At 63.4% G+C, this 55,338-nt stretch carries 55 protein-coding genes and 1 tRNA gene (1 of these 56 running past the window's edge); 24 read left to right on the top strand and 32 right to left on the bottom strand.

Features of this window, described 5'->3' with window-relative positions:
* Window positions 1–184 carry the 3' portion of a DUF1028 domain-containing protein gene (locus tag AC3YOG_RS16295; RefSeq protein ID WP_489935827.1) on the top strand. The gene continues 608 nt to the left of window position 1, outside the view, so 184 of the gene's 792 nt are visible here — the last part of the coding sequence; its start codon lies off the left edge, out of view; it ends in the stop codon at window positions 182–184.
* Between the two features lie 63 nt (window positions 185–247).
* The gene (locus AC3YOG_RS16300) at window positions 248–628 is read left to right on the top strand and encodes a RidA family protein (protein WP_489935828.1); all 381 of its coding nucleotides are present in this window, start codon (window positions 248–250) and stop codon (window positions 626–628) included.
* A 129-nt stretch (window positions 629–757) separates the two neighbouring features.
* Here AC3YOG_RS16300 and AC3YOG_RS16305 read toward each other — a convergent pair whose 3' ends face one another.
* The 8 genes from AC3YOG_RS16305 to AC3YOG_RS16340 form a co-directional block, all read right to left on the bottom strand.
* Window positions 758–895 carry a hypothetical protein gene (locus AC3YOG_RS16305; RefSeq protein ID WP_489935829.1) on the bottom strand — a complete coding sequence of 46 codons (138 nt, stop codon included), beginning with the start codon at window positions 893–895 and terminating at the stop codon, window positions 758–760.
* Window positions 896–1,437: 542 nt separating this feature from the next.
* A complete protein-coding gene (locus tag AC3YOG_RS16310; RefSeq protein WP_489935830.1) occupies window positions 1,438–1,908 on the bottom strand; it encodes a hypothetical protein in 471 nt (156 codons plus the stop codon).
* Window positions 1,909–2,078: 170 nt separating this feature from the next.
* Complete coding sequence (locus AC3YOG_RS16315) at window positions 2,079–2,438, bottom strand: plasmid recombination protein (protein WP_489935831.1); 360 nt, start codon at window positions 2,436–2,438, stop codon at window positions 2,079–2,081.
* 317 nt (window positions 2,439–2,755) lie between these two features.
* The gene (locus AC3YOG_RS16320; RefSeq protein WP_489935832.1) at window positions 2,756–4,729 is read right to left on the bottom strand and encodes an AAA family ATPase; all 1,974 of its coding nucleotides are present in this window, start codon (window positions 4,727–4,729) and stop codon (window positions 2,756–2,758) included.
* Window positions 4,730–4,815: 86 nt separating this feature from the next.
* Window positions 4,816–5,139 carry a DUF4357 domain-containing protein gene (locus tag AC3YOG_RS16325; RefSeq protein ID WP_489935833.1) on the bottom strand — a complete coding sequence of 108 codons (324 nt, stop codon included), beginning with the start codon at window positions 5,137–5,139 and terminating at the stop codon, window positions 4,816–4,818.
* A complete protein-coding gene (locus AC3YOG_RS16330; protein ID WP_489935834.1) occupies window positions 5,139–6,089 on the bottom strand; it encodes a GIY-YIG nuclease family protein in 951 nt (316 codons plus the stop codon). Before AC3YOG_RS16330 ends, AC3YOG_RS16325 begins: the two co-directional genes overlap by 1 nt.
* 31 nt (window positions 6,090–6,120) lie before the next feature.
* On the bottom strand, window positions 6,121–7,224 hold the full coding sequence (locus AC3YOG_RS16335) for a DUF6538 domain-containing protein (protein WP_489935835.1): 1,104 nt from the start codon (window positions 7,222–7,224) through the stop codon (window positions 6,121–6,123).
* A 125-nt stretch (window positions 7,225–7,349) separates the two neighbouring features.
* Window positions 7,350–7,442 (bottom strand) — tRNA-Ser (locus AC3YOG_RS16340).
* Window positions 7,443–7,644: 202 nt separating this feature from the next.
* Between AC3YOG_RS16340 and AC3YOG_RS16345 the strand changes: the two genes are divergently transcribed.
* Window positions 7,645–8,160: a DUF2147 domain-containing protein gene (locus tag AC3YOG_RS16345; RefSeq protein ID WP_489935836.1), complete on the top strand. Its 516-nt coding sequence runs from the start codon at window positions 7,645–7,647 to the stop codon at window positions 8,158–8,160.
* Between the two features lie 6 nt (window positions 8,161–8,166).
* On the opposite strand, the gene AC3YOG_RS16350 is transcribed toward AC3YOG_RS16345, so the two are convergent.
* Together AC3YOG_RS16350 and AC3YOG_RS16355 are read right to left on the bottom strand one after the other, a co-directional pair.
* Window positions 8,167–8,871, bottom strand: coding sequence for a glutathione S-transferase N-terminal domain-containing protein (locus AC3YOG_RS16350; RefSeq protein ID WP_489935837.1), 705 nt, complete (start codon window positions 8,869–8,871; stop codon window positions 8,167–8,169).
* An 88-nt stretch (window positions 8,872–8,959) separates the two neighbouring features.
* A complete protein-coding gene (locus AC3YOG_RS16355) occupies window positions 8,960–9,400 on the bottom strand; it encodes a glyoxalase superfamily protein (protein WP_489890862.1) in 441 nt (146 codons plus the stop codon).
* Window positions 9,401–9,689: 289 nt separating this feature from the next.
* On the opposite strand from AC3YOG_RS16355, the gene AC3YOG_RS16360 reads away from it, so the two are divergent.
* Window positions 9,690–10,454, top strand: a complete 765-nt coding sequence (locus AC3YOG_RS16360; protein ID WP_489935838.1) for a sulfite exporter TauE/SafE family protein — start codon at window positions 9,690–9,692, stop codon at window positions 10,452–10,454.
* Here the strand turns inward: AC3YOG_RS16360 and AC3YOG_RS16365 are convergent.
* The 4 genes from AC3YOG_RS16365 to AC3YOG_RS16380 all read right to left on the bottom strand — a co-directional run bounded on the left by AC3YOG_RS16365 (window position 10,451) and on the right by AC3YOG_RS16380 (window position 15,435).
* Window positions 10,451–12,544, bottom strand: a complete 2,094-nt coding sequence (locus tag AC3YOG_RS16365) for a molybdopterin-containing oxidoreductase family protein (protein WP_489935839.1) — start codon at window positions 12,542–12,544, stop codon at window positions 10,451–10,453. The two genes, AC3YOG_RS16360 and AC3YOG_RS16365, sit on opposite strands and share 4 nt — an antisense overlap.
* Window positions 12,545–12,620: 76 nt before the next feature.
* Window positions 12,621–13,220: a hypothetical protein gene (locus AC3YOG_RS16370; protein WP_489935840.1), complete on the bottom strand. Its 600-nt coding sequence runs from the start codon at window positions 13,218–13,220 to the stop codon at window positions 12,621–12,623.
* A 215-nt stretch (window positions 13,221–13,435) separates the two neighbouring features.
* The gene (gene sugE / locus AC3YOG_RS16375; protein WP_127754313.1) at window positions 13,436–13,750 is read right to left on the bottom strand and encodes a quaternary ammonium compound efflux SMR transporter SugE; all 315 of its coding nucleotides are present in this window, start codon (window positions 13,748–13,750) and stop codon (window positions 13,436–13,438) included.
* A gap of 107 nt (window positions 13,751–13,857) precedes the next feature.
* Complete coding sequence (locus AC3YOG_RS16380; protein WP_489935841.1) at window positions 13,858–15,435, bottom strand: MDR family MFS transporter; 1,578 nt, start codon at window positions 15,433–15,435, stop codon at window positions 13,858–13,860.
* Window positions 15,436–15,568: 133 nt separating this feature from the next.
* On the opposite strand from AC3YOG_RS16380, the gene AC3YOG_RS16385 reads away from it, so the two are divergent.
* Window positions 15,569–16,165 carry a MarR family winged helix-turn-helix transcriptional regulator gene (locus tag AC3YOG_RS16385; protein ID WP_489935842.1) on the top strand — a complete coding sequence of 199 codons (597 nt, stop codon included), beginning with the start codon at window positions 15,569–15,571 and terminating at the stop codon, window positions 16,163–16,165.
* A gap of 35 nt (window positions 16,166–16,200) precedes the next feature.
* On the opposite strand, the gene AC3YOG_RS16390 is transcribed toward AC3YOG_RS16385, so the two are convergent.
* The 3 genes from AC3YOG_RS16390 to AC3YOG_RS16400 all read right to left on the bottom strand — a co-directional run bounded on the left by AC3YOG_RS16390 (window position 16,201) and on the right by AC3YOG_RS16400 (window position 19,326).
* On the bottom strand, window positions 16,201–18,156 hold the full coding sequence (locus tag AC3YOG_RS16390; protein WP_489935843.1) for a DEAD/DEAH box helicase: 1,956 nt from the start codon (window positions 18,154–18,156) through the stop codon (window positions 16,201–16,203).
* A gap of 253 nt (window positions 18,157–18,409) precedes the next feature.
* Entirely contained in the window at window positions 18,410–18,832 is a 423-nt protein-coding gene (gene ndk, locus AC3YOG_RS16395; RefSeq protein ID WP_127754317.1) for a nucleoside-diphosphate kinase, read from the bottom strand.
* Between the two features lie 119 nt (window positions 18,833–18,951).
* Window positions 18,952–19,326 (bottom strand): hypothetical protein, encoded by a 375-nt coding sequence (locus AC3YOG_RS16400; protein WP_127754318.1) that lies wholly within the window; start codon window positions 19,324–19,326, stop codon window positions 18,952–18,954.
* Between the two features lie 221 nt (window positions 19,327–19,547).
* On the opposite strand from AC3YOG_RS16400, the gene AC3YOG_RS16405 reads away from it, so the two are divergent.
* The 3 genes from AC3YOG_RS16405 to AC3YOG_RS16415 all read left to right on the top strand — a co-directional run bounded on the left by AC3YOG_RS16405 (window position 19,548) and on the right by AC3YOG_RS16415 (window position 22,741).
* Complete coding sequence (locus AC3YOG_RS16405) at window positions 19,548–21,410, top strand: ABC-F family ATP-binding cassette domain-containing protein (protein WP_489935844.1); 1,863 nt, start codon at window positions 19,548–19,550, stop codon at window positions 21,408–21,410.
* On the top strand, window positions 21,407–21,838 hold the full coding sequence (locus tag AC3YOG_RS16410) for a cupin domain-containing protein (protein WP_489935845.1): 432 nt from the start codon (window positions 21,407–21,409) through the stop codon (window positions 21,836–21,838). Before AC3YOG_RS16405 ends, AC3YOG_RS16410 begins: the two co-directional genes overlap by 4 nt.
* A gap of 78 nt (window positions 21,839–21,916) precedes the next feature.
* Complete coding sequence (locus AC3YOG_RS16415; RefSeq protein ID WP_489935846.1) at window positions 21,917–22,741, top strand: DUF4344 domain-containing metallopeptidase; 825 nt, start codon at window positions 21,917–21,919, stop codon at window positions 22,739–22,741.
* Here AC3YOG_RS16415 and AC3YOG_RS16420 read toward each other — a convergent pair whose 3' ends face one another.
* Genes AC3YOG_RS16420 through AC3YOG_RS16430 form a run of 3 tightly spaced genes read right to left on the bottom strand, consistent with a single transcriptional unit; the run spans window position 22,742 to window position 25,297 of the window.
* Window positions 22,742–23,302, bottom strand: a complete 561-nt coding sequence (locus tag AC3YOG_RS16420; RefSeq protein ID WP_489935930.1) for a YitT family protein — start codon at window positions 23,300–23,302, stop codon at window positions 22,742–22,744. It abuts the gene before it with no gap.
* 53 nt (window positions 23,303–23,355) lie between these two features.
* Window positions 23,356–23,802 carry a DNA polymerase III subunit chi gene (locus AC3YOG_RS16425; RefSeq protein WP_489935847.1) on the bottom strand — a complete coding sequence of 149 codons (447 nt, stop codon included), beginning with the start codon at window positions 23,800–23,802 and terminating at the stop codon, window positions 23,356–23,358.
* A 19-nt stretch (window positions 23,803–23,821) separates the two neighbouring features.
* On the bottom strand, window positions 23,822–25,297 hold the full coding sequence (locus AC3YOG_RS16430) for a leucyl aminopeptidase (protein ID WP_489935848.1): 1,476 nt from the start codon (window positions 25,295–25,297) through the stop codon (window positions 23,822–23,824).
* A 208-nt stretch (window positions 25,298–25,505) separates the two neighbouring features.
* On the opposite strand from AC3YOG_RS16430, the gene AC3YOG_RS16435 reads away from it, so the two are divergent.
* The 6 genes from AC3YOG_RS16435 (at window position 25,506) to rsmA (ending at window position 32,851) form a co-directional block, all read left to right on the top strand.
* Window positions 25,506–26,567, top strand: a complete 1,062-nt coding sequence (locus AC3YOG_RS16435; RefSeq protein WP_489935849.1) for an LptF/LptG family permease — start codon at window positions 25,506–25,508, stop codon at window positions 26,565–26,567.
* Complete coding sequence (locus tag AC3YOG_RS16440; protein ID WP_489935850.1) at window positions 26,564–27,634, top strand: LptF/LptG family permease; 1,071 nt, start codon at window positions 26,564–26,566, stop codon at window positions 27,632–27,634. Before AC3YOG_RS16435 ends, AC3YOG_RS16440 begins: the two co-directional genes overlap by 4 nt.
* Window positions 27,631–29,934 carry an LPS-assembly protein LptD gene (locus AC3YOG_RS16445; RefSeq protein WP_489935851.1) on the top strand — a complete coding sequence of 768 codons (2,304 nt, stop codon included), beginning with the start codon at window positions 27,631–27,633 and terminating at the stop codon, window positions 29,932–29,934. The genes AC3YOG_RS16440 and AC3YOG_RS16445 overlap by 4 nt, the downstream gene beginning before the upstream one ends.
* Before the next feature lie 93 nt (window positions 29,935–30,027).
* Window positions 30,028–30,936, top strand: a complete 909-nt coding sequence (locus AC3YOG_RS16450) for a SurA N-terminal domain-containing protein (RefSeq protein ID WP_172125349.1) — start codon at window positions 30,028–30,030, stop codon at window positions 30,934–30,936.
* A 38-nt stretch (window positions 30,937–30,974) separates the two neighbouring features.
* Complete coding sequence (gene pdxA, locus AC3YOG_RS16455; RefSeq protein ID WP_489935852.1) at window positions 30,975–31,985, top strand: 4-hydroxythreonine-4-phosphate dehydrogenase PdxA; 1,011 nt, start codon at window positions 30,975–30,977, stop codon at window positions 31,983–31,985.
* On the top strand, window positions 31,982–32,851 hold the full coding sequence (rsmA, locus tag AC3YOG_RS16460) for a 16S rRNA (adenine(1518)-N(6)/adenine(1519)-N(6))-dimethyltransferase RsmA (protein WP_489935853.1): 870 nt from the start codon (window positions 31,982–31,984) through the stop codon (window positions 32,849–32,851). The genes pdxA and rsmA overlap by 4 nt, the downstream gene beginning before the upstream one ends.
* Window positions 32,852–32,856: 5 nt before the next feature.
* On the opposite strand, the gene AC3YOG_RS16465 is transcribed toward rsmA, so the two are convergent.
* The 8 genes from AC3YOG_RS16465 to AC3YOG_RS16500 form a co-directional block, all read right to left on the bottom strand.
* Window positions 32,857–34,092 (bottom strand): MFS transporter, encoded by a 1,236-nt coding sequence (locus AC3YOG_RS16465; protein ID WP_489935854.1) that lies wholly within the window; start codon window positions 34,090–34,092, stop codon window positions 32,857–32,859.
* Between the two features lie 59 nt (window positions 34,093–34,151).
* Window positions 34,152–34,790, bottom strand: coding sequence for a guanylate kinase (gene gmk, locus AC3YOG_RS16470; protein ID WP_248305141.1), 639 nt, complete (start codon window positions 34,788–34,790; stop codon window positions 34,152–34,154).
* Window positions 34,791–34,886: 96 nt separating this feature from the next.
* Window positions 34,887–36,008, bottom strand: a complete 1,122-nt coding sequence (mltG, locus tag AC3YOG_RS16475; protein ID WP_489935855.1) for an endolytic transglycosylase MltG — start codon at window positions 36,006–36,008, stop codon at window positions 34,887–34,889.
* Between the two features lie 137 nt (window positions 36,009–36,145).
* The gene (gene fabF / locus AC3YOG_RS16480; RefSeq protein ID WP_127755321.1) at window positions 36,146–37,408 is read right to left on the bottom strand and encodes a beta-ketoacyl-ACP synthase II; all 1,263 of its coding nucleotides are present in this window, start codon (window positions 37,406–37,408) and stop codon (window positions 36,146–36,148) included.
* 30 nt (window positions 37,409–37,438) lie between these two features.
* Window positions 37,439–37,675: an acyl carrier protein gene (locus tag AC3YOG_RS16485; RefSeq protein ID WP_035100440.1), complete on the bottom strand. Its 237-nt coding sequence runs from the start codon at window positions 37,673–37,675 to the stop codon at window positions 37,439–37,441.
* A gap of 191 nt (window positions 37,676–37,866) precedes the next feature.
* Window positions 37,867–38,604, bottom strand: a complete 738-nt coding sequence (fabG, locus tag AC3YOG_RS16490) for a 3-oxoacyl-[acyl-carrier-protein] reductase (RefSeq protein WP_489935856.1) — start codon at window positions 38,602–38,604, stop codon at window positions 37,867–37,869.
* A gap of 43 nt (window positions 38,605–38,647) precedes the next feature.
* Window positions 38,648–39,598 (bottom strand): ACP S-malonyltransferase, encoded by a 951-nt coding sequence (fabD, locus tag AC3YOG_RS16495; RefSeq protein WP_489935857.1) that lies wholly within the window; start codon window positions 39,596–39,598, stop codon window positions 38,648–38,650.
* 109 nt (window positions 39,599–39,707) lie between these two features.
* Window positions 39,708–40,076: a hypothetical protein gene (locus AC3YOG_RS16500; RefSeq protein WP_127754334.1), complete on the bottom strand. Its 369-nt coding sequence runs from the start codon at window positions 40,074–40,076 to the stop codon at window positions 39,708–39,710.
* Between the two features lie 314 nt (window positions 40,077–40,390).
* Here AC3YOG_RS16500 and rpsF point away from each other — a divergent pair, with 314 nt between their 5' ends.
* From rpsF to AC3YOG_RS16550, 10 genes are all read left to right on the top strand, one after another.
* The gene (gene rpsF / locus AC3YOG_RS16505; RefSeq protein ID WP_127754335.1) at window positions 40,391–40,795 is read left to right on the top strand and encodes a 30S ribosomal protein S6; all 405 of its coding nucleotides are present in this window, start codon (window positions 40,391–40,393) and stop codon (window positions 40,793–40,795) included.
* An 18-nt stretch (window positions 40,796–40,813) separates the two neighbouring features.
* Window positions 40,814–41,068, top strand: a complete 255-nt coding sequence (gene rpsR / locus AC3YOG_RS16510; RefSeq protein ID WP_035100429.1) for a 30S ribosomal protein S18 — start codon at window positions 40,814–40,816, stop codon at window positions 41,066–41,068.
* Window positions 41,069–41,297: 229 nt separating this feature from the next.
* On the top strand, window positions 41,298–41,870 hold the full coding sequence (gene rplI / locus AC3YOG_RS16515; protein WP_127754336.1) for a 50S ribosomal protein L9: 573 nt from the start codon (window positions 41,298–41,300) through the stop codon (window positions 41,868–41,870).
* 242 nt (window positions 41,871–42,112) lie between these two features.
* Window positions 42,113–43,597 (top strand): replicative DNA helicase, encoded by a 1,485-nt coding sequence (locus AC3YOG_RS16520; protein WP_127754337.1) that lies wholly within the window; start codon window positions 42,113–42,115, stop codon window positions 43,595–43,597.
* A 3-nt stretch (window positions 43,598–43,600) separates the two neighbouring features.
* Window positions 43,601–44,731, top strand: a complete 1,131-nt coding sequence (gene alr / locus AC3YOG_RS16525) for an alanine racemase (protein ID WP_489935858.1) — start codon at window positions 43,601–43,603, stop codon at window positions 44,729–44,731.
* 68 nt (window positions 44,732–44,799) lie between these two features.
* Window positions 44,800–45,348: a DUF1697 domain-containing protein gene (locus tag AC3YOG_RS16530; protein WP_489935859.1), complete on the top strand. Its 549-nt coding sequence runs from the start codon at window positions 44,800–44,802 to the stop codon at window positions 45,346–45,348.
* A gap of 1 nt (window position 45,349) precedes the next feature.
* A complete protein-coding gene (gene radA / locus AC3YOG_RS16535) occupies window positions 45,350–46,750 on the top strand; it encodes a DNA repair protein RadA (protein WP_172125368.1) in 1,401 nt (466 codons plus the stop codon).
* Window positions 46,751–46,872: 122 nt separating this feature from the next.
* Window positions 46,873–47,508, top strand: a complete 636-nt coding sequence (locus tag AC3YOG_RS16540; RefSeq protein WP_489935860.1) for a CvpA family protein — start codon at window positions 46,873–46,875, stop codon at window positions 47,506–47,508.
* A gap of 155 nt (window positions 47,509–47,663) precedes the next feature.
* Window positions 47,664–49,154: an amidophosphoribosyltransferase gene (gene purF / locus AC3YOG_RS16545; RefSeq protein WP_489935861.1), complete on the top strand. Its 1,491-nt coding sequence runs from the start codon at window positions 47,664–47,666 to the stop codon at window positions 49,152–49,154.
* Window positions 49,154–49,888 carry an SDR family NAD(P)-dependent oxidoreductase gene (locus tag AC3YOG_RS16550; protein WP_127754343.1) on the top strand — a complete coding sequence of 245 codons (735 nt, stop codon included), beginning with the start codon at window positions 49,154–49,156 and terminating at the stop codon, window positions 49,886–49,888. Before purF ends, AC3YOG_RS16550 begins: the two co-directional genes overlap by 1 nt.
* Here the strand turns inward: AC3YOG_RS16550 and AC3YOG_RS16555 are convergent.
* From AC3YOG_RS16555 to guaA, 4 genes are all read right to left on the bottom strand, one after another.
* Window positions 49,885–51,165: a hemolysin family protein gene (locus AC3YOG_RS16555; protein WP_172125497.1), complete on the bottom strand. Its 1,281-nt coding sequence runs from the start codon at window positions 51,163–51,165 to the stop codon at window positions 49,885–49,887. The genes AC3YOG_RS16550 and AC3YOG_RS16555 overlap by 4 nt on opposite strands.
* A gap of 128 nt (window positions 51,166–51,293) precedes the next feature.
* Window positions 51,294–52,745 (bottom strand): ribosome biogenesis GTPase Der, encoded by a 1,452-nt coding sequence (der, locus tag AC3YOG_RS16560; RefSeq protein ID WP_127754345.1) that lies wholly within the window; start codon window positions 52,743–52,745, stop codon window positions 51,294–51,296.
* Between the two features lie 39 nt (window positions 52,746–52,784).
* Window positions 52,785–53,666 carry a tetratricopeptide repeat protein gene (locus AC3YOG_RS16565; protein ID WP_489935862.1) on the bottom strand — a complete coding sequence of 294 codons (882 nt, stop codon included), beginning with the start codon at window positions 53,664–53,666 and terminating at the stop codon, window positions 52,785–52,787.
* Between the two features lie 96 nt (window positions 53,667–53,762).
* Complete coding sequence (guaA, locus tag AC3YOG_RS16570; RefSeq protein WP_489935931.1) at window positions 53,763–55,334, bottom strand: glutamine-hydrolyzing GMP synthase; 1,572 nt, start codon at window positions 55,332–55,334, stop codon at window positions 53,763–53,765.
* Window positions 55,335–55,338 lie beyond the last annotated feature (4 nt).

Here is a 55,338-nt window from a genome sequence, read left to right on the forward strand (position 1 = left end):
GTTCCTGGTCGAGACTTTGGCTACCCGGGTCAGTGCTCGAGGGACAATGAGCCGACGCGAAGTGGATCAACGAATTGCCGCTTTGGATGCTGAACGCTTTTCTAACGGCCTGAGTTCTTCCTCTCTGTCGGGCTCCTTTTCCCGATACGGCCAGCAAGCGGGCAACTCAAGCCCGCTGCAATAGTCAGATGGGGCAACCGCCTCATGCACATACCCGGTCATTCCTCGTAAACTTACGGACAAAACCATGCAGATAAGTACTCCCAATGCGCCGGCCGCCATCGGACCATACAGCCAGGCTCGCCGCCACGGTGATCTGCTTTTCATCTCTGGTCAGCTACCAATCGATCCCGCCACCGGTGAAATGCCCGCGAACCCTGAGGATCAAATGCGACAGGTGCTCAAGAACATCGAGGCAATCGTCGTTTCTGCCGGAGGCAAGATGGAAAGCATTCTCAAAACCACAGTGCTCGTTACCGACCTTTCAATCTTCAGCCGCCTGAACGAAATTTATGGGAAAGCATTCATGGAGCCATATCCTGCTCGTGCGACTTATCAAGTCGCGGCCCTGCCCATGGGAGCACAAGTAGAAATCGAGGCCGTAGCGGTGCTCGGTCACATTCGATAGGTAACCCGAAGTTTTCAACACCAGGTTTCTGACAGCGCTTCTTCTTGGCTTCAAAGGGCACACATAGCCCAGTGCCGCCGGGGATTGTGGAACGCTAAACCTGATCGGACGCGTCCGCGCAGCGTCCCCCTACAGGTTGATCGTTTTCGCCGGCTGACGCTGGTATTGCCCCATCGTATGTTTGCGGTGGTCGAGGAGCATACTTAAGTTCTGAACGCCATTGAACGGCGCGACGGTGATGCTGCAGCGCAAGCGATGCCGGGTCATCTGGACTCGGTATTGCCGGCTATATGGAGCAAATGCAAAACGCATCAGCACCCGGCAAAGTAACGCCCCTGTAAGCGCAGCGGTTCAACGATAACGGCCATGGTACCCAACGTTTGTCCATCAGGTAGCTACTGACCGCTTCCGTGGCCAATCCGTCGACGGGGTTGCGTCACGGTGCCTTTGGGGTGGAGGCTGTGGGAAAACTCCGCAGAGAAAACGCCCGTTAGAATTCCAGTAGCAATTCGAGATCTTCGGCGGCAATTCAAACTGGTGTTCATGCACACATAGGCATTGAACATCTGCTTCACTTACTTCTCTCCGACCCGAACTGATAGCCTCCGACGCCATTATGACCACATGGCACCGCGTGCGCGGAATGTCCGCTGTCGCAGGCACACCGACGAAAGCTGCTATTCCGCTCCCGGCCCCTTCAAGGGGGCTCACCATGCCATCATCAACTGAAGCGCGAAGCTACCTGGGGGTGGCGATTTGGTGTTGGATCAATCAGCATCCAAACTAGATTAGCGAAGGAGGCGCCGCAGCTATTTCGGACTCGGCCTGTCCGGAGTCTCGATCGCGTCGAGGTCGCGTGTCAGTTGATCGACGCCCTGCTCCCATCGGCTGAAGACCTCGGCTTTTGCGGCCATGACCCGCGTGATCTCCGCATCGGGATCGTACGCAGCCAGAGCTTCGGCCGTCCGCTGGACGAACGCACGCGCCTTCACGGCTTGTAGCAGGATCCTAGTGGCTTGTCGGGCCTTCTCGTTCGCGACAGTCGTATACTGGGCGGCCTGCGCCAGTTCCACCTCCACCTGAGCCAGCCGATCCGCGAGTTCGGCCTCACGCTCCTGCGCCTGGCGCAATGCCAGGGCACGCGCCTCGTCCTCCTGGCGGCGCTTACGAGCATATTGATTGTGACTGAGATGGGTGCGGCCGGTGACGGCTTTTCGAATACCACGCGAGAGGCCCAAGGGTGCCATCTTGTCGGCGTACCAATCCTGCAGCGCGATCATCTTGTTTCGCGCCTCCTGCTTTGTATCGCCACCGAAAACCTTGCGGTAGCTGACCACGGTGGTCTGGGTGTGCCGGGTCGCTTGGTGTAGACAGGCACGACGCAGATGGCCATGTGAGGGCTGCCTTCATCAAGGTCGAGACGTCCGGCAACGACCGCCTCGCCAAAGCGCTAGTAGAACGCCGCCATCGTCGCGTCGGCCCAGGCCATGACACGTTCCATGTCGAAATAAGCATCCTCGTCACCTAAAGGGTCGAAATACACCGGCGAGGCCCCGACAAAAAATTCGGCGGCCAGGGGGGCACCCTTACGGCATTGAGCGCCCAGGCGTCTGATGGCGCAAGCGACACCTTCGGCCCAATCGACGGGCCCAACGACCGGCCCCGCGCCCCAGTGTCGGTTAAAGGGAGTACGGTCGGGGTCGAAATGTTGGCCGCTATCCTGCCGGCGCCCATGCCGGGTCGCCGCATCGAGATCTCCGCGGGTCTTCAGCCTCTGCACGCGTAGGATCGCGAAGGTCTTCCCGGTCATCATTGAACTCCAGTTTCCTGAAGCACTTTGACCGGAACCTAAGCAAGCAACAAATCTGCCGCCGCAAAATCAGAGAACCCACTTCCGGCTTTTTGGAAAACCGGGCAGCAACCTACTTCCGCTCTTCTTCGCGAAAGTTGGCCATTGGATAACTCGTTGCGAGCTCATATCGCGAGCTGCCCTACTGCGCTGCGGCGTCCGGGCACGATCTCAAACGGCTTCTTACCCGGGGCGTGCGAGTACAGATCCGGCGGACAGGCACAGGCTCACAGCATAGTCCCAGGCGTGGGTCGCGATGCGAACTTGGTTGGCCTGCATCAGCGGAGCCTACCTGAATGGGCCGGTGTGTCCGGGCCAAAATCGGCATTCGAGAGCTCCACAGGTTCGAATGGATCGGCCGTTTCGGTCCCGAGAATCTCGGCGAGGCGCTCGCCGGCGACCACGCGTTCGACGAGCAGGGCTTCGATAAGCCTGCCGATATCATCGCGGCGGCGGTCAACGATCTCGGTGGCCCGCGCCAGCAGTCGGTCAGTCTCGGCACCGATGAGGCTCCAGAACGTGCAGCCCTGATAGTGTCGCAGGTCGGTGTTGCTCGCCATGGTCAGCGAACCATAGAGCCCGAACTCGAGCATGGCCGCGCGCAGCAAAGCATTGACGTTCTCCAGGTCATGGGCAGCGCCAGCATGGGCACCATCGCCCAGCAGCATGTCCGCTGCGCGCCCGGCCAGCATCATCGTGCCAGTCCGTTCGACCCCATCCCGGGTCAAAAGCAGATCGTCCGGTCGTGTATTGACCCAACCGCCAACAGCACCAGCGCCAATGATCGAGATCTCCAACACCGACAGGCCAAGCTCGTGAGCGACGATGGCATGTCCAGCCTCATGCAGGGCAATGGCGCGGTCCATGCAAGCGGAACGCTGACCCGGAGGCGCGATCAGGTCGACAAGATCGCGCAATACCAGACCGCGGTTCTGGGCTTTGGCCGTTGCCAAGGCGGCAGCGCACCAGCTTTCGATCTGGGCCGGGGTGGCCCCGGGCGAGAGGCGAGCAAGGGTGCCGATGCCCTTGGCCGCGATGCGGTCCGCAAGGACTTTGCTGAACATGGTGCGCCGCTCGTCCTCATCGGGCAGCAGCACGCTAACGCGGCGCTCGAGGCGCCCAGGGCGAGTGAGCGCGGCATCGACGTGACCGACGTAATTGGTGGCGGCCACAAGCAGCACCGGCTGGCCGGACTTGCGCACGCGGTCGATTTCGGTGAGCACGAAGGTGATGACCGGCGTCCACCACGAGGCATCGCCGCGATCCATGGTCGCCCTGTTGGGCAGGGCATCGAGTTCGTCGATTAGGCCGACCACCGGTCCTTTGGCAAGAGCAAGCTCGTTGAAGAATTTTCTCGCGGCGCGGATGACGTCACCCAAGTGGCCACCGGATTCGGCGAACCAGGTCCCCACCGAGGTGGAAACGAAACTCCAACCGGCCGAATGCGCCACCGACGCGATAACGGTGGTCTTGCCGGTGCCCGGCGGCCCCTCGAGACAAGCATGGCGCAGGGCGGCAGCGTCAAGCTCGTTGTTGGCGACCTTGTCCATCAGATTGAGGGTGTCGTATGCCCAGTCCGCAACGACTCTGGTCAGGGCGAGCTCTTCGAGTGGAACGGCGCTACTGGCGTCCGACGATGCCTGCCGCGCAGCAGCAGCAGCGCGGCGCAGGTTCGCGAGGCATTCCTGCGGCGAGAGGTTCGGACGGATCGCAGTGGTGAAATCGGCAATCCCCAGGCCATCAATATCAGCCTCGGCGAGGCCACGGATCACCTTGCCAGTGACCAGACGCATGGTTTTGCGGATGACGGCCAGGTCAGGCGCGTGAACCTCAATGACCACATCAGCACCGGTCAAAGCTTCCGGGACCAGATATCGCTCTGGATCCTGCGAAATCAGGATTACGGCGCGGCCATACTCGAGGCTGGCCAGTTCGGCGCTGCCACGCGGCTCGAGCTTGCCGCCGCTCTTGTGCAGTTCGGTAAAGGCTTCCACCGTCCGGCCTTGCCGCACTCCGCTCAAATAACGATCGAACAGCTTGGCCGTGGCACTATCCGCAGTCTTGATAAGGATCAGGCGCGACGGCGCGGCCATGAGGCGGCGCTGGCGCGGCGTCAGGGCGGCGTCGAGCATGGTCTGTGCCAGGGCGTCGCTGCTGCGTACGATAGGTCTGGGTTCGGAGGCGCTGTCGGCGGGCGGCGCTTCGTCGTCATCGACATTGGCGGCAAGGTTGGCGAGGTCACGCAGGGACATGAAAATACTCCGGGGCGGCGGTCAAAGGCACGCGCGCCACATGATGAAGGTGGATGAAGGAAGGTGCGATGCGGGACGTGGCGGCGCTAGCGTGTCGGCAGCGTCAGCTCCGCGTCGGCGTCCGCCTCGATTGGCATCCAGGCGGCACGCCCAAAACCCTTAGACCCGGAGACGAAGTGGCTGACTGCGCTGCCCGAGGAGAACACGAGATCGCGTTTCACTACGTAGCAGGAGCCATCGGCAGCGGGCTCCAGCAGCCCGGAATGCAGCCAGGCGGCGCGCTGGAACGAGGCAGTGCAATTGGCCGAGGCGACGGTGTCGCGGCGCACGTCCGAGCCGCGCAGCAGCAACCAGGAACCGTCCTTGCACTCGGCCGCCAGGGCGATGAGACCATGGAAGTTGAGCTCCATCACTCGACCATCGGGCAGGTCATCAATGCGACGAGGGGCGCCGAGCCGGCCCGGCTCGTCCGCGGCCCGGCAATGGTCCCGCGCGCCGAACCCCCAAGGAACATGAGGCCCGCCTGGCGCAGGGCCAGCGCCACCTGACCGGCGAACAGGGACAGCTGGTCGTAGCGCCCCGGTTCGACCAACGCGCCGTCGGGCAGGCTGTTGACGAGCGAAAGATCAGCATCGCCGGTCACGCGGGCCCAGAGGATACGCTCGAGGGCCTTGCCGTCGTCCTCGCTCAGCCGGTTATCGGCATCGGCAATGGCGATAATGCGATCCGGCGTCCCGTCCGGCATCTGCCGTCCGGCGGCAATGCGGGCCCCGACGTTGGAGCCGTAGCCGACATAGACGTCGTGGCCGCGCAGCAGGATGTAGACCCCGGGGCGCTGCAGTTGAGCGGCGCGTCCAAAATCGGCACGGTGGGTGCCGGGGCCAACGAGGACCTGCGCCTGCAACGGACTGGCCGGTACCGTCTTCAGAACATCCGGCAGGGCGCTCGTCATGTTGACCGTGAACGCGCCGGTGCTGATGTCGGGTACGGCATTTGCGGCAAGGGTGTCCGGATGGTCGGTGGCGGCGCAACCATACCCACCTTCGCCATCGCAACGGACAACGATGCTGTTGGCATCGATAGTGCCCGGCGTGATCACCTTGAGAACGTTGCCCGCGATCAGGGCAAAGGCCGCGCCGACCGGGTCCGCATGCCCGGGCAGTTCGGCAATGATGTCGCCGATGCTGGCCGAGCCGGTGGCGTCCACCACCGAGAGGATCTGCACCTGCAGGCTGGGCGTCAGCAGCGGATGCGTGACAAGCCCTGGATGCACTGGGCAGCCGTCCGCCGGCACGTGGCTGTCGATGATGGGGGAATGGGGGTTGCGTGCCGCGCGGCCGCTAGAAGTGGCTTTAGCCATGGTCGTACTGCCTCCAGCAGTATGTCTGTGGTCAGGTGATGGCGGTGATTTCCTCGGACGAGAACGGCACCCGGCTCTTGCCCTTAGAAGCGCGCTTCTTTTCCGGGATGACCAGAGGCGGCGCCTGCCAGGCAAAGAAACGGCGGGTGTTGCCATGGCGGACCAAACGGGTAACCGCACCCAGATAGTTGGAATTGAGCGTCGTAGCCGACAATTTGGGATAGTCCGCGCCCTCCGCCTGCTTCCGGCGAGTAAAAGCGACGAGATTGTCGGGACTGGCCCGACCACGCATATGGGGGATTTCCTGGACGAATTCGTACAGCTGATCCCAAAGCGGCAAGGGTATGTCCATCACCGCCAGGGTCTTTACCTGCGGACACAGGTCCTCGAACAGCTTGACCGCGCGCTCGATGTTGGAGCGGTTGTCCGACCCCGTTTCCTTGCCGGTGCGACCAAAATAGTCATGCATCAGACCGCGCAGGGTGTGAACCGTCGATGCACCACCCGGGCCGGGCTCCATCCGGGCCGGTTGGGCCAACGGCGCAGCAGGGGGCGTCTTGCGCGGCGTATCCCCCGTGGGAGGGGAAAGCTGCGAAGCGAGCGACGGCTGGCTCGCGGGAGCGCCAAGTGCCTCCAGAACCGCGTCAAACCCCGAAAGGTCGAACTGCCGCGGCTTCGGTTTGGGGGCGTCCCTGTCCTCGATTGGCCGGCTCTCGTAGTCGGCCTCGCCTTGCACGGTGGCGTGGTTGAAAAATACCAGCTCTCGGTAGAGCGCATCCAGATGCTCGCCCAGCCCAAGGTTCTTGCGGGCCTCTCGAATGATCTTGGCGCCCACATTTCCAAGCGCACGGCGGCGCGCCAGATCGGCTCCGGTCATGGCCTCGGGCAGCAGCAATTGCTCATCTACCAGCCGCCGCGTCAGATGCTTGAGCGCGTCCTCCGGCGCCATGCGCAACAGCTCTTCGAACACCGCCATGGCCTCCAGACCCCATTTGAGCGCCAGCGCCCGATCCTTGGTTCGTAGCGAAAAGCGCACAACGTCGCCCTCTACGCGCCCTTTCCAGGCACGCGGGATTCGTTTGCGCACATAATAAACCGCCCCGACCTTTTCCACATAGGCGCATTTGGCCGCCATGGTCTTCTCCGTCTCGAGCTACGCGAGACCGGAGACGGCGGAACGACACGTGCATCATGCATGTGTACTAATCCCGAAGATTCTCCGGGAGTCTACGTCATTGAAGACAGTGAATTTCGGAAAACTGGCGGAGAGGAAGGGATTCGAACCCTCGAGACAGTTCATCACCATCTGCGCCCTTAGCAGGGGCGTGCCTTCGACCACTCGGCCACCTCTCCGGCAGGGCTCGTCTAGCTTGAGGGAGCGGTGCTGGCAAGGGGTTTCTGGCGAACTGGCGTGTTCTTCCCACAACATCGGCGCCACCGCGTGCTCCGCCGCTTGAGATCGCCGCTGGTATGACTTGGTGAAGCCGCAAATACGGGTTATTTCTTCGCCCTGCCATACAGCCAATTTGTTGTTGGCGGCAGCAGTGGAGGGGGCATGATGCGCGGCAGCGTCTTACCGAGGTTAGCAACCGTCCTTGTTGGCACGGCCCTTCTTGGGGCGACAGCCAGCGCGGCCCAGGCTCAGGCCATGCTGGAAGGCACCTGGCGCACGGTGCTGGAATCGGAGATCACCATCACCCCATGCCCCGAGGGTTATTGCGGCGTATTGAGCAAGATCGTGGTGCCTGAGGGCAAGCTCAGCGCCGAAGAGACGCGCGCGGCCGCGGCGATTGGGCCGGAGGACTTCGTGGATGCGCGCAACAAGGAGCCAGAACTGCGCAACCGCCCGATGCTGGGGCTGCAGATCCTCACCTTGCGACCCAGCGACAAGCCTGCCGTTTTTGACGGCAGCATCTATAACCCCGAGGACGGCAACACCTATTCGGGCTATGTGCAGGTCACCGGGCCGGACGCGCTGCGCCTCAATGGCTGCGTGCTGTTCAACGTTATCTGCCGCGGCGAGGAGTGGGTCCGCGTTCCCTCCGAGGAGTTGGCCGGGGCGGTGCCGTAAGCGAGCCTAGCGCGCCCGCTGGTTGAACAGCATGGCCTGGGCGGCCTTGTCATTGCTGAGATCGGCACTGGGCAGGTCCTTGCCCACTTCGAGGCCCCGCTTGACCGCGGGCCGGGCATTGCAGCGCTCGATCCAGGCTTTGACATTGGGGAACTCGTTGATGTCCATGCCCTGCCGCTCCCAGAGCTGCGCCCAGCCGATGCAGGCGATATCAGCGATGGAATACTCGCCGGCAATATGGTCCTGACCTTCGAGCTGCTTGTTGAGCACGCCATAAAGGCGGTGCGTCTCATCAACATAGCGCTTGGTGGCATAGGGGATGCGCTCGGGCGCATAAAGGGCGAAGTGGTGGTTCTGCCCCAGCATCGGGCCAAAGCCGCCGACCTGCCAGAACAGCCATTCATCCACCTTGACCTGGGCCCGCATGTCCTGGGGATAGAACTGCCCGAATTTGAGGCCGAGATATTTGAGGATCGCGCCCGATTCAAAGATCGAGATCGGCTCACCCCCGGGCCCCTCAGGATCGATGATGGCCGGGATCTTGTTGTTGGGCGAGATCGACAGGAACTCGGGCTTGAACTGATCGCCCTTGCCGATATCGATGCGATGATAGGTATAGGGGACGCCCAGTTCTTCCAGCATGATGGCGGCCTTCTGGCCGTTGGGGGTCGGCAGCGAATAAAGCTCGATCGGCTTGGTCTGGGTGGTCATGGCGCGTTCCGCTATATTTGGGGTACAGTAGTTTATCGGCATTTGCCGATGAATGGCAAGGCGAGGCAGCTGCGCGAGCCGCCTCCTTTCAGAGTGGCTGGACGCGCAGCTGGGGCTCGCCATTGCCGAGCCGCGCCGGCGACACACCCCGGATATCGATGGTCGCATTGACCCGCTGCCGGAACGCCGAGAACAGTTCGGAGCTCACCACATCCACCGGCTGGTCGAACTTCACCGTGATGTCGTAGTGGCTCATGTCGGCACGGATCCTGACGCCCAGCACCAGCCCGGTGAAGCTTTGCCCCAGATAGGTGCCGCGCACGCGCTGGCCCACCTGAAGAGGGCTGGCAATCCGCTCGGGCAGCATGGCGCAGGCCGTGTTCCAATCGCGAAAGCCATGGGTCCGGGCGACCGCTTCCAGGGCCGCGCCGTGGGTTAAGCTCTCGCCCGCGGCCTGCCGGCTGGTGCGCAACTCTCGTGCTTCGGCCTTGAGCGTCTGGATCGAAGGGGTATCAAGGGAATAAGTCATGGTGCTTCTCACATCCGTGAGGCTTAGTTCCATGGGGCTCGCCTTGCCATGAAGCGCCTCGCTGGGGAGAGACAACATGGGGGATAGCAAAGGCTGTCTTCACCATCGGGCGGACCCGGCGAGCGGCAGGCGACAGCAACCATTGCCTGCATGCGCGCTTCCCTATGGAAAGTCAAGCGGAGCTAGGTTTTCGCGCCTTGGTGGTAACAATAGGTTTGGCCTTCGCGTGCCCAATTGGTTAGCTGAGGCAGTTCCTCTGCTTCACTTTGCGCCCAGAAAGCCCCTCGACATGACTGAAATGCTACTGCTGATCGCCGGTTTGCTCGGCGGTGCAGTGAACTCGCTTGCAGGAGGAGGCTCGTTTATCGTGTTTCCGGCGCTGTTGTTTGCCGGCGTGCCGCCGGTGATCGCCAATGCTTCCAACACCTATGCTGCTCTGCCCGGCTATCTGAGCGGCGCCTTTGGCTATCGCCAAGCCATGGCGCGCTATCGCAACAAGCTGGTGTTTTATACCGTCGTGGCACTGGTGTTCGGCTATGTCGGGGCCGAGCTGCTGCTGGTGGTGTCCGACGAGCAGTTTGCGCTGGTCGTGCCGTGGCTGATGCTGTTTGCGGTGCTGTTGTTTGCCTTTGGCAACCAGCTCAATGCGCTGGTGGCGGCGCGGGGCGGCAGCGGGCGCGGCATGCGGCTGGTCGGTAGCGTGCTGCTGACGGCGTTTCTTGGCGCCGTGTGCGTTTATGGCGGCTTTTTCAATGCCGGCCTCGGCATCCTGCTGCTGGCGTTCCTCGCCGTCGCGGGGCTCGACGACATCCATGCCATGAATGGGCTCAAGCTCTGGATCTCGGCCGTGGTGGCGCTGGTCGCCGTGGTGCGTTTTGCCTTCAACGGCTCAATCGACTGGTATCACGGCTCCATTGCGCTGGTGGGCGTCACCATTGGCGGCTACCTGGCGGCCCGCAATGCCCATCGGGTGCCCCGGGCGGCCTTGCGCCTCGCGATCATCCTTTATGGGGTGGCGATGACCGCCTACTTCTTCTGGGGCGCCTATGCCTAATCGGCGCGACGTACCCAAACGGCGGCATCGTGGAAGGCGGCGCCGCCAAAGGGAGGCGCCGGCCGTGCATCGGTCAGGGTATTGATGCCCCGGCCCTCGCGGTGCGCCTTGTTGGGATGCAGCCCTTCGGCGATCACGACGCCACTGGGCAGGCCCAGGCGCAGGCGGGCGGTCAGATGCACTTCGCCCCGGCGATTGCCGACCAGAACCGCATCACCCTCGCCAATGCCGAGCGGAGCGGCGTCAGCGGGATGGATAAACAGCGACGGCGGGCCTTCACGGCGCTGGCTGCCCGGCGTTTCGTTGAAGGTCGAATTAAGAAAGGTGCGCGCCGGACTGGTGGCCAGCCGGAACGGATGCTCGCTGTCGGTGCGCTCGGTGATGTCCCAATGGTCGGCAAAGCGGGGCATTGCGGCGGGATCGCAGGTCCAGAAATAGCCCTTCTTGTCGGCTACGGCCTGCCAGTCCGGTGCAAAGCGGAAGCGCTTGTCGGGCCAGGCAAAGCCTTGGGCATAGCGCGCTTCGGCATCGGGGCGTTCGCGATCCACAAAGCCGAGGTGCTCGATGGCATCGAGTTCGCCATATCCTGAGCGGCGGAATGTTTCGGCCACGACCTCGCGGTCGGTGCTGGTGAACGAGGGGTCATCGAGCCCGAGGCGCAGCGCAAGGGCATTGATCACCTCGTGATTAGACCGGCATTCGCCGGGCCGCTCGACCAGCGCGGGCCCATAGAGCACGCGGGTATGCCCCCCGCGGGTGTAATAATCGTTGTGCTCGAGAAACATGGTCGCGGGCAGGACGATATCGGCGAGCTCAGCCGTTTCGGTCATGAACTGCTCGTGCACGACGAGGAACAGGTCTTCGCGCGCGAGACCCGCCCGGGCTAGGGTCTGATTGGGCGCGACCGAGGCCGGATTGGTGTTCTGCACGATAATGGCCCTGACCGGCCCGCCGCCCTTGAGCGCGGTTGCGTCACCCGTGAGGATCGGCCCGATCTCGCTCATGTCGAGCCAGCGCGGATCGCCCTTTTGCAAATGGCTGCCGACCAGGCGCGATTTATCAAGCTGCCAAGTGCCCGAATTGGAATGGAACGCCCCACCGCCGCGATGCTGCCAGGCGCCGGTCATGGCCGGGATGCAAAGGGCGGCATGCATGGCGGTGGCACCATTGCGCTGGCGGGTGAAACCATAGCCCAGGCGGAAATAGGACCGCTTGGTCGTCCCCACGAGATGGGCGAAGCGCTCGATCTCGTCGACCGACAGCCCAGTGATCTCGGCGGCCCATTGCGGGGTCTTGGTGGAGAGATGCGCTTCGAATTCGGGACTGAAATCGGTGTATTCAGCCATATAGGTCCGGTCGGCGAGGCCATCGCGGAGCAGCACATGCATGACGCCGAGGGCGAGCGCGCCATCGGTGCCGGGCCGCAGCATCAGACCCAGGTCGGCCTTGTCCATGGTCGCCGTCTGGTAGATGTCGACAACGACAATGGTGGCGCCACGCTCCTTGCGGGCGCGCATGGCGTGGGTCATCACATTGACCTGGGTATGCACCGCATTGGTGCCCCAGATCACGACGCAATCGCTTTCTGCCATCTGTTCGGGATTGACGCCGCCCAGCATGCCAGTGCCGGCGATATAGCCGGGCCAGGCCGTGCCGGTGCAGATCGTGTCGTACTGGCGCGAATAGCCCTTGGCGGCGCGCAGGCGGTCGATGCCATCGCGCTGCACATGGCCCATCGTGCCGGCATAATAGTAGGGCCAGATGCTTTCGGCGCCCCATTCGGCCTCGATGGCGCTGAAGCGGGCGGCAATTTCGTCGAGGGCCTCGTCCCAGCTGATCGGCGCCCATTGGCCCCCGCCCTTGGGCCCGACCCGCCGCAGCGGCTGGGTAAGGCGATCTGGGTGGTGGACCCGCTCGCTATAGCGGCTGACCTTTTCGCAGATGACGCCGGCGGTATAGGGGTCGTCCTGGGCGCCGCGCACGCGACCGATCCGGCCAGGGCCCAGCAATTCCACGTCGAGCGCGCAGGCCGATGGGCAATCATGGGGGCAGACGGTGCGGGCAATGCGCGGCAGAAAGGGCTGGTTCATGGCTGGCTCGGCGTTCACGGCAAACTAGCCGAGCCGATGGGGCCTGACCAGCGCTGACATTGCCCACTTCGCCCGCTTAAAGGGTGGCGAAGGCCTTGGTTGCGGTTTCGCTATTGCGGCGGGCGCGATTGCTGGCATGGCGGGCCAATTGCGCGGCACCCGAATGAAACTGAGAAAAGGTGATGCTCTGCCGATCGGCGGTGGCGATGGTGATGCCGCGCCAATTCGGCTGCACCGAGCGCACATCGGACCAGGCAATGGTGGTTTCCCGGCCGAAAGCCGAGCGATGCTCGAGGCGCGAATTGTTCCAGCGCAGCTTGGTGAAGAGCCCGCCAATGCCGATGCCAAAGGCCCCTGCCCCCAGCAATACCGAGGCCGAAAAGGCTGCGATCATCTGGGTGGGGTTAACGGCCTTGGTGCTGCCGATCACGATCACGGCCGACATCAGAACGACCGAAAGAGCAGCCGCGCCATAGCAGGCGAAATATTCCACCATGGCGGGGCGCAGCTCGGACCAGCCATCGACCTCGAGGGCTTCCTCGTCCTGCAACAGGCGAAGGGCCAGGAACGCAGCATAGCCGAAAGCGACGACGCCGGCGGCGCGGGCCAGCGGCAGGGCGGCGGTAGCGGGAATGTGCTTGAGCACCAGAAGGAAAATAATAACGACAAGTGGCACAGCCACTTCCTGCCAGCGCAAGGGCACAATTGCTCTCCAAAATCTGCGTCGCCAAACAGCGGCGGCGAACGAGTCTGAAACTAGCAAGTCACGCGCGCAAGACCATTAACAAAGTCGCGATTCTAAAAGGTTCCATCGCGACAAAGATATTTTTACCACAATGGAAATAGGCCGTTACGCGCGCCAAGCACGCGAGAACAGCCCAGAATTGCGCGTCACGTCAATAGCTTAAGACCGGCGATGCCCGCGATGATGAGCCCGATGCAGCCCAGCCGCGCGGCAGTGGCGGGGTCACCGAACAGCACCATGCCAAGGATCACCGTGCCAACCGTGCCGATTCCGGTCCAGATAGCATAACCTGTACCCACTGGCAGATCACGCAGCGCGAGGCCCAAGAGCAGAACACTCGCGACCATGGCCGCGACGGTGAGGGTGGTAGGGACAACGCGGGTGAAGCCTTCCGAGTACTTAAGGCCAACGGCCCAGCCGACTTCCAAAAGACCAGCGATAAACAGATAAAACCAGGCCAAGGATTACTCCTGCGCTTGGCGGGTCGTCCCGGCCATAAAACGGGAAAGGCGCGAGGGTCGTCCCTCACGCCGTCTATTTAGTTCACACGCGCGCCGGTGGGAAGCCCCTAGTCGGTCGGTGTAGATGGCGCACCCACCGCTGCACTGCTTGCGTCGCCCTCGGCCTTGAGTTCTGCCTCCCCTTCTCGCCGCAGCGTACTGGCAAGCGGAAGCTCCTCAAGCAGGAAATTGAGCGCAAAAGCGAGCAAGGAAGCACCTGCGGCCGTAAAGAACACCGGATGGAGTGCACTGGCGAATCCCTCAAGCACCTGCTGGCGCACCTCAGGCGGCAGTGCTGCCACAGCTTGGGCATTGAAGGCTGAAGTGCCGCCGCCTTCGGGCAAGGCGTCACCCAACTCACGCGCAAGATTGCTCGCAAAGATGGCCCCGAAGACAGAAACCCCGATGGAGCCCCCGATCTGGCGGAACAGGGTGGCGCCGGCCGTCGCCACGCCCACTAGGTGCTGGGGCGAGGCGTTCTGGATTGCGGTGACGGCAACGCTGTTCACGGGACCGATGCCCACGCCAACGATGAGCATGAAAACGGCGATCTGCCAGTCGGGCGTGTCGAGGCTCATGCCGGCCAGCAGCAGCAGGCCCAAGGTCAGGAGGGCGGTCGAGATCATGGGCAGGATCTTGTAGCGACCGGTTCGGCTCATGAAAAAACCGGCGAGCGTCGAGGCGCTGATCAGGCCAATCATCATCGGTACCAACTGCATGGCGGAGGCAGTGGGGCTGGTGCCGCGGGCCGTCTGGAGGAACAGCGGCAGGAAAGTGATGGAGCCGAACATCGCCATGCCGACAAGGAACGAGACGCTGTTGGAGACGAGAAAGGTGTTGTTGCGGAAGAGGCTAAGCGGCAGCACCGGCTCGGCAGCGCGCTGTTCATTGAAGACGAAAGCGACGAGCAGTACCAGGGCCGCAACGAGGAGGCCCATAATCTGGACGGAGAACCAGGGGAAGGTCGTACCCCCCAGGCTCGTTGCCAGCACAAAGGAGGAGAGACCGGCGCTCAGGAGAATAAAGCCGGCAAAATCAATCTTGTGGGAAACGCGATCGGCGCGGGGTTTCAGGGCCACGGCGATCACGCCAAGGGCGAGGAGGCCCAGCGGCAGGTTGATGAGGAAGATCCAGCGCCAGCTCAGATGCTCGACGATGAAGCCGCCCAGGAGCGGGCCGAGCACGGTGGACACCCCGAAAACCGCGCCAAAAATGCCCTGGATCTTGCCGCGCTGGCGGGGCGGAATGACGTCGGCGACCACCGCCATGGCGACGACCATGAGGCCGCCGCCGCCCAATCCCTGGATGGCGCGGGCGATGATGAGGAAGGTCATGGAGGAGGCCATGGCCGAGAGCGCGGCGCCGCCAAGGAAGATAAGTATCGCTATCTGCAGGACTATTTTACGGCCGAAGAGATCGCCGAGCTTGCCATAGATGGGGGCGACGACGGTGGAGGAGAGGAGATAGGCGATTACCACCCAAGTGAGGTGATCAAGCCCGCCAAGCTCGCCCACAATGGTGGGAAGAGCTGTGGAAACAATGGTTTGGCCCAAAGAAGCCAGCAGGAGCGTAACGGCCACTGCGCCGATAATCACGCGAACCGACTGTGGTTCCGGCTCGCCGGGGGCTGAAGAAGTGGGAAACATGAACGCATCCTGAACGGATTCTGAACGGGCAGAGCACCGCCCTTGCGAGGGGGCGCCGGCCACGTTATATCTGCTTCTAGCATATGCATGTCAACAGCACGCAATTGCGGCACATGCAGTTATGAGGCGTAAGTTGGCCCCCGAGACTCCCAATGATCAGGTCGATCTTTTGTTGCAGAAAGCAGGGCTCTCGCACGAAACTGTCACTGCGGCGCTGAGCATCGATGCGGTGCTGCAGAACTGGCGGCGGCGGGTGGCCAAGCGCGAACTGGGACACCGGGCGCTGGCCGATCTCAAGATCGGGCTCGATCTCGCTCAACTCGATGTGCTGGTCGCCATCGATGCGCCGGTCAGCGAGTTCGGAGCGGTGACGGCGGGCGAAACCATGGTGGCAACCGTGGCCGAACGGCTGGGGATCGACCCCTCACGCGCTAGCAGGATCGTGGGGGACATGGTGGACAAGGGCTATGCGAGGCGGGCGGTAAGCCAAGCCGATGCGCGGCGCTCGATCATCGAGCTGACCGATGCGGGCCGGGCCGTGCTCGACGCCGTGCGCGCCTATAAATTCCTGATCCTCGGGGATTTCCTCAGCGGTTGGTCGAGCGAGGAGCTCGAAACCTTCCTCCCCCTCCTGCAGCGCTTCGGGCGCTGGTCCGAGCACACGGAATCGGGAGCGGAAAAGTTCCGCGGGCAGATCGAAGCGCTGGCGGCAGGATTGCCCCGGACGTAAGCCGCCCGGGCGCAATCAGTTCAGTTGCAAAAGGATCAAACCTGCGGCTTGCGCTTGGGCTTGTGGTCCTTGCTCTTGGGCGCCTTGGACTTGTCGGCCCGGGCTGCGGGGGCATCGCCCTTGGCAGCCCATTTCGGCTTGCCCTTGTCCTTGGCCGGAGGGGCCTTGGGACGCGGGGCGCGGGGCTTGTCGGCCGCAGGAGCAGCCGTAGCACCCGCCGGGTCCCAGGCGCCGGTCGGGGCAGCAGCGAAATCGTCGGGCTGCAACTCGGAGGAGCCATAACGAGCCTGGCGATCAGCGCGGCCGGGGCGTGGCGCATCGGGGTCAAAGCGCTCGATTGGACCGGCGGGACGGCGCTGCGAGGGCGGCGGGCCGGCGCGGCGTTCGCCCGGACCATCGACCGGGGCAATGGTGACGCCGCGTTCGCCCGAGCCATTCTTTTCGATGCTGCGGGCAAAGGCGTCGGCCTTTTGCGCGGCGACCTCGAAGATGGATTCGGTATCAAAGATGCGTATCGAGCCAATGGCGGTCTTGGTGACATTGCCGGCCTTGCACAGCATGGGCAAAAGCCAGCGGGGTTCGGCCTTGTGCTTGCGCCCGACCGTGACCTTGAACCAGGTGCCGCCCTCGAATTTTTCGCGGGTGCGTGGGTCCTTGTCACCGGGCTTATCGAACACGGGGATGTCGCTGACGTCCTCGGGAGCCGGACGTGCGGCAAGCTGCTGGCGCAGATAAGCCGCGGCAATGGCTTCAGGCGCATGACGCTCCAGAAGCTGGGCGACAAAGGCGGTTTCTTCCTCGGCGATGGGCTTGCTCAGCATCTCGTTGGACAAAATGCTTTCGCGGTAGCGCGCCTCGATCTCCTCGGCCGATGGCGGGGCCATCATGGACACATCGAGCTTGGCGGTCTTGAGGATGCGCTGGGCGACATTGCGCCGATGCGTCGGGGAAATGATGACGCAGGTGCCCTTGCGCCCGGCCCGGCCGGTACGGCCCGAACGGTGCAGGAGCGTATCGGGATTGGTGGGCAGATCGGCGTGGATCACGAGATCCAGATTAGGCAGGTCGATGCCGCGGGCCGCAACGTCGGTGGCGACACAGATATGGGCGCGCCCGTCGCGCATGGCCTGGAGCGCATTGGTTCGCTCGGCCTGCGAGAGTTCGCCCGAAAGGGTCACGACATCAAAGCCGCGATTATGCAGCCGCGCCGAGAGATGCTTGACGCCTTCGCGGGTGGAGGCAAAGACGATGGTGTTGACCGCCTCGAAGTAGAGGAGCGTGTTGATGATGGCGTTTTCGCGCTCGGCAGCGGGCACCAGCATCAGCTTGTAGTCGATATCGGCATGCTGCTCGGTGGCCGAGGTGGCCGAAATGCGCAGCGCGTCGCGCTGGAAGGTTTTGGCCAGCTGCGCGATGGGCTTGGGAACGGTCGCCGAGAACAGCAGCGTGCGGCGCTCTTCGGGCGCGGCATCAAGAATGAATTCGAGATCTTCGCGGAAACCCAGATCGAGCATCTCGTCGGCTTCATCGAGCACGACGGCGCGCAGCGCCGACATGTCGAGAGCGCCACGGGTGATGTGGTCGCGCAGACGCCCCGGAGTGCCGACAACGATATGGGCGCCCCGCTCCAGCGCCCGGCGCTCGGTGCGGGCATCCATGCCGCCAACGCAGGACGCGGTCTTGGCGCCGGTTTCGGCATAAAGCCATTCCAGCTCGCGCTGCACCTGCAGGGCCAATTCGCGGGTCGGGGCAATAAGTAGGGCCAGCGGCGCGCCAACGGAGGTAAAATGGTCTTCATCGCCCAGGAGGGTTGGCGCGATGGCCATGCCAAAGGCGACGGTCTTGCCCGAACCGGTCTGGGCGGAAACCAGCAGGTCGCGCCCCGCGGTTTCCTCTTCGACCATCGCCGACTGGACGGGGGTCAGCGTGTCATAGCCCTTGGCCACGAGGGCGCGGGCGAGCGGGGCAAGGATAGTTTCAGGCAAGGACATTTCTGGCTTTCTGGACGCCGCCAATCATTGGCGTCATGGCCCGCGCGGCAGTGAGCCGTTGGTCGCGGATAGGGTAAAGGAGGCTCCTGCATTGGCAGGAACAAACGCCGTGGTGGTTGGAGGCACAGCACACAGCAAAGCAAAAGGCCGCCCCGAGGGCGGCCCGAAGGCTGTCCAAGCGCATTAAGCACAAAACCGGCGCCCTGTCACCCCGGCCAGCAGCCGGGACGACATTGCGCACAAGGCTTTTGGCTTAGCCGACGATCTCGTCTTCGGTGAAGAAGAACTTGATTTCTTCGGCAGCGGTTTCGGGAGCGTCCGAACCGTGCACCGAGTTTTCGCCGATCGAGAGGGCAAATTCCTTGCGGATCGTGCCGGGAGCGGCATTTTCCGGATTGGTCGCGCCCATCACTTCACGGTTCTTGAGGATGGCGCCTTCGCCTTCCAGAACCTGAACCACGACGGGCGACGCGATCATCTGCTCGACCAGTTCGCCAAAGAAGGGGCGTTCCTTGTGCACGGCGTAAAAGCCTTCGGCCTGTTCGCGCGTCATGTGGATCTTCTTGAGGGCGATCGGACGCAGGCCCGCTTCCTCGAACTTGGCAATGATCTTGCCGATCAGGTTGCGGCGGACGGCATCGGGCTTGATGATGGAAAAGGTGCGTTCGAGCGCCATAGCGGGCTGATCCCTTGATTGTTGTTGTTGGAAGGTGGCGCGCTTTTAGCTGCACTCTGTGTCCGACACAAGACGGCCGCGCTCAAAGGAACGCGGCCGCTGGGGATTGGCAAAAAGGATCAATCGTCGACCGTGGTGGTTCCGGTGGCAAGCGTTGCCCCATCAGGGCCGATCAGGGTGATGTTGACCGTGTTGACGGTGCCATCGACGGGCACGGTCTGGTCCACTTCCTGCTCGGTCTGCATGGCGGTGCAATTATCCCCTGTCCGAGTGACCGGGAAAGTGATGTCGAGCACGCCATCGATGGCATCGTTGAGTTCGGCCATGCCCACCTGGTCGCAGGAGCTGCCCATATACTCGAATTCGATCTCCATCTGCGTCTGGTCAATGCGGTCAGCATCCAGATCGTCGATGGACGCAGCGTCCTGGGCGAAAGCCGCTCCAGTGGTCGCCAGAACGAGGCCGGCGGCAAGGTTCAGGGCAAAGTGCTTCATGCTGAGTTCCTTTCGAGTGAAGAGCTTGTCAGGACACCAACGCATGGGCCGCGCAGGTGGATGCGCGACAATGGGGCACGGCCATGCAGGGCTGGCGGTTGCCATAACGGACACTTAACTCTATCCAACATTCCAAAGACAGTTTTGCCGCGGCGTTTGACCCACCCGCCTTGTTCCGCAGCGCTTTGTGCTGCCTTCTCGATTCAGAAATTGCTTGCGCCATGCTCACCATCAACAATCTCACCTACCGCATCCAGGGCCGCGAGCTGTTCGAGGACGCATCGGTGGTGCTGCCGACCGGCTCCAAGACCGGCTTTGTGGGCAAGAACGGCACGGGCAAGACCACGCTGTTCCACCTGATCCAGGGCCATATCCACCTCGATGCCGGCTCGATCGAGCTCAACAAGAAGGCGCGGATCGGCGCCGTTGCGCAGGAAGCGCCGGCGGGCGACGAGAGCGTGCTCGAAGTGGTGCTGGCCGCCGATACCGAGCGCACCGCGCTGATGGCGGAAGCGGAAACCGCTGATGATCCCGACCGGATCGGCGAGATCTATATTCGCCTGGCCGATATCGATGCCCACACCGCCGAAGCGCGCGCCTCATCCATTCTCAAGGGGCTTGGCTTCGAGCAGGACCGGCAGAACGCGCCCACGCGCGAACTGTCGGGCGGCTGGCGCATGCGCGTGGCGCTGGCGGGCGTGTTGTTCAGCCAGCCCGATCTGCTGCTGCTCGACGAGCCCACCAACTATCTCGATCTCGAGGGTACGCTGTGGCTCGAGAAATATCTCGCCACCTATCCCTATACCGTCTTCATGATCAGCCACGATCGCGACCTGCTCAACAAGTCGGTGAGCTCGATCATCCATCTCGAGCACAAGAAGCTGACCTTCTACAAAGGCAATTACGACACCTTTGAGAATACGCGCCGCATGCAGATGGAGCTCAACAACAAGAGCCGCGACAAGACGCTCGACCAGATCGCGCATATGCAAAAATTCGTCGATCGCTTCAAGGCCAAGGCCACCAAGGCCAAGCAGGCCCAGGCGCGTGTCAAAATGATCGAGAAGCTGCGTCCACCCGCCGCGATGTTCGATGAATATGCGGCGCCCTTCACCTTCCAGCAGCCCAAGATCGAGCCCCCTACCCCCATGATCACGCTGGATGGCGTTTCGGCGGGCTATGGCAACAAGACGATTTTGCGCAACATCAATATGCGCATCGATCCCGAGGACCGGATCGCGCTGGTCGGCGTCAACGGCAACGGTAAATCCACCTTCGCCAAGCTGCTGGCCGGCGACATTCCGGTGATGGGCGGCTCGTTCAACAAGGGCAAGAAGCTCGAGATCGCCCATTTCGCCCAGCACCAGATGGACAAGCTCAAGCCCGAATGGACCCCGTTCGAGCATGTGATCGAGCTGATGCCCACCGACAGCGAAGCCAAGCGCCGCTCGCGGCTGAGCCAGATGGGCCTGACCAAATCGCGCATGGATACCCCAGCCAAGAACCTTTCGGGTGGCGAGCGCGCGCGTTTGCTGATGGGCCTCATCACCTTTGGCGGCCCGGGCATGATGATCCTTGACGAGCCCACCAACCATCTCGACATCGACAGCCGCGATGCGCTGGTGCATGCGCTCAACGAATATGAAGGGGCCGTGCTGATCATCTCGCACGACCGCCATCTGGTGGAAGCTACCTGCGACACGCTCTGGATCGCCGAAGGCGGCACGATCAAGCAGCTCGACGAGGATCTCGACAGCTACCAGCGCTCCATCACCGGCGCCAAGGAAAGCCGGGGCGGCACCAAGGAAGACCGCAAGGCGGCCAAGGCGCAGGCCGCGGCCCGCCGCGCCGAGATCGCGCCGATCAAGGCCTCGATCAAGGACGTGGAAGCCAAGATCAGCCGGCTCAAGACCGAGATCGGCAAGATCGACGCCCAGCTTGAGGACCCCAAGGTTTATAACGGCCCCGCCGACAAGGTGGTGACCCTGGGCAAGGACAAGGCGCGCTTGAACGCCCAGCTCGAGGAGGCCGAGGAAAACTGGCTGACCCTGAGCGCCGACCTCGAAAGCATGGAGGGGGCATGATCGGCCGCACTGCCGCCGAGGTGATTGCCCTATTGGGGCTCGAGCGGCACCCCGAGGGTGGCTGGTATGTACAAAGCTTTGCCGACAAGGCGGCGCCCGGCGGCCGCGCGCATTCCACCGCGATCTATTTCTTGCTCGAGGGCGGGCAGCGCTCGCACTGGCACCGGGTCGATGCCGCCGAAGTCTGGCACTGGTATGCCGGCGCGCCCCTGACCCTCGAGATTGCCGACGACACCGGCGCCTGGGCGCTGACCCTGGGGGGCGACCTCTTTGCCGGCGAGCGCCCGCAGGCGGTGGTGCCGCCCGGGGCCTGGCAGGCGGCGAGCAGCAGCGGGAACTGGACGCTGGTGGGCTGCACGGTGGCGCCGGGCTTTGAGTTCGCCCGGTTTGAGCTCGCGGCGCCCGGCTGGAGCCCTACGGAGCGTTAAGCCTGCCGCCCGGCCGGCGTTGACACAAGGCCCTCCCCCGCTATTGCTGAGGTGGGATCACTCACCGGAAAGACGGATATGCGCTTCTTGGGCCCGGGCCTTGCCGCCGCCGTCTTGTTGCTGCTGGCCTTGGCGACCGGGGGTGCGCAGGCGCAGCCGCTGAGCGACTCCGAGCGGCGGGCACGGGTTATCGAATTTGCCGCCAACAACAGCTTGTTCGTGCTGTATCACGAAATGGCGCATCTGCTGGTGCATCAGCTCGGCCTGCCGGTGCTGGGGCGCGAAGAGGATGCCGCGGACAACATGGCGACTTGGACGCTGCTCAACCAGGGCACGCCCCACGCCGAAGCCGTGCTGGCCGATGCAGCGCGCGGCTGGCTGCTGTCGGGGCTGGTCTATGGCGCCAAGCTCGATGATACCGATTACTACGACAATCACAGCCTGGATCGGCAGCGCGCGTTCGGGATCGTGTGTCTGATGGTGGGCAGCGACGCGCGCGCTTTTGCCCCCATCGCCAATGCCTATGCCATCGACGAGGGGCGGCAAGGCACCTGTCCGGATGACTACCGGCTGGTGAACCGCAGTTTGGCCAAGCTCCTGGCGGGGCGGGACCGCAAGAAAAGCAAGACCCGGGTCGAGGTGTCCTACCAGAGCGTGAGCGGACGGCTCAAAGGGGCGGCGGATGCCTTCAAGGCCAGCGGCGTCTTCGAGCAGGTGGCGGATGAATTGCGCGGGCATTACAGCCTGCACAAACCGGTGCAGCTCAACGCCAAGCGTTGTGGGGAAGCCAACGCCTTTTATGATCCGCAAACGCGCGAGATCATCTTTTGCTACGAGATGATGCAGGACTATATGCAGCTTTATACCAGCCAAAAGCCCGGCAAGGCCGTCCCTGCGCTCTAGTCAGCTAAAGCCGACATATCGGCCGGCGCGATGATTGGTGGCAATGATGAGATTGAGCACCAGCGCGCCCAGCAGGGAATACAGCACCCGGTCGAGCGGCAGGATGAAGAAGGCGGCGAGCAGGATCACCGCGTCGATCCCCAGCTGCACATAGCCGGCGCGAATGCCGAAATTTTCCTGCAGATACAGCGCGAGTATATTGATGCCGCCCACGCTCGCCTTGTGCCGGAACAGCGACAAAATCCCCAGCCCCATCATGCCGCCACCCATGAGCGCGGCGTAGAGCGGCTCGATGCGCCCGATATCGAGCCAGGTGGGGATGGCGGAAGAGAAGAACGACACCAGCAAAACGCAGCAAAAGGTCTTAAGCGCAAAGGGCCAGCCCATGCGCAGCACCGCCAGCACGTAGAATGGCAGGTTGATGACGAAGAACAGCGGGCCAAAGCTCAAGCCAGTGCCGTATTGCAAAAGGAGGGCAAGACCCGCCGTGCTGCCGGTGATGAGGGTGGCTTCGGCGTAGAATACGATGCCCAGCCCCACCAGCATGGTGCCGATCAGCATGGCGAAGATGTCTTCGGCAAGGCTGTGGCGGCTGGGCGCGCCGAGGTCCGGGGTCAAGCGCGTTTGCTCCAGCGTCCGTCCTGGTTTTGCTGCCAGTAGGTGACGGTATTGCCCGGCGTCAGCGCCCGCCAGGCGAGGCGCGCTTCGGCCACGGCATCGGGATCGTGCCCGGAGAATAGATAAACGAGCCGCTGATAGCCCTCGGCCGATTGCGGCACCGCGCGCTCAACGAAAAAGCGCACTGCCGCCCCGTTGGGGTTGTCGCCCGTCGTGGTCAACAGCACGGGCTGGAGCGGATCGGTGTCTTCGCCAGCCAGACCATGAGGCAGGAAACTGTCGTCGCGATAGGTCCACAGATGCGCCTCGAGCGCTTCGGCGCGCTCGGAGCTGCCGATTTCCACCACCGCTCGCCAGCCGCGCTCGAGGGTTTTTTCCAACAATTGGGGCAGCACCGCTTCCAGCGGGCGCTGCTCCAGATGGTAAAACAGAACTTCGGCCATGCCAGCTCCGATGCGCGGCTCAGTTCTCGTAGAAGTCCCGGACCAGCCGGTCCAGCAGCGCCACGCCAAAGCCCGGCGCCCAGGACGAGTTGATCTCGCTATTGCCGGCGCCAAAGGCCATGCCGGCAATATCGAGATGGGCCCAGGGCACATCATTGACGAAATGCTGCAGGAAATGGGCGGCTGTGATCGAGCCCGCCGGGCGGCCGCCAGTGTTCTTGATATCGGCAAAGCGCGACTCGATGAGCTTTTCATAGGCCGGCGACAGCGGCAGGCGCCAGAGCTTTTCATTGGCGGCAAGCCCGGCATTGAGCAGCTGGATCGAGAGCTCGTCATTGTTGGAGAACAGACCCGCATGATCATGGCCGAGCGCCACGATGATCGCCCCGGTCAGGGTCGCCAGATTGATCATGAAGCGCGGCTTGAAGCGCTGCTGGGTGTACCAGAGCGCATCGGCCAGCACGAGCCGGCCTTCGGCATCGGTATTGATCACTTCGATCGTGGTGCCCGACATCGCCTTGACGATATCGCCCGGGCGCACCGCAGTGGCCGAGGGCATGTTTTCAACGAGGCCAATCACGCCCACGGCGTTGACCGGCGCCTTGCGCTTGGCGAGCGCCAGCATCAATCCGGTAACGGCCGCAGCGCCGCCCATATCGCCCTTCATGTCTTCCATGCTGGCAGCGGGCTTGATGGAAATGCCGCCGCTGTCGAAGACGACGCCCTTGCCGACAAAGGCGAGTGGGGCGGCATCTACATCGCCGCCACGCCACTGCATGATGGCAAGGCGAGCCGGACGGGCCGAGCCTTGAGCCACGCAGAGCAGCGATTCCATGCCCAGCCGCTTCATATCCTCGGGCAGGAGGATCTCGACATTGATGCCGTATTCGCTCAGTTCGGAAACACGGTCGGCAAACTCGACGGGTCCCAGCACATTGGCCGGCTCGTTGACAAGCTCGCGCGCCAGGAGCGTGCCGTCAACCACCGCGCCACGATCGGCAATGGCGATGTCTGCCGCCGCAGGATCGGCAACATGGAGGGTGACGGCAAGATCGGCCGGTGCATCCTCGCGTACGGCCTTGTATTTATCGAACTTGTATTGGCGCAGCCGTAGCCCGGCCGCGAGTTCGGCGATGGCGGCGGGGGTTGCGCCGGCCTCATCGACGACGACGGCAACCGTGGGCACGCGGCTGGCCAGAATCTTGGCCATCAGCGAGCCGCCGCGGTCGGTCCAGGCATTGAGCGGGGTTTCGCTGCCCCCGTTGCCGGCGCCCAGCACAAGGAGGCGCCCCGCAGCGGTCACCACATCGAGCCCCTGCCCCTGCTTGCCCGTAAAGGCGGCAGCCTTGCTCGCCTGGCTCCAGTCCAGCCCCGTCTGCGCCCACAAACCAGCGGCAGCGCCGGCGGGGGCTTGCCCTTCATGGGCGTAAACGATGACGAGAGGCGCAGCAGCGCCAGCCAGCGCTGCGGTGTGGAGATCAAACTGTTGGGGCATGGAATGGCCTTGTTGGCGAAATAGGCTCGCAGTGTGCGCAAAGGTTGAGGGGGACTTTCACGGGGTTTGCGGCCCGCGTCAATCCCGCAACAGCGGCGCGGCAAAGGGCCCCTGCGGCCGGGCCCCCGCTTGAACCGGGCAGGGAAAGGTCTCAAGGTCGTTCCGACAGTCCAAGAGTAGTGCGAGTTTCTGCCAGCCCATGAAGCGATTGACGAGATATGTGGCGGGCCTGTTCGTGCGCGATGCCGTAATCCTGTTTGGTGTGGTGTGCGTGCTGCTTTGGCTGGTCAACTGCCTGCGATCCTTTGACGTGGTGGCGGTCAAGGGACAGGATCTGCTGACGCTGGCGCTGCAGGCGCTGCTCACCATGCCGCCGCTAGCCTTGACCTTTGCTTATGTGTGCATCGGCATCGGCGTTGCCCGGGCGCTGCAGGCGCTGCAGAATAATCGCGAACTCCATATCATCCACACCAGCCATGGACTGGGATCGCTGTGGCGGGCGGCCGCGATGGTGGCAGCGGGCGGGATGATCTTCGTGCTGCTGCTGAGCAATTTTGTCGAGCCAATGGCCAATCGGCGGGTCAACCTGCTGCAAACCAGTATCGCGGCGGACCTCGTCAGCTCCACCCTCAAGCCCAAGCGCTTCACCCAGGTAACGCCTGGCGTGGTGCTGTTGATCGGTGGCCGCTCGGGCAATGGGGAAATCACCGATTTCTTTGCCGATGACCGGCGCGATCCGCGCACCGAGCGCACCTATATCGCCAGTTCGGCCCGGGTGGCACGGGACGGCGACAATTACATGCTCGAGCTGCGCGATGGCTCACTGCAATATACCGAAAGTACGGGGCAGTTCTCGCAGATCTCGTTTGCCCGCTATGACCTCAGCGTCGAGCGGCTAACGCAAACCCCCGAGGACAATTTCCGCTTCCGCGAGCAGGACAGCCTTTCCGCAGTCACTGAAGCACTGCAGAGCGGGCAATGGACGCCCGAGCTGCGCGCCGACCTGCTGGAGCGGCAAGCACCCGCGCTCAGCGTTCTGGGCATTTGTCTGCTGATGGTCGCGGTGCTTGGCTTTCCCAATGGCAGGCGCAGCAGGTTCACCGTGCCCATGGAAGCCTTGGTGATGCTGCTGGCTTTTGCCGAGCGGGGCGTGAGCTCCTATAGCCCATGGGGTCCGGCCACCGGAGGGATCGTGCTCATTGTCGCCGCCCTCCTGATCATCCTGATGCGCGCGCGGCCCCGGGCGCCGGGCAAGGTGGTGCCCGCATGAGCCGGATCGACCTCCTCGTGCTCACCCGGCTGGGCGGGCGCATCGCCACCATCGTTTTTGTGTTTTACGGGCTGATCGCCCTGGTGGAATCGCTCGACACCTGGCGCTTCAACTATGTGGCCGAAAGCCAGGGCGTGCCGCTCGCCATCCTGATGGTGGCGATGAGCGCGGTGCGCTGGACCATCAAGACCCTGCCCGTGACCGTGCTGCTGGGCGCAATCCTGGGCTTCCTCGATCTCAAGGCGCGCCATGAGCTGACCGTGATTGCCGCCAGCGGCATCTCCATCTGGCGCATCGTGCGCGCCCCCACCGTGGCGCTGATCTTGGTGAGCTTTGTCATTGCCCTGGGCGCCGAAACGATGAGCACCCAGATCAACCGTCAGCTTTATCCAACCTCCCCGGGCAAATCCTCCATGCTCACCGATGGGGACGATATCTGGCTCGAGCAGCGCAGCGGGGAGTTCCGCTATGTGCTGCTCGCCCGTGCCATGCAGCCGGGCGGCTCGGTGCTGGGGGATGTGACGGTCTATGCCCTCGGAGGCGAAATGCCCCCGCGCATCGAGGCACCCGAAGCGAAGTTGCGCGACGGGCAGTGGCTGATGCCGGAAGCGATCGTGCGCACGGCCGATGCCCCGGCACGGCTGATACGCGACTTCGCGCTGCCTACCACATCGAGCCCGGCCGAAATCAGCCTCAAGCTGGCCTCCACCGAAGACATGACCTTTTTCGAGCTGTCGCGCCTTGTGAGCGCGGGGATTGCCGATGAGGGCATCCGGGCGGCAGCGACAATGCGGCTGATCAAGCTGCTCTCCTTGCCGCTTGTGCTTACCGGATCGCTGTTCATTGCATTTGCATTTACTGCGGGTTATCGAAGGTCGGCTAACTATGGCCCCGCGGTTCTTTCGGGGATCGTTCTTGGGTTCGTTGTGTTCGTGATTACCGAGATGGCCGACCGCGCAGGGTCGACCGGCGTTCTCGACCCCACGTTTGCGGCAGTTGGACCGGCATTGGTGGCGATCGTTATTGGTGTAACGGTGCTGCTGTATAAGGAAGACGGGCGCGCGTGAGTAACAGGGGCTGGAACACAGGTTTGGTGTCGCCGCTCCGCAAGGCGGGTGCGGGTGCCCTGCTGGCGCTGGCCTTGTCCACGGGCGCCATGGCGCAGGGGCTGGTGCCGGCGCAGTTCTTCAATGCTCCCGTCGATCCCGAAGCCGCTGCAGCGGTGGAAGCCGATAATCTGCAATTTGATGCCCGCACCGGGATCATCACCGCTTCAGGCGATGTGGTGCTGAATTATAGCGGTTACACCGTTACCGGGCACAATCTCGTCTTCAACCGCAACAGCAACGATGTGCAGTTCACGGGGCCCGTGAGCGTGCGCGATCCCTCGGGCAATGTGGCACAGACTACCGATCTGCGCGTGACGGGGGGCATGAAGCAGGCCTTCATCAACGCCCTGACGATCACCACCTATGACGGCGCCCGGATCACGGCGGACAGCGTCGAATATGACGCGGCGCTGCGCACCCTTTTGAATGATGCCACCTATTCGCCCTGCGGCGATTGTATCGACGCCAAGGGACGGCGAATCGGCTGGTCGATGCGCGCGGCGCGCATCATCTCCAATGAGGAAGATGGCTCGCTGACGCTCGAGCAGCCCTCGCTGGCATTGCTGGGATTTCCCGTGGCGTGGCTGCCTTACCTATGGCTGCCCGATACCAGCGACAGCGCGCTGGCCAATGTCCGCATGCCATCGGTCGATTCCAGCGAAGAAATCGGGCTCAAGGTGGAAGTGCCCTTTGTGGCCTATTCCAACCAATGGACCGACATCATCCTGTCGCCCGCGCTGGTGAGCCGGCAGGGCCTGTTGCTGGGCGCCGAATGGATCCAGCGCTTCGACCAGGGCTCGTTCCGGATCAAGGCTTCAGGTATCTACCAGCTTCAACCGGACGCCTTCAGCTTCCCCGAAGCGCGCGAGGACTGGCGCGGAGCGGTGCAAAGCTCGGGCTCATTCCGGCCGGTCAAGGACTGGACGGTGGGTTGGTCCTACTCGGCCTTCACCGATGCGGCATTCTTCGAGGATTATCGCCTCGAAGAGCGCGAAGCTTCGGTCAACGAGGTTTATGCGACCAATGTGACGCGCGACACCTTTATCGATCTACGCCTGCAGCAGTTCACCCTGCTAGGAAAGGTGTCCGAAGCTGATCAGGACCGGCAGGGTGATGCCGTTCCCAGTGCGCGGTTCAACCATGTCGAGCGCCTCGCACCCGGCTGGGGCCAGGTCGAGGTGAGCGGACGCCTTTTAGGCGTACAGCGTGAGGGCGATCACCGCGCCTTTGCCAATAGTGTGCCCTATGTGTTCGGCTTTGCCGGCGACAAGACCCACGCCATGCTGCAGGGCGGCTGGCAGACGCAGTGGATCGGCGCCGGCGGCTTTGTCGCCACACCCTATCTGGGCGGGCGCCTCGATGCGGCCTATTACAATGGCGAAAGCACCTTGCCAGTGGCGCCCGATGAAACCACGCTCTGGAGCGCAACGCCAATCGCCGCCATGGATGTGCGCTTCCCGATGGCCGCGAGCGATGGCTCCACGGTGCATCTGGTGGAGCCGATCGGGCAACTGGTTTATCGCGGCTCGGACACTTCGCTTGTCGGCATCACCAATGACGACGCCCAAAGCTTTGTCTTCGATGACACCAATCTGTTTTCGTATAATCGCTTTTCGGGCAGCGATCGGCAGGAAACCGGGCTGCGCGCCAATATCGGCGGCCGTTATCTGGCTGACTTCGCCGATGGCAGTTATGTCGAGCTGATTGCCGGCCAGTCCTTCCATTTGGCGGGTGAGAATGCCTTTGTCACCGCCGATCCTGCATTCAGCAGCGCCCGGACCGGGCTTGAGGACGGGGCATCCTATGCGGTGCTGGGCGCTTATGGCGCCCTCAATCCCCATACCCGATTTGGCGGCAAGCTGCAGGTTGATACCCAAACCATGGACATCGCCCGCGCGGGGCTGGGGGCGAGTTTTTCGGCCGAAGGGTATTCGGCCGGTTTGGATTACTTCTATATTGCCGCCGCCCCCCAGGGTGGCGTGCTGCGCGACCAACATGAGATTGGCGCGCAAGTGGGCGTGCCCATCGCCGACTACTGGACGGTCAAGGCTGCCACCTATTGGGATCTCGCGGCCAATGAGTGGCTGCAGGTCAGCGGCGGCGTCGTATACGACGATGGCTATCTGGAACTGGGCGCCGGGGCGACCCTGACCGGGCCGACCCACACCTCCCCCGACGACACGCGCTTTACGGCATCGTTCCGCCTCAAGGCCCCGGCAGGACTCAACATCGGCTATTCCGGAGATGTGGGCCGATAGGTTACCGATTTTGGCCGTATTCGTGAGCAATTGACTCCACGATGTTCCCGCCCCATTGGAGGTGGGCAAGCGAACAACAGGCGGATAAGCGAGATGGCGGTTGGAAATTTGGCCCGCGCGGCCGGGGCTGTGATGATCGGCGCGCTGATGAGCTTTGGTTTGGCAATGCCGAGCTTGGCAGCCAATGTGAAGGTCACCGTGAACGGCACCCCCATCACCGACGTGCAGATTGCCCAGCGCGTCAAGCTGTTCGCCATTGAAGGCAACAAGACCGGCCAGCGCGGCGCCACCGAGCAGTTGATCGATGAAGCCATCCAGATGCAGGAAGCCGAGCGGCTCGGCATCGAGGTTTCGGGCGCACAGGTGGATGAAGGCATCCTCCAGATCGCACGTAACACCAAGCTCAGCCAGGACAAGCTGATCCAGATGCTGCAGCAAAGCGGCGTTAATATCGACACGCTGCGTGATCGGCTGGAAGCGGCTATTGCCTGGAACGGCGTGACCCAGGCGGCGATCATGCCCCAGGTGCAGATCTCGGACCTGGCGCTCGATCAGCAGGCGGCCAGCAAGGTCGCGGCCTATCAGAGCTTTGATTATATCCTCAAGGAAATCATCTTCGTGGCCCCGGGCGGCCAGGGCGCCGGCGCCCGCACTGCCCAGGCCAATCGCTACCGCAGCAGCTTTTCGGGCTGCGACAGCGCGGTGGAACTCTCGCTCGGCTTTACTGACGCGGCCGTGATCGATGTGGGCCGTCGGCACGCCACCCAGCTGCCCGAAGCCATTGCCAAGGAACTGGCCGGGCTCAACGCCGGCGGCATCACCAAGCCGCGCGTGGTGGAAACCGGCGTGTCGATGCTGGCGGTCTGCCAGAAGACGCAGGCGGAAGACCTGACCTTCATCAAGGGCGATCTGCGCGCCGAGGCGGGCAGCGACGCGCTCAAGGGACAGGTCGAGACCTATCTGGCCGATTTGCGCAAACGCGCCAAGATCATCTACAACTAATCAGGGCCCGCTTCGGCGGGCCTTTTGCTTTGGGGGGTATGGATTTGGCTCAGCCGCTGGCGATCAGCATGGGAGAACCGGCCGGGATTGGGCCTGACCTGATCTTGCAGTTGTTCGCGCGACGTCATGCGGAGGCCCTGCCCCCATTTTGCGTCTTTGGCGCATCCGAGTTCTTTCGCGCCCGTGCGGCTCGGCTGGGCCTCGATCTGGCGGTGGAGGAATGCACGCCCGCTGACGCGGCCGAGGTGTTCGCGCGGGCTTTGCCAGTGTCAGCAGTCGAAGGGCTGGTGCCAGACCATCCCGGCAAGACGAGCCCGTTGTCGGGCCAGGCGGTGATCCGCGCCATCGAGCAATCGGTGGCCGCGGTGCTGCGTGGCGACTGTCGTGGGCTAGTGACCGCGCCCATCCACAAGGCGGCGCTTTACCATGCCGGCTTCCGGCACCCCGGCCATACCGAATTTTTAGCCGAGCTTTGCGCGGGCGGCGGCAAGCCCAAGCTGCCGGTGATGATGCTGGCCCATGGCGACCTGCGGGCGGTGCCGGTCACCATTCACGTCCCAATCAAGGATGTGCCGGGGCTCCTCACCAAGGAGTTGATCGTTGAGACGGGCTGCGCCGTGCATCGCGATCTCAAGCACCGCTTCGGGATCGCCGAGCCGCGGATCGGGGTGGCCGGCCTCAACCCCCATGCGGGAGAAGGCGGCGCGATCGGACGCGAGGACCTGGAGATCGTGGGGCCGGCGGTCGCCGAGATGCGCTTCCAGGGCGTTGACGCAGTCGGCCCCATTCCCGCCGACACGCTGTTTTATCCGCCCTATTGGCGGCAATATGATGCGGTGATCGCCATGTATCACGACCAGGCGCTGATCCCGATCAAGACGGTGGCGTTTGAAGACGCGGTCAATGTTACATTAGGACTGCCGATCGTGCGCACCTCGCCCGACCATGGCACGGCGTTCGACCTGGCGGGCACCGGCAATGGGTCGACCCGCAGTTTTCTTGCGGCTATCCGGCTGGCCGACACCATGACGGAGCCGAGCAAGGTATGAGCCAGATCGATGACTTGCCCCCGCTGCGCGAAGTGATCGCTGAGCATGGGCTGCGCGCCAAAAAGGAACTCGGACAGAATTTCCTCCTCGACCTGAACCTCACCTCGCGCATTGCCCGCGTGGGCGGCTCGCTGGAAGGCGTGCGGGTGATCGAGGTGGGTCCGGGGCCTGGCGGGCTGACGCGCGCGCTGCTGGCCGAAGGGGCGCGCGAAGTGATCGCCATTGAGCGCGACCCACGCACGCTCCCTGCCCTCGCGCAGATTGCCCAAGCCTATCCTGGCCGGCTGACGGTAATCAGCGGCGACGCGCTGGAGATGGACTACCGTGCGCTGGCGGATGGGCCGACCCGCATCATTGCCAACCTGCCCTACAATATCGCAACGCCCCTGCTGACTGGATGGCTCACCGCCGAGCCCTGGCCGCCGTTCTGGGACAGCCTGACGCTGATGTTCCAGCGCGAAGTGGCCGAGCGGATCTGCGCCGCGCCGGGCGAGGATCCCTATGGCCGGCTTGGCGTCCTGGCCGGCTGGCGCACCGATGCGCGGATTGCCTTCAATGTGGGTCGGCAAGCCTTTGTGCCGCCCCCAAACGTGACATCCGCCGTGGTGCATCTCGTACCCAAGCCGGTGGACGACACCATTGCGGTCAAGCAGCTCGAACAGGTCACCAAGGCCGCGTTCGGACAGCGGCGCAAGATGGTGCGGCAAAGCCTGAAATCGCTGGGCGTGCCGTTGGAAGGCCTGCTCGCTGCCGCCGGGCTCAAGGGCGATGAACGTGCCGAGGATTTGCCGGTCAGTGCGTTTCTCGCCATGGCGCACGTACTGCCGCAGCTGCGCCAGACACCAGCAGCGGCCAGCCAGCAATAGGTCGGCTAGGCTCCGGTCGGGGCTGCAGGCACCGGCTGCTCGGATGGCAGCGGCGCAAGGCGGGTCAGGTGCAGCCCAACCAACAGGGCTGCCACTGCCGCCCCGCCGCTAACCAGCAGCACGCCGTTCCAGCCCCAGGCGACCCACGCATAGCCGCCCAGCGTGCCCAGCACCGATGAGCCCAGATAATAGCTGAACAGATAGATGGCGGAGGCCTGGGCGCGACCGACGCTGGCGCGGCGGGCAACCCATGCACTGGCAATGCCATGGGCGGCGAAATAGCCGGTGGTGGCAATGGCGAGCCCCAGAATGATCACCGGGGTTGACGGCACAAGGGTCAGGAACACCCCTAGCGCCATGACGAGCACCAAGGTCCAATACACCCGCCGCCGTCCGAGGCGCTGCGCGAGGCCGCCGGCCCAGGCCGAGCTGAAACTGCCCAGCAGGTAGACCACGAAAATGGCCGAGATGGCCGCATGGCTCAGCACAAAGGGCGGCAGCGCCAGCCGGAAGCCGACATAGTTGTAAAGGGTGACAAAGCTGCCCATCAACAGGAAGGCCGAGGCAAAGAGCCAGGGTAGCCCAGGATCACGGAATTGCAGGCGTACCAGCGCGGCAAGCTCACGCAGCGCAATGCGGCTGCGGCGTGAATTATGCGGCGCGGGAAGGAGCAGCACGACCACCAGAGCAGCGAGCGCGATGGCGGCGCCAAGAACCATGAGCGCGGGGCGCCAGCCAATGAGATCGGCAAGGATACCCGACAGCAGCCGCCCGGCCATGCCGCCAATGGCAGTGCCCCCGATGTAAAGCCCCATGGAAAAGCCCAAGGCTTCGGGGTCCATCTCCTCGGCGAGATAAACCATGGCGACCGCGGGCAGGCCGGAAAGGGTAAGGCCCATCAGGGTGCGGATGATGAGGAGCGCGCTCCAATTGGGCGCGAAGGGCAGGACGAGCCCCAAAGCCGCGGTGAGGAGAATGGCCCAGACCATCAGCGTGCGGCGCCCCAAGCGATCCGACACCCAGCTGGCGAGCAGGAGTGCGAGCGCCAAGGTGGCGGTGGTGCTGGAAAGCGCAAGGGAACTGGTGCCGGCGTCGAGCCCAAACTCGGCCGCCAGGATGGGCAGCAGCGGCTGCACGGAATACAGCGACGCGAAGATCGCGAAGGCGGACAGAAAGAACGCGATATTGGCGCGCACAAAGGCCGGGGTGCCACGGCGAATGATCTGCGTGCCGTTGGTCATGCCAGAAGTGCCTTGTCGCGCCGCGGGATATTGAGCTTAGAACCGCGCCCCGGCACCGCTCAAAGGGAATCGATCTGGTTCTGCAGATCCTTGACGAAATTATCGAGCTGCGTCAGCCGGCTCCGCTCGAGCCGTGCAGCGGCAAGGATGGAGCGCACCTTCTGGGTCGAAGCCTCCAGATCGTCATTGACGATGATATAGTCGTATTCGTTGTAGTGCTGCATCTCGAGCTTGGCGTTGCGCAGCCGCTTTTCGATCGTGCCCACGCTGTCCTGCGCGCGCCGCTCGAGCCGGGCGCGCAGCTCCTTGATGCTGGGGGGCAGGATGAACACGGTCACCATGTCCTTGCGGCTCTTTTCGTAGAGCTGCAGCGTGCCCTGGTAATCGACGTCAAACAGGATGTCGTTGCCGGCGGCCAGCTGCTCTTCCACCTTGGCGCGGGGGGTGCCGTAGAAATTGTCGTGCACCTGCGCCGATTCGAGCAATTCGCCATCGGCCTTCATGCGGTTGAAGGTGGGCACATCGATGAAATAGTAGTGCGTACCCTCGACCTCGTCGGTGCGGCGCGCTCGCGTTGTCACCGATACCGACAGCCGGATATTGGGGTCCTGCCCGAACAGGGAGCGCGAAATGGATGATTTACCCGCCCCAGAGGGCGAAGCAATCACCAGCATCACGCCGCGACGTTGAGATTCCATTGGGGCACGGCCTTGCGTGAGGTTCTGTCGCTGGGTTGTTTAGCGAACAAAGCCTTGCGGTCAAGAGCCGTGCGCCACCCCGTCCCCAGCTGCGACCTATTGCGGCGCGGCGGGGGCCGCCTCACCCGCTTCTTCGGCTTCCAGCGCCTGGCGGGCGGCTTCGGCATCTGCCTCGGCCTGGGCGGCCGCCTCACGCTCTATTTCGCGCCAACGCGCCACATTGGTCTGGTGCTCGGCATAGGTTTCGGCAAAGGCATGGCCGTCAGAGGGTACCGGCCCCTTGGCCACGAAGTAGAGATACTCGTGGGTGTCGGGGTTGGCGACAGCGCGCAGGGCATCGGCGCCCGGATTGGCAATCGGGGTCGGGGGCAGACCATCGATCTGGTAGGTGTTGAACGGGGTCTTGGCTTCGATCTCGGAGCGCCGCAGCCCGCGCCCAAGCGGAGCCTGGCCATTGGTGATGCCATAGATGATGGTGGGGTCCGATTGCAGGCGCATGCCTTCGCGCAGCCGGTTGACGAACACGGCGGCGACCTGCGGACGCTCGCTCGCGACCCCGGTTTCCTTTTCCACGATGGAAGCGAGAACCAGCAGTTCTTGCGGCGATTGGAGGGGCAGGTCCGGATTGCGGGCGGCCCAGATCGCGTCTAGCTCGGCCTTCATCGCGGCCTGCATCTTGTCGACCACTGACTGGCGGGTATCGCCAGGAAGGTAGTCATAGCTGCCGGGCAGCAGCGAGCCTTCGGGGGGCACCGGGGTGATTTCGCCCACCAGATTGCTGTCCCCATTGATCCGTTGCACCGCTTCCCACGTGGTCCAGCCCTCAGGGATGGTCACGGCGTAGCGGATCGGATTGCCTTCGGTGAGTTCCTTGAGGATATCGGCCATGCTAGCGCCGGCGGGGATGGTGAAGTCACCCGCCTTGAGCTTGCCTTGCCGCTCGAGCGCCCGCCCGCCGAGCTGGAACACATAGCGGTTCGAGATCAGCCCCTGCTCCTCGAGGCGCTCGGAGGTGGTGCCAAGGCCATTGCCCGATTCGACGCGGAACACGGTGTCAGCCTGAGCGGGGCCGTCGCCATAGAACTGAGAGGCGCCATAGAGCAGCACGCCACCGGCAACCACAAGTCCGATCACCAGCAGGGTCAGCAATCCATTGAGGATGTCGAGAAAGCCATTGCCCGAGCGCTTACGCGTCCGCCGGTTCTTTGGATCGGCCATGTTGTTGCCCCCGCCCTCTGTCGTGAATCGTTGTGGGGCTCTGTTCCATCGCAATGGCACAAAACTGTGGCATGGCTCGCGCGTGCGGTGCAAACCAGCGCATGGGCGCTGGCTACCCTGCGCGGGAGAGTCGTCCCTTAATCGGCCTTGCGCATCACCAGAGTCGCATTGGTGCCGCCAAACCCGAAGGAATTGGACAGCGCCACATTGATCTCTTTCTTGCGCGGTGTCTTGGGCACCAGGTCCATGCTGGTTTCCACCGACGGATTGTCGAGGTTCAGCGTTGCCGGAGCAATGCTGTCACGCATGGCCAGGAGGCAGAAGATGGCCTCAACCGAGCCGGCAGCGCCCAGGAGGTGACCGATGGCCGATTTGGTGGAGCTCATAACCGCCCCGGCGGCCGCATCGCCCATGACGCGCATGACGGCGCCCAGTTCGATTTCGTCGCCGAGCGGGGTCGAGGTGCCGTGGGCGTTGATGTAGTCGATCTCGGCGGGGCTGATGCCGGCGCGCTTGATCGCCGCGCTCATAGCGCGGAACCCGCCATCGCCATCGGGCGAGGGAGCCGTGATGTGATAGGCATCGCCAGAAAGCCCATAACCAACCACTTCGCCATAGATCTTGGCGCCACGCGCCTTGGCGCGCTCATAGTCCTCGAGCACGACAATGCCGGCGCCTTCGCCCATGACAAAGCCGTCGCGATCCTTGTCATAAGGCCGGGAAGCGGCTTCCGGATTATCGTTGAATCCAGTGGACAGGGCCCGTGCAGCCGAAAAACCGGCGAGAGCCAGCCGGTTAACGCAGCTTTCGGCGCCGCCGGCGACCATCACATCGGCATCGCCGAGTGCAATCAGCCGGGCCGCATCGCCAATGGCATGCGCGCCGGTGGAGCAGGCGGTAACCACGGAATGGTTGGGACCCTTGAGGCCAAAACGGATCGAAACATGGCCGGAAGCCAGGTTGATCAAGCGGCCCGGGATAAAGAACGGGCTGATCCGGCGCGGACCTTTTTCGTGCAGCGTGATGGAGGCATCATAGATGCCGCCGACCCCGCCAATGCCAGAGCCGATCAGAACGCCGGTGCGTTCCTGATCTTCCTGGGTCTTGGGCTCGACACCCGCGTCCTGGATGGCCTGCGTTGCCGCGGCCATGGCATAGACGATGAAAGGATCAACCTTGCGCTGTTCCTTGACGTCCATCCAGTCGTCGGGATCATACTTGCCCTCGGCATAGGGGCCGAGCGGCAAGCGATGAGCGATCTGGCAGGCGATGTCGTCGACCTGGAAATCGTCGATGCGTTTGGCGCCGCTCTTACCAGCCAGAAGATTGGCCCAGGTTGCTTCTACGCCACAGCCCAGAGGTGTGACGAGACCCAAACCGGTGACGACGACGCGGCGCATTTCCATTGTCGAGCCTATCGTGCGCCGGCCTTAGCCGACAGCCTTGGTGAGGAAGGAAACTGCGTCACCAAAAGTCTGGATGGATTCAGCAGCATCGTCCGGGATCTCGACCGAGAATTCTTCCTCGAACGCCATCACCAGCTCGACCTGATCGAGCGAGTCGGCGCCCAGATCGTCGATGAAGCTCGCCTTTTCGACGACCTTCTCAGCATCCACATTGAGGTGTTCCACAACGATCTTGCGGACCCGATCAGCGACATCGCTCATATTTGACTTCCCTTTTTCGAAATCGAAGTTTCGGTTGCTTCTTATTGGCGCCTAGCCAAATCTTCAAGCGCCGTCTTGGGCTGCCACACCGGAATATCGGCTTCCAGCACAGCTTTTCCCGGGACGGGGCCGTCCTTGCAGTGGCGCCGATAGGGGCGCCCGCTGCCCTATCCTAACGCAGCACCGGCGATTTAGATCATCGCCATGCCGCCGTTCACGTTCAGCGTATGCCCGGTGACATAGGCCGCAGCATCGCTGGCGAGGAACACCGCGCAGGCCGCCACTTCCTGGGGCGTGCCCAGCCGATTGGCGGGGATGGTCGACAAAATCCCCTCGCGCTGCTTGTCATTGAGCTCATCGGTCATGGCCGAGGCGATAAAGCCCGGCGCGATTGAATTGACCGTGATGTTGCGCGAAGCCACTTCATGGGCAAGTGCCTTGTTCATGCCGATAAGGCCGGCCTTGGAGGCAGCATAATTGCCCTGCCCCGGATTGCCCATGACACCCACGACCGACGAAATGCCGATGATGCGCCCAAAGCGCTGCTTCATCATGCCGCGCAAAACGGCACGGTTGAGGTGGAAGGCGGCGGTGAGATTGACCGCGATCACCTCGTCCCACTCCTCGTCCTTCATGCGCATGAAGAGGTTGTCGCGCGTCATGCCGGCATTATTGACCAAAATATCGAGCCCACCCAGCGCCGCTTCCGCGGACGGCACGAGCTTGTCGACGTCATCGAGCTTGGAGAGATTGCACGGCAGGATCGGACTGTCGGCGCCGATTTCCTTGGCAACATCCTCCAGCGCTCCCTGGCGGGTGCCGCTCAGCGCCACCTTGGCTCCCGCTGCGGCGAGCGCCTTGGCGATCTCGCGCCCGATGCCGCCGCTGGCGCCAGTTACGAGGGCGCGCTTGCCGGTCAAATCAAACATGGGACAGCTCTCCGCAGATAATCAAACAGGGGATCAACAAGAATCAGGCGGACAGCGTCGCGGCGAAGGCGGCGATGTCGTCGGGCGTGTTGACCGCCACAGCAGTAGCCTCAGGGTTGATGCGTTTGGCAAGGCCCGTCAGCACCTTGCCGCTACCCAGCTCGGCCAGATGGGTGACCCCGCCCTCGCCGGTGAGCCAGGTCACGCTTTCGGTCCAGCGCACGACGCCGGTCACCTGCTCGACGAGACGCTGGCGGATCGCGTCGGGATCGCTGATCGGCGCGGCCAGCACATTGGCGACCAGCGGCACAACGGGAGCCTGCATCTGCACCTCGGCCAGCGCTTCGCGCATGGCCTCGGCGGCCGGCTGCATCAGGGCGCAATGGAACGGGGCACTGACAGGCAGCAGCAGGGCACGCTTGGCGCCTTTGGCCTTGGCCAGCTCAACGGCGCGCTCGATGGCGGCGACTGCACCCGATACCACGACCTGGCCGGGGGCATTGTCATTGGCGACATCGCAGATTTCGCCCTGGCCCGCTTCTGCCGCGACGGCACGGGCGGTCTCGAGATCAAGGCCTAACAGCGCCGCCATGGCGCCATGACCGACCGGAACGGCCTTTTGCATGGCCTGCCCGCGCGTCTTGAGCAGCCGCGCCGCATCGGCAACAGTAAAGGTGCCCGCCGCGCAAAGGGCGGAATATTCGCCCAGCGAATGGCCCGCCACATAGGCGGCGTGATCGGCAAGGCGCACGCCGCGTGCTTCGAGCACCCGCATCACCGCAATGCTCACCGCCATCAGCGCCGGCTGCGCGTTTTCCGTCAGGCGCAACATCTCGTCCGAACCTTCGAACATGATGGCTGATAACCGCTGCCCCAGCGCCTCATCGACCTCGCCGAACACGGCGCGCGCTTCGGGGAAGCTCGCGGCCAGATCCTTGCCCATGCCAACTGCCTGGCTGCCCTGGCCGGGAAAGGTGAATGCATAGCGGGTCATTGACGGCGTCCTTGTTGCTCGGGAGCGGCGCCGCTCCCTCTTGGGAGGGGCGTTTGCCGGGTGTGTGTGGCAGAGTCAAGGCACTGGCCGCTGCCCCCGGCCATCCAATCTAGTTGTTGAGGCCAGCCGCCTGGCGGGCCGAGCGCTCGGCGACGTCACCGGCCTGCCGGATCTCGGCTTCGGTTTGCCCCAGGGCACGAGCACCTTCTTCGGCTGCGCGACGAGCAGCGACAACCGCATCGCGCCGCATCTGCTCGGTCATGGTGCCAGCCCGCGACCGCAGATTATCGATCGTCGCCTGGGGGTTGGCCATCGCGTCAACCGCGGGCGCCAGCGATTCGGGCACGTTGAGCTGCAAGGTGCGCGAACCATCGGGATTGGTTTGAACACTTGCCGCAGGCTCCCGGTCCGGCGCGTCATCACAGGCCACAAGCCCAAGGGTGGCAAGGAGCGCGAGTGGGGCAAACAGCTTTTTCATGCGAAACAAAATTCCTGGTAACGTTGAGTGGTCTCGCCATGGCAAAGCCTGAGCCGCCGGGCGGTTCCAAAATAGCCAACAGGCCGAAAAGCCTTGTGCGAAGCCCCTCTTTGGCCTATGTGACCCGCAGCATTCGTTTGGCCGGGGGCTGAACGGAGGGTTGGTGCATGGGGTTTCTCCTGCGCCGATAGGACCAACAAGTCCGGCCTCCCGTGTTCCCGCTCTTTGCAAGACTGCTTTGACGCCGTTCCCGGCTTCAAAGAGGCTCCGCGCCAGCAAGTGCACTGTGTTGAACCACAAAGGAAGGCGCATCAATGGCCCTTTACGAGCATATCTTCCTGGCGCGCCAGGACGTTTCCCAGCAGCAGGTTGAAGAGCTGACCGCTGCTCTGACCGAAGTCCTCGCTTCTGGCGGCGGCAAGGTCACCAAGAATGAATATTGGGGCCTCAAGGGCCTCTCCTACCGCATTCGCAAGAATCGCAAGGCCCATTACACGCTGATGAACATCGACGCTCCGGCTCCTGCCGTTGCCGAGATGGAGCGCCAGATGCGCATCAATGAAGACATCCTGCGCTTCATGACCGTGCGCGTTGACGAGCTGGAAGAAGGCCCGTCGGCCATGATGCAGAAGCGCGACCGTGATGACCGCGGCGACCGCGATGGCGGCCGTCCTGATCGTGGTGGCTTCGGCGGCGAACGCCGTCCCCGCCGTTTCTAATTCAAGGACCTCAAAGCTATGGCAATCAAAGACCTTACCACCGCCCAGGCCCGCCGTCCGTTCCAGCGCCGGCGCAAGACCTGCCCATTCTCGGGCGAAGGCGCTCCCAAGATCGACTACAAGGACGTGCGTCTGCTCAGCCGCTATGTATCCGAGCGCGGCAAGATCGTTCCCTCGCGCATCACCGCCGTTTCGGCGCTCAAGCAGCGTGAGCTGGCTCGTGCGATCAAGCGGGCCCGCTTCATCGGCATCATGCCTTACGCTGTTCAATAAGCTCACTGGGACGGCCAGCTAGCGGCAATCTGCTGCGCTTCCGGTGCTCACGTGCTTCAGTACGCTCCGCTCCGGTTCTCGCAGATCACCACTATCCGACTCGTCCCAGCGGCTTTTTGTCCGCGTAAGTGCCTGCCACAGTGTCCCCTTTGGGGGCACATCGCTGGGGTTCCGGATGGTCCGGGGCTCCTAACCGTCCATGAGACGGGACAGCCACAAGGAAATTGCAATGAAAGTTATCCTGCTCGAGCGCGTCGGCCGCACCGGCTCCATCGGCGACGAAGTGACGGTCAAGGACGGGTTCGCCCGTAACTACCTGCTGCCCCAGGGCAAGGCCCTGCGCGCCACTGCCGGCAACCGCTCCAAGTTCGAAGCCGAACGCGCCCATATCGAAAAGCGCAACGAAGAGCGCCGCAACGCCGCTGCCGGGATCGCTGAAGGCCTCAATGGCCATGTGGTGGTGATCATCCGCCAAGCCGGCGAAACCGGCCAGCTCTACGGCTCGGTTGCTTCGCGCGACATCGTCGAGGCCCTGGCTACCGACGGCTACACCGTACAGCGCTCGCAGGTGGACCTTGCCGACCCAATCAAGTCGGTTGGCATCCACACCGTTGCGCTTAACCTGCATGCCGAAGTTGCGGTCACCATCACCGTCAACGTCGCTCGCTCGGAAGACGAAGCAAGCCGCCAGGTCGCTGGTGAAGACCTCACCGTCACCCAGTATGACGATGACGAGGCTGGCGATTTCGCCGCCGGCCAGGCCGATGCGGCCCAGGACGATCGTTTCGACGACTCGATCTAAAAACCTTCTGCCCAAATTTGTGAAAGGCCGGGCACCCTGCCCGGCCTTTCGCTATTTCCAGGCGCTTCGATTCGCCCCCATCTTGCCGCGTTCGCGCGCTAGCAAGGCAATCGCGCCCGCCATCCCCGTTATGCCCATAGTTCACAGCCTTGTTCGCCAGCCGTTAACCTTTGTGGCGTAGCGCGAGACTCCCGGCTCCGTGCCATGGTTAAGAAGCGTTAACGATCCCTTAGGAGGTCCGCATGGCAGAGATCGCGCACTTCCCCCGCGCCGAAGAAAAGCCCCTTCGTCTGGCGCCCCACAATGTGGAGGCCGAACAGGCATTGCTGGGCGCGGTCCTGGTCAACAACGAAGCGTTCTACCGGGTCTCGGACTTTCTCGAGCCCGTGCATTTCTACGAGCCCATCCACCGCGAAATCTACGAGGTGATCGGCAAGTTCATCCGCGCCGGCAAATCGGCCGATCCGATCACCATCAAGAGCCACCTGCCCGAGCAGCTACTCGCCGATATGACCATGCCGCAATATCTGGCGCGGCTGGCGGCCGAAGCAACCACGGTGCTCAACGCCGCCGATTATGGGCGGGCGATCTATGACCTCGCAATTCGCCGCAACCTGATCCTCGTGGGCGAGGAGATGGTGTCGGTCGCCTATGAGTCGGACGTCGACATGAGTCCGAACCAGCAGATCGAAAAGGTCGAGGGCGAGTTGTTCCAGCTCGCCGAAAAAGGCCGCTATGACGGCGGCTTTCAGGCCTTTGGCGCTGCGCTCACCGCCTCGATCCGGATGGCCGGCGAAGCCTTTCAGCGCGACGGTGGGCTTTCGGGCGTTGCCACCGCGCTGCACGACCTTGACCGACAGATGGGCGGGTTGCAGCGCTCGGACTTGATCATCCTGGCCGGCCGCCCCGCCATGGGCAAGACCTCGCTCGTGACCAATATCGCCTATAACGTCGCCAAGGCCTGGAAGGGCGATGTCACCCCCGACGGGCACAACCGCACGGTGGATGGCGGCATTGTTGGCTTTTTCAGCCTTGAAATGAGCTCCGAACAGCTTGCCACCCGTATTCTGGCCGAGCAGGCGGAAATCTCCTCCTCCGATATCCGCCGCGGCCGTATCCATGACAGCCAGTTCTCCAAGCTGGTGGATGTGTCCAATGCCATGAGCCGGGTGCCGCTTTATATCGACGACACCGGCGGCATCTCGGTGGCGCAGATGGCGGCCCGCGCCCGGCGCCTGAAGCGGCAAAAGGGTCTGGACCTCTTGATCGTCGACTATTTGCAACTGCTGTCCGGCTCGTCCAAATCCTCGAGCCAGAACCGCGTGCAGGAGTTGACCGAGATCACCACCACGCTCAAGGCGCTGGCCAAGGAGCTGGAAGTGCCCATCATCGCGCTGTCCCAGCTGTCCCGTCAGGTGGAAGCGCGCGACGACAAGCATCCCCAGCTCGCCGACTTGCGCGAATCGGGCTCGATCGAGCAGGACGCAGACGTGGTGATGTTTGTGTATCGCGAAGAATACTATCTCAAGAACAAGGAGCCCAAGGAGGGCACGCCCGAGCACATTGCCTGGCAAAGCGAGATGGAAAAGGTGCATGGCAAGGCGGAAGTGATCATCGCCAAGCAGCGCCACGGCCCCACCGGCACGGTGCAGCTATCGTTTGAGGCGCAATATACCCGCTTCGGCAATCTGGCTCGCGCCGATTACCTCCCCGAGCGAATGGAATAATTCATGGCCCTGCAATCCGGCCTGGGCGGCCAGTTGAGCATCGATCTTGGCGCGCTGGCCCGTAACTGGCGCGCCCTCGACAAGGTCAGCGCCGGAGCCCTGACTGGCGCCGTGGTGAAAGCGGACGCCTATGGCACCGGCATCACCCAAGCCAGCAAGGCCCTGTTTGCGGCAGGCGCCCGATTCTTTTTCACCGCAACCCCTGACGAGGCGCTTTCAGTGCGCGCCGCCCTGCCCGAAGCCCATATCTTTGTGCTGGACGGGCTTTACCCTGGGGCGGCCAATCTTTACGTGCGGCAAAACCTGATGCCGGTGATCTCCTCGATCCCTATGCTTGAGGAATGGCTGGCCAAATGCGTGGAGCGCAACGAGGCCTATCCTTGCGCTTTTCATTTCGATACCGGCATGAACCGCTTGGGTTTTCGGCTCAACGAGGCCGAGGAAGTGCGCGAGCGCACCGCGGCGCTTGGTTATCAGCCGCAAATGCTGATGAGCCACCTGGCCTGTGCCGACCAGCCCAACCATGAAAAGAACCGCACCCAGCTGGCGCTATTCAGCTCCGTGCTCAACCAGTTCCCCAATATCCCGGCCTCGCTTGCCAATTCGGCCGGGCTGATGACCGGACGCGAATATCATTTCCAGATGGTACGACCTGGCATCGCCCTTTATGGCGGGCGCGCGGTCAACGGGCGCCGCAACCCCATGGCGCCCGTGGCAACGCTGCACGTGCCCATCTTGCAGGTGCGCGAAGCCCGTACCGGGGAAACCGTTGGTTACGGCGCCCATTATTCGCTGGCGCGCGACAGCCGTCTGGCGATCCTTGGTCACGGCTATGCCGATGGCTGGCTGCGTTCGCTGTCCTCGGCAACGGCGCGGCAGACCGCCAAGGCCTATATTCGCGGCAAGCTCTGCCCCATCATCGGGCGCATTTCGATGGACCTTTCCGTCGTCGACATCACCGAGCTCGGTTCCGACCTGCCCCTTCCCGGTGAAGCGGCGGAAATCCTGGGCGCCAATGTGCCGGTGGACGAGCAGGCCGATGCCGGCAATACGATCGGCTATGAATTGCTGACTTCGCTGAGGCTGGCTAGGGTCAACCGGGTATATCTCGGCGACGGCGTCGGCGAGGATTAGCGTTCGTCTTTTGTTCTTGCCGCCCCGTCGTGCTTGTCGTATTGCCTGAGGTGAAACGAGAGGGTGCGATGGGCGTATATGTGATCCTGCTGCGGGCCATCGGTCCGGTCACGCACAAGATCATGTCCATGGCCGCCTGGCGCGATGCGGTAGCGGCCGCCGGCTTTACCGCGCCGCAGACCTATATCGCCACCGGCAACATGATCGTGCACAGCGACGATACGCCAGCCGCGGTGGAGCGCCGGATGAACGAGATCGTCCGCGGCTTGGGCTTGAGCCCCGGCAATGTGGCCGTGGTGCGCACCTCAGCGCAGGTGCGCCAGTTGGTGGACAGCAATCCCTTTCCCGAAGCGGCGGCGGAGCGTGGCGGGCAGATGGGCGTGTATTTCTTTGTGGACCCCAGCCCGGACTTCGGCTGGGTCGCCCAATATAACGGCCCGGAGCAATTGCATGTCGAGGCCAACGACCTGATCGTCGATTATACCAGGCAGATCTCTGCTAGCCCCAAGCTTCCCGATCTGATCGAGAAGCGATCGGGCACCGCCACCGCCCGCAACTGGAATACACTCAAAGGACTGGCCGAACGAGCCAGCGCCCGCGAGCAGAAGGATCACTGACTTGGCAAAATCGCGCTCTTCCTTTGTCTGCCAGGCCTGCGGCGCGGTCACCAGCCGCTGGCAGGGCCGCTGCGACGCTTGCGGCGAGTGGAACACCATTGTCGAGGAACTTACCGATAGCGGCGTGGGCGCGGGACCCAAATCGGCCAGGGCTGGCGGCAAGCCGACCAATCTCGTGCCCCTTTCGGGGGAAACCGAAACCGCGGCGCGCGTCATCACTGGCATTGCCGAACTCGACCGGGTGACCGGCGGTGGCTTCGTGATGGGTTCGGCCCTGCTCGTGGGCGGCGATCCCGGCATCGGCAAGTCGACGCTCCTCTTGCAATCGGCAGCGGCCCTTGCCAATCGTGGCAAGCGCGTCGTTTACGTGTCGGGCGAAGAAGCGGTGGCGCAGGTACGCTTGCGCGCGCAGCGGCTGGGGCTGGGGGAAGCCGAAGTGTTGCTCGCGGCCGAAACCAATGTCGAGATCATTCTCGCCACGCTCGAGAACGGGCCGCCGCCCGATCTTGTCATCATCGACTCCATCCAGACCCTCTGGACCGACCGCGTCGACAGTGCGCCGGGCACCGTCACCCAGGTGCGCACCTCCGCCCAGGCGCTGACGCGCTTTGCCAAGAAAAGCGGCGCCGCCGTGGTGCTGGTGGGCCATGTGACCAAGGACGGCCAGATCGCCGGCCCACGCGTCGTCGAGCACATGGTGGATGCCGTGCTCTATTTCGAGGGCGACACCAGCCACACTTTCCGCATCCTGCGCGGCGTCAAGAACCGCTATGGCGCAACCGACGAGATCGGGGTTTTCGCCATGACCGAGCGTGGGCTCGAACAGGTGGCCAATCCATCGGCGCTGTTCCTGGATCAGCGCGACGAAGGCGCCGCCGGCTCGGCCGTGTTCGCCGGGCTCGAAGGCACTCGGCCGCTGCTGGTTGAAATCCAGGCCTTGGTGTCGCCCTCCCCCTTGGGTACGCCCCGGCGGGCCGTGGTGGGCTGGGATTCCTCGCGCCTCTCCATGGTGCTGGCGGTGCTGGAAACCCGCTGCGGCGTGCGGATCGGCGCTAACGACATCTATTTGAACGTGGCGGGCGGGCTCAAGATCAACGAACCGGCGGCCGACCTCGCTGTGGCAGCCGCACTGATCTCGTCCCTCACCGGTTCGCCCCTGCCGGCGGATGCGGTGTATTTCGGCGAAATCTCGCTCGCCGGCGGTGTGCGGCCGGTGGTGCACGGCTCCTTGCGCCTGCGCGAAGCCCATAAGCTTGGATTCAAGTCGGCCTCCACCGGGCGCCTCGCCAGCAATGACCGGCATGGCGGGCTGGACATCGCAGAATTCTCGGTGCTCTCCGAACTGGTTGGGCGCATTGCCGCCAATGGCAAGGCGCCCGCCCATCCCGGCGAGGACGACTAAGCAGCGCCTTTCAGGGGACATCCTGCCGCGCCCCCGGGTCCTGCCCTTGGCATCTCAGCTTAAAGCAGTTAAACGAGGCGCTTGTTGCACCTGACCCAACAAGCAGAACAGGCAAATAGACTATGCTAACAGCGTTCGATGTCGGTGTTGGTGTGCTGGTGCTGATTTCAGCAATCCTGGCCACAGCCCGCGGCCTGACCCGCGAAGTCTTGTCACTCGCCACCTGGGCCGGTTCGGCCGCGATTGCCATCTATATGTGGCAATATCACCCCGAGATCGCGCGGCAATATATCGCCGAACAGGTGGTCGCCGATATCGCCACCGTGGTTGGCACCTTCATCATCTCCCTGATCGTGCTGCATCTGCTCACCATGCGGATTGCCGACTTTGTGGTGGATAGCCGGGTTGGACCGATCGACCGTACGCTGGGCTTTGTGTTCGGCGTGCTGCGGGGTGTGTTGATCGCCATCGTCGTCACCATTTTCGGCACCTGGCTCCTGGGCAGCAACCTGCCCCCGTGGGCCGCCCAGTCCCAGACCCTGCCGCATCTGCAAAGCATGGGCAATTCGCTGATCGCCATGCTGCCGCCTGACCTCGAAGAACAGGTTACCGAAATCCTCAAGGGTGGCACTGGCCTGACCGATGACGCCGAGGACGCCCCCGGCCCTGCCGACGAAGGCACCGATACCAATGAGGACGGCACAGTCCCGCCGCCGACAACGCCTCCCGCACCGGTCACGCCAGCTACAGGGGCGTGATCAAGCCTTGGTGACCCGGCCAGCATGGGCATGCCTGCCGGGCCATATCGGCATTGGTACATGCCGCCTGAATAAGGTATGGGTCGCCATCCGCTATAGTTTCTGCGCCGGACGCTTCGCACCGGCTACCGCACAAGCCTGAAATGGAGAGCCCGGTGGTCCATCCGAGCGATGACGATTTCGATCTTGACGGCGACACCCTGCATGAAGAGTGCGGGGTGTTTGGCATTTTGGGGCATCCCGATGCCCCGGCACTGACTGCGCTGGGGCTGCATGCGCTGCAGCACCGGGGGCAGGAAGCGGCCGGCATTGTTTCGTTTGATGGGCGCCAGTTTCACTCCGAGCGCCAACTGGGGCTGGTGGGCGACCACTTCACCGACCCCGCGACGCTCAAGCGCATTCCCGGCTCCATGGCCATGGGCCATGTGCGCTATTCCACCACCGGCGAAACCATTCTGCGCAATGTGCAGCCCTTGTTCGCCGAACTGGAAGTTGGCGGCATTGCCATCGCCCATAACGGCAACCTGACCAATGGGCTGACCCTGCGCCGGCGCTTGATCGCGCAGGGGGCGATCTGCCAGTCGACCTCGGATACCGAGGTGATCCTGCACCTGATCGCCCGTTCGCAGCGAACCTCGTCCTCGGACCGGTTCGTGGATGCGATCGGGGCAGTTGAAGGTGCCTATGCCATGGTGGCGATGACGCGCACCAAGCTGATCGGCGCACGCGACCCCAACGGCATCCGCCCGCTGGTGCTGGGCGATCTGGATGGCAAGCCCATCTTTGCTTCGGAAAGCTGCGCGCTCGATATCATCGGCGCCAAGTTTGTACGCGACGTCGAGAATGGCGAAGTGGTGGTGTGCGAAATCCAGCCCGACGGCTCGATCAGCATCGAATCGCTCAAGCCTTTTCCGCCCCGGCCCGAGCGGATGTGCCTGTTCGAATATGTCTATTTCGCCCGCCCTGACTCCGTGGTCGCCGGGCGCAGTGTTTATGCCGCGCGCAAGCGCATGGGCATGAACCTGGCCAAGGAAGCTCCGGTCGATGCCGATGTGGTGGTGCCCGTGCCCGATGGCGGCACGCCCGCAGCCATCGGCTTTGCCCAGCAGAGCGGCATCCCATTTGAGCTCGGCATTATCCGCAACCACTATGTGGGCCGCACCTTTATCGAACCGACCCAGTCGATCCGTGCCTTCGGCGTCAAACTCAAGCACTCCGCCAACCGCGCCGAGATCGCCGGCAAGCGGGTGGTGCTGATCGACGATTCCATCGTGCGCGGCACAACCTCAGTCAAGATCGTGCAGATGATCCGCGAAGCGGGCGCGAGGGAAGTGCATATTCGGGTCGCGAGCCCCATGATCCATTATTCCGATTACTACGGCATCGACACGCCCGACCCTGACAAGCTCCTGGCCAACCAGCACGCGGACCTTGCTTCGATGTGCCGGTTCATTGGCGCCGATTCGCTGGAGTTCCTCAGCATTGACGGGCTCTACGAAGCTGTGGGCGGCGCCAAGCGCAATCCCCAGGCGCCCCAGTTTACCGACCATTATTTCACCGGGGACTACCCAACACAGTTGACGGATCTGAACGGGCGCTCCAAGAACGAACCCAAGCAGATTTCCTTGTTGCGAGAGGCTGGTTAATGCCTGCAGAACACGATCTTGCGGGCAAAGTTGTCCTGGTCACCGGCGCATCGCGCGGTATCGGCTATGCCAGCGCCCTCGAAGCGGCCCGTCGCGGCGCCCATGTGGTCGCGGTCGCCCGCACCGTTGGCGCCCTTGAAGAGCTGGATGACGAAATCCAGGAACTTGGCTCATCCTCGACCCTGGTGCCCCTCGACCTGCGGGATGGCGATGCCATCGACCGGCTGGGCGCGGCGATATTCGAGCGCTGGGGTGCGCTGGATGGCCTGATCGCCAATGCCGGCATGCTCGGAACGCTGTCGCCTGTGCCCCATCTCAAGCCCGAAGAATTTGAATCGGTGATGGCGGTCAATGTCACCGCCAACTACCGGCTCATCCGCGCGACCGACCTGCTGTTGCGCCAGGCGGCGGATGGACGGGTTGTGTTCGTGTCCTCGGGCGCTGCGCGCAATGTCCGGCCCTATTGGGGGCTTTATGCCGCAAGCAAGGCCGCAGCCGATGCTCTGGCCAAGGCCTATGCCGGCGAGGTCGAGCAAACGCGCTTGCGCGTCAATGTGTTCTATCCCGGAGCCGTGCGCACCGCGATGCGCGCCAAGGCAATGCCGGGGGAGGATCCTGAGACCCTGCCCCGCCCGCAGGATGTTGCGCCGCGCCTGGTGGATTTGCTGAGCCCGTCGCTGACGCAGACGGGCCAGATCTATGACATGCGCCAGGGCGGGTTTACCCCGCTCTAGGCCGTTGTCGTGACGCCATCGAGCCGCGTCATCAGCACCTTGTCGATCCTGCGGCCATCGAGATCAACGATCTCGAAGCGCCAGCCGTCGTGCTCGAAGGTTTCGCCCACGGCGGGCAGGCGGTTGATGGTCGAAAGCACATAGCCCGCCACGGTTTCAAAACGCGCATCCTTGGGTATGGCGACCTTGAGCTTTTCACTGAACTCGTCCACAGGCATCCAGCCGGCCACGAGGTAGGAGCCGTCTTCGCGCCGGACCACGGCCGGATCGTCGCCGGTTTCTTCCTGGAACACGCCGGTGATGACTTCCAGAATGTCGCCGGAGGTGACAATGCCTTCGAAATGGCCGTATTCATCCACGACCAGCGCCATGTGCACGGTGGAGTTGCGGATGGCGCGCACGACGTCGAGCGCATCGGCATGATCCATGACTACTGGTACAGGCTGCACGAATTTGCGGATATCGAGCGGCTGGCCGTTGGCGAAAGTGGCGACAAGATCGGTGATCGCCACGACGCCAATGATGGAGTCGGCGTCGCCGTCCTGCACGAGGAGGCGCGAACGGTGCGTGCTCAGGATGTTGCGGCGGATTTCAGCGCCGTCATCGGCAAGATCGATCACATCTACTTCGAGGCGCGGCGTCATCAGGCCGCGCGCGGAGCGATCAGCGAGACGCATGACGCCCGAGATCATGGAGTGCTCGTCGGTCTCGATCACGCCGGCCGTGGTGGCTTCCGCGATGATGGTGCGCACTTCCTCTTCGGTGACCGTTTCTTCCATCTGGCCGCCCTGCCCCAGAAGGGTCAGCACCGCCTTGCCCGAGATGTCGAGCACCCAGACGATGGGCGAGCCAACCTTGGCCAGCAGCTTCATCGCAGGGGCGACGCGGGCGGCAACGCCTTCAGGGTCGCGGAGAGCGATCTGCTTGGGCACCAGCTCGCCCAGGATCAAGGAAATATAGGTGATGAACAGCACCACGCCGCCCACACCCACCACATCGGCGATGTTATCGGGGACACCCAGGGCTTCCAGCCAGTCGGTGAAGCGCAGGCCAAGCGTCGCGCCTGAAATGGCGCCAGACAGGATGCCGACGAGGGTAATGCCGATCTGCACCGAAGACAGGAACTTGCCGGAGTCCTCGGCCAGATGGATGGCGACCTCAGCCCCCTTGTTGCCGGCATCGGCCATGGTGCGCAGGCGCGCCGGACGGGCGGAAACAACGGCGAGCTCGGACATGGCCAACGCGCCATTGACGATGGTCAGAACGATTACGATCAGGATTTCTAGGAACAAGATTTCAACGTGATACGCGGCCCCGCACTCAGCATCGGGTCGCTTCAGACGCGTTGATTATGAGGCAAAGCGAGCCGAAGCACCATGGGGTGTTGATGCTTCGTCCGGTTTGGCTAGCCCAGCCGGCGCTTGCTGGGATCGTTATAGGGGTTATTGCTGCCCGAACGCACCCAGAGCCGAATGGGCGTGCCTTTGATATCAAAGGCTTCGCGCATCCCGTTTACCAGATAGCGCTGATAAGCCGTCGGCAGGGCATCGGGGCGCGAGGCAAACAGGATAAAGCTCGGTGGCCGGGTCTTGGCCTGCGTCATATAGCGCAGCTTGAGGCGGCGGCCCGAAACGGCCGGCGGCGGATGCCCCTCAACCATTCCCGCGAGCCAGCGGTTGAGGCGCGCGGTGGAAACATGGGAGTTCCAGGCGCGCTCGATGGTGAAGATCGCGTCCATCAGCTTGTCGATATTGCGCCCGGTCAGCCCCGAAAGGGTGACCAGGGGAATACCGCGCAGCTGCGGCAAGAGCCGGTCGCAGGCTTCGCGCAGGGCCGAAAGCGTGGCGTTCTTGTCCTCGATCAGATCCCATTTGTTGAGCGCGATCACCATGGCGCGGCCTTCGCGCTCCACCAGGTCGGCCAGCGCCAGATCCTGCTTTTCGAACGGGATCGTGGCGTCGAGCATCAGCACGACGACTTCGGCATACTGGATCGAACGCAAGCTATCGCCCACGGCGAGCTTTTCGAGCTTTTCCTGCACGCGCGAGCGTCGGCGAATGCCGGCGGTATCGACGAGATTGATCGTGCGCCCTTCCCATTCCCAGGGCACGAGAATGGAGTCGCGGGTGATGCCGGCTTCGGGGCCCACCAGCACGCGGTCTTCCCCGACCATGCGGTTGATCAGCGTGGATTTGCCGGCATTGGGGCGGCCGACGATGGCGACATTGAGATAGCGGCGCGGGTTCCAGCGCAGCGTGGCCTCATCGCCCTCGCCTTCGAGCATGTCCGGGGTGATGTCGATATCGACCTCGGGCATGGCATCGAGATCGGCAATGGCTTCGGCCTGCTGCTTTTCGGCCGCGGCATCGATGGCCTGGCCGACGATGGAATAAAGCTCGGACAGCCCCAGTCCATGCTCGGCCGACAGCGCGATGGGTTCGCCAAAGCCGAGCTTGAAGGCTTCCACGAGCCCCGCTTCTGCAGCCTTGCTTTCAGCCTTGTTGCCCACGAGATGGACGGTCTTGCCGGCCTTGCGCAGCACCTGGGCAAAACGCTGGTCGAGCGGCACGACGCCGGCCCGCGCATCGATCATGAAGAGGATCACATCGGCTTCGGCAATGGCCAGCTCGGTCTGCTGGCGCATGCGGTCTTCCAGCGAGCCGTCTGTGACATCCTCATAGCCCGCGGTGTCGAGCACGCGGAAGGTGAGATCGGCGATATGGCCTTCGGCTTCGCGCCGGTCGCGGGTGACGCCGGGCGTATCGTCGACCAGCGCAATCTTGCGGCCGACCAGGCGGTTGAACAGGGTCGACTTGCCGACATTAGGACGACCGACAATGGCTACGGTGACGGTCATGGCATGGCTTTCTGGTGGGCGGGGCGCAAGGCTCCGCCGTTATTCAAGGACAGGATCGGTGGTTGGGGTGGCCGGAGCCGCGGGCGCCACAGCTGCAGGCGCGTCCGTTGCCGGAGCCGCCGGGGCAACAGCTTCTGGCGCAGCGGGTGCTGCAGCTTCCGGAGCGGGTGCCTCAGCTGCCGGTTCGACGGGGGCGGCCCCGTCGACGACGACGGTTTCGCTCGATTGCAGCGTGGCTTCGCTGTCGGGGATCGGTTCGGGCGCAATCACGCCTTCCGACACCATCTGGCCGAGATAATAGCCCATGCGCTGGCGCGTGGTGTTCTGCGTCAGGGGATCGTTGAGCACCGATTCAAAGCTGGCCTGGGCGGCGGCAAAGTCGCCGGCCTTGTATTGCGCCAGCCCCATGGCTTCGCGCGCAGCATTGCGCAGCGGATTGCCTTCGGTAGCGATGGTTTCCACGCGCGTCTGCACATCGGCGAGCGTGCCATTGTCCACCAGCAGCGTGCCGGCAAACACTAGCGCGAGCTCGCGCAGGCGGGGATTGGACTGGGTATTGGCGAGCTCGTCGTAAACGGCCACGGCCTCAGCCGCCTTGCCTTCCTTGGCCAGCAGCCCCGCCTTGCGGAACTGCGCCAGCACCGGATAGCCGCCCGACCCATCGGCGATCAGGCGGTCGAGCTCGGTCTGGGCCGCGGCAAGGTCGCCTCCGTCGGCGAGGTCAAAAGCGGCATAAAGCTCGTCCGAGGACTGCGCCGCATTGCTCGACTGATACCAGGACCACCCTTCGTTGATCGCAACGATCAGCACCACGCCAACGGCTGCACCCAGGATATAGGGCGCAAAGCGGCGCCAGAACGCGCGCATGCGATCAGAGCGCAGTTCCTCGTCGACTTCGCGAAAGATGTTGTCCTGGGACATGGGCGGCCTGACGTCGTTGGAGAAGTGCGGGGAGCATTACCATGGGTCCCCGCGATTGCAAACGGAATGGGCTTGAGTGGGCGACCGGCCGGCCGCTCACTCCCACTCGATCGTGCCGGGGGGCTTGGAGGTCACGTCATAGACCACCCGGTTGATGCCGCGCACTTCATTGATGATGCGCGTGGCCGTGCGCCCGAGGAAGTTCATGTCGAACTGGTAAAAATCGGCGGTCATGCCGTCGACCGACGTCACCGCACGCAGCGCACACACGAACTCATAGGTGCGCCCGTCGCCCATCACGCCCACGGTCTGCACCGGCAGCAGCACGGCAAAGGCCTGCCAGATCTTGTCGTATTGGCCCGACTTGCGGATCTCGTCGAGATAGATGGCATCGGCCTTGCGCAGGATATCGAGCTTTTCGGGCGTGATGCCGCCTGGGCAACGGATGGCCAGACCTGGTCCGGGGAACGGATGGCGGCCGATAAAGCTCTCGGGCAAGCCAAGCTCGCGGCCGAGCACGCGCACTTCGTCCTTGAACAATTCCCGCAGGGGCTCGACGAGCTTCATGTTCATGCGCTCGGGCAAGCCACCCACATTGTGGTGCGACTTGATGGTCACCGAGGGCCCGCCGGTGAACGAAACGCTTTCGATCACGTCGGGATAGAGCGTGCCCTGCGCCAGGAATTCGGCGCCGCCAAGCTTTTCGGCTTCCGCCTCGAAGGTCTCGATAAAGAGGCGCCCGATGATCTTGCGCTTGGTTTCGGGATCCACCTGCCCCGTCAGCTCGCGCAGGAACAGCTCGGAGGCATCCACATGCACGAGCGGGATATTGTAGTGGTCGCGGAAGAGGCTGACGACCTGCTCGCTCTCGTTGAGCCGCATCAGGCCGTGATCGACATAAATGCAGGTCAGCTGATCGCCGATGGCTTCGTGGATCAGCACGGCCGCCACCGAGGAATCAACGCCTCCCGACAGCCCGCAGATCACCCGGCCGGTGCCGACCTGGGCGCGGATGCGCTCGATCATCTTGTCGCGATAAGCCGACATGGTCCAGTTGGACGCCACGCCGCACACTTCATGGACGAAATTGGCAAAAAGCTTGGACCCGTCAGGGGTGTGCACCACTTCGGGGTGGAACTGGGTGGCCCAAATGCGCCGGCTTTCATCGGCAATCATGGCAAATGGCGCGCCGGGCGAAGTGGCCACGATCTCAAAGCCGGGCGGGATGGTGACGACGCGGTCACCATGGCTCATCCAGACCTGGTGCTCGGTGCCCACTTCCCACACGCCGGTGGTGAGGGCCGAGTGCTTTTGCACGGTCAGCTCGGCGCGACCAAATTCGCGGTGATGGCCCGCTTCCACCGTGCCGCCCAGCGCCATGCACAAGGCTTGCTGGCCATAGCAGATGCCGAGGATCGGCACGCCCGCGTCGAGCAGGGCGGGATCGATGGTGGGGGCGTTCTCGTCCAGCGTCGAAGCGGGACTGCCCGACAGCACAATGCCGCGCGGCTTGAGCTTCGCCGCCGCCTGGGCGGCGTGCTGGAAGGGATGGATTTCGCAATAAACCCCGGTTTCGCGGATACGGCGCGCAATCAACTGGGTGACTTGCGAACCGAAGTCCACAATCAGGATTGCGTCGGTCTCGGGATCTTTCTGGGGGTGCTGCATGGCG

This window comes from Devosia sp. Z6_126 (assembly GCF_058133495.1).

What these genes read in the sequence shown, in the direction of transcription:
- AC3YOG_RS16300 (WP_489935828.1), top strand. Translation starts at nt 248, where the DNA reads ATGCAGATAAGTACTCCCAATGCGCCGGCCGCCATCGGACCATACAGC.
- AC3YOG_RS16305 (WP_489935829.1), bottom strand. Translation starts at nt 895, where the DNA reads ATGACCCGGCATCGCTTGCGCTGCAGCATCACCGTCGCGCCGTTCAAT.
- AC3YOG_RS16310 (WP_489935830.1), bottom strand. Translation starts at nt 1,908, where the DNA reads ATGATCGCGCTGCAGGATTGGTACGCCGACAAGATGGCACCCTTGGGC.
- AC3YOG_RS16315 (WP_489935831.1), bottom strand. Translation starts at nt 2,438, where the DNA reads ATGACCGGGAAGACCTTCGCGATCCTACGCGTGCAGAGGCTGAAGACC.
- AC3YOG_RS16320 (WP_489935832.1), bottom strand. Translation starts at nt 4,729, where the DNA reads ATGTCCCTGCGTGACCTCGCCAACCTTGCCGCCAATGTCGATGACGAC.
- AC3YOG_RS16325 (WP_489935833.1), bottom strand. Translation starts at nt 5,139, where the DNA reads ATGGAGCTCAACTTCCATGGTCTCATCGCCCTGGCGGCCGAGTGCAAG.
- AC3YOG_RS16330 (WP_489935834.1), bottom strand. Translation starts at nt 6,089, where the DNA reads ATGGCTAAAGCCACTTCTAGCGGCCGCGCGGCACGCAACCCCCATTCC.
- AC3YOG_RS16335 (WP_489935835.1), bottom strand. Translation starts at nt 7,224, where the DNA reads ATGGCGGCCAAATGCGCCTATGTGGAAAAGGTCGGGGCGGTTTATTAT.
- AC3YOG_RS16345 (WP_489935836.1), top strand. Translation starts at nt 7,645, where the DNA reads ATGATGCGCGGCAGCGTCTTACCGAGGTTAGCAACCGTCCTTGTTGGC.
- AC3YOG_RS16350 (WP_489935837.1), bottom strand. Translation starts at nt 8,871, where the DNA reads ATGACCACCCAGACCAAGCCGATCGAGCTTTATTCGCTGCCGACCCCC.
- AC3YOG_RS16355 (WP_489890862.1), bottom strand. Translation starts at nt 9,400, where the DNA reads ATGACTTATTCCCTTGATACCCCTTCGATCCAGACGCTCAAGGCCGAA.
- AC3YOG_RS16360 (WP_489935838.1), top strand. Translation starts at nt 9,690, where the DNA reads ATGACTGAAATGCTACTGCTGATCGCCGGTTTGCTCGGCGGTGCAGTG.
- AC3YOG_RS16365 (WP_489935839.1), bottom strand. Translation starts at nt 12,544, where the DNA reads ATGAACCAGCCCTTTCTGCCGCGCATTGCCCGCACCGTCTGCCCCCAT.
- AC3YOG_RS16380 (WP_489935841.1), bottom strand. Translation starts at nt 15,435, where the DNA reads ATGTTTCCCACTTCTTCAGCCCCCGGCGAGCCGGAACCACAGTCGGTT.
- AC3YOG_RS16390 (WP_489935843.1), bottom strand. Translation starts at nt 18,156, where the DNA reads ATGTCCTTGCCTGAAACTATCCTTGCCCCGCTCGCCCGCGCCCTCGTG.
- ndk (WP_127754317.1), bottom strand. Translation starts at nt 18,832, where the DNA reads ATGGCGCTCGAACGCACCTTTTCCATCATCAAGCCCGATGCCGTCCGC.
- AC3YOG_RS16400 (WP_127754318.1), bottom strand. Translation starts at nt 19,326, where the DNA reads ATGAAGCACTTTGCCCTGAACCTTGCCGCCGGCCTCGTTCTGGCGACC.
- AC3YOG_RS16405 (WP_489935844.1), top strand. Translation starts at nt 19,548, where the DNA reads ATGCTCACCATCAACAATCTCACCTACCGCATCCAGGGCCGCGAGCTG.
- AC3YOG_RS16410 (WP_489935845.1), top strand. Translation starts at nt 21,407, where the DNA reads ATGATCGGCCGCACTGCCGCCGAGGTGATTGCCCTATTGGGGCTCGAG.
- AC3YOG_RS16415 (WP_489935846.1), top strand. Translation starts at nt 21,917, where the DNA reads ATGCGCTTCTTGGGCCCGGGCCTTGCCGCCGCCGTCTTGTTGCTGCTG.
- AC3YOG_RS16420 (WP_489935930.1), bottom strand. Translation starts at nt 23,302, where the DNA reads ATGCTGATCGGCACCATGCTGGTGGGGCTGGGCATCGTATTCTACGCC.
- AC3YOG_RS16425 (WP_489935847.1), bottom strand. Translation starts at nt 23,802, where the DNA reads ATGGCCGAAGTTCTGTTTTACCATCTGGAGCAGCGCCCGCTGGAAGCG.
- AC3YOG_RS16430 (WP_489935848.1), bottom strand. Translation starts at nt 25,297, where the DNA reads ATGCCCCAACAGTTTGATCTCCACACCGCAGCGCTGGCTGGCGCTGCT.
- AC3YOG_RS16440 (WP_489935850.1), top strand. Translation starts at nt 26,564, where the DNA reads ATGAGCCGGATCGACCTCCTCGTGCTCACCCGGCTGGGCGGGCGCATC.
- AC3YOG_RS16450 (WP_172125349.1), top strand. Translation starts at nt 30,028, where the DNA reads ATGGCGGTTGGAAATTTGGCCCGCGCGGCCGGGGCTGTGATGATCGGC.
- pdxA (WP_489935852.1), top strand. Translation starts at nt 30,975, where the DNA reads ATGGATTTGGCTCAGCCGCTGGCGATCAGCATGGGAGAACCGGCCGGG.
- rsmA (WP_489935853.1), top strand. Translation starts at nt 31,982, where the DNA reads ATGAGCCAGATCGATGACTTGCCCCCGCTGCGCGAAGTGATCGCTGAG.
- AC3YOG_RS16465 (WP_489935854.1), bottom strand. Translation starts at nt 34,092, where the DNA reads ATGACCAACGGCACGCAGATCATTCGCCGTGGCACCCCGGCCTTTGTG.
- gmk (WP_248305141.1), bottom strand. Translation starts at nt 34,790, where the DNA reads ATGGAATCTCAACGTCGCGGCGTGATGCTGGTGATTGCTTCGCCCTCT.
- mltG (WP_489935855.1), bottom strand. Translation starts at nt 36,008, where the DNA reads ATGGCCGATCCAAAGAACCGGCGGACGCGTAAGCGCTCGGGCAATGGC.
- fabF (WP_127755321.1), bottom strand. Translation starts at nt 37,408, where the DNA reads ATGCGCCGCGTCGTCGTCACCGGTTTGGGTCTCGTCACACCTCTGGGC.
- AC3YOG_RS16485 (WP_035100440.1), bottom strand. Translation starts at nt 37,675, where the DNA reads ATGAGCGATGTCGCTGATCGGGTCCGCAAGATCGTTGTGGAACACCTC.
- fabG (WP_489935856.1), bottom strand. Translation starts at nt 38,604, where the DNA reads ATGTTTGATTTGACCGGCAAGCGCGCCCTCGTAACTGGCGCCAGCGGC.
- fabD (WP_489935857.1), bottom strand. Translation starts at nt 39,598, where the DNA reads ATGACCCGCTATGCATTCACCTTTCCCGGCCAGGGCAGCCAGGCAGTT.
- AC3YOG_RS16500 (WP_127754334.1), bottom strand. Translation starts at nt 40,076, where the DNA reads ATGAAAAAGCTGTTTGCCCCACTCGCGCTCCTTGCCACCCTTGGGCTT.
- rpsF (WP_127754335.1), top strand. Translation starts at nt 40,391, where the DNA reads ATGGCCCTTTACGAGCATATCTTCCTGGCGCGCCAGGACGTTTCCCAG.
- rpsR (WP_035100429.1), top strand. Translation starts at nt 40,814, where the DNA reads ATGGCAATCAAAGACCTTACCACCGCCCAGGCCCGCCGTCCGTTCCAG.
- rplI (WP_127754336.1), top strand. Translation starts at nt 41,298, where the DNA reads ATGAAAGTTATCCTGCTCGAGCGCGTCGGCCGCACCGGCTCCATCGGC.
- AC3YOG_RS16520 (WP_127754337.1), top strand. Translation starts at nt 42,113, where the DNA reads ATGGCAGAGATCGCGCACTTCCCCCGCGCCGAAGAAAAGCCCCTTCGT.
- alr (WP_489935858.1), top strand. Translation starts at nt 43,601, where the DNA reads ATGGCCCTGCAATCCGGCCTGGGCGGCCAGTTGAGCATCGATCTTGGC.
- AC3YOG_RS16530 (WP_489935859.1), top strand. Translation starts at nt 44,800, where the DNA reads ATGGGCGTATATGTGATCCTGCTGCGGGCCATCGGTCCGGTCACGCAC.
- AC3YOG_RS16540 (WP_489935860.1), top strand. Translation starts at nt 46,873, where the DNA reads ATGCTAACAGCGTTCGATGTCGGTGTTGGTGTGCTGGTGCTGATTTCA.
- AC3YOG_RS16550 (WP_127754343.1), top strand. Translation starts at nt 49,154, where the DNA reads ATGCCTGCAGAACACGATCTTGCGGGCAAAGTTGTCCTGGTCACCGGC.
- der (WP_127754345.1), bottom strand. Translation starts at nt 52,745, where the DNA reads ATGACCGTCACCGTAGCCATTGTCGGTCGTCCTAATGTCGGCAAGTCG.
- AC3YOG_RS16565 (WP_489935862.1), bottom strand. Translation starts at nt 53,666, where the DNA reads ATGTCCCAGGACAACATCTTTCGCGAAGTCGACGAGGAACTGCGCTCT.
- guaA (WP_489935931.1), bottom strand. Translation starts at nt 55,334, where the DNA reads ATGCAGCACCCCCAGAAAGATCCCGAGACCGACGCAATCCTGATTGTG.